Source organism: Mycolicibacterium sp. lyk4-40-TYG-92, assembly GCF_030209435.1.
Classification (GTDB): domain Bacteria; phylum Actinomycetota; class Actinomycetes; order Mycobacteriales; family Mycobacteriaceae; genus Mycobacterium.
Genome location: NZ_JARVRX010000007.1, coordinates 282,872 through 339,557, shown reverse-complemented (window position 1 = coordinate 339,557; position 56,686 = coordinate 282,872). Strand labels below are relative to the sequence as shown.

Here is a 56,686-nt window from a genome sequence, read left to right as displayed (position 1 = left end):
GAAGGCGAGTGCGACGTTGTGGCCGCCGAACCCGAATGAGTTGTTGATTGCGTATTTGAAGTCGCCCTGCCGCGGAGCCTTGGAGACCACATCCAGATCGATCTCCGGATCCAGGTTCTCCAGGTTCAGTGTGGGGGGAATGATGCCGTCGCGCAGCGCGAGCACGGTGAGGATGGACTCCACCGCACCGACGGCACCCACCGAGTGACCCAGGGCTGACTTGGGGGCGTACACCGCGGGGCGGTGGCCCTTCATGGCGTTGTTGATGGCCACACCCTCGGCGACGTCACCGACGTTGGTGCCGGTGGCGTGCGCGTTGACGTGGTCGATGTCGGAGGGCACGAGCCCGGCCAGTTCGATGGCCCGGGTCATGGCGTAGCCGGCCTGTTCCCCGTTGGGGTCCGGGGCGACGATGTGGTAGCCGTCCGAGGTGACGCTGGCGCCCATGAGGCGGGCCAGGATGTTGGCGCCGCGGGCCTTGGCGTGCTCCTCGGTCTCGAGCACCAGCATGGCGCCACCCTCGCCGAACACGAAGCCGTTGCGGTCGCGGTCGAACGGGCGGCAGGCACCGGCCGGGTTGTCGTTGCTGTTGGACAGCACGATGCGCATCTGGGCGAACCCGGCGATCGGCACTGCCTCGATCTTGGTTTCGACGCCACCGGCGATGGCGACGTCGGCCTCGCCCAGGACCAGTTGGCGCCAGGCGTTGGCGATGGCTTCCGAGCCGGAGGCGCACGCCGAGATCAGGGTGGACACCCCGGCCTTGGCCTTGCGCTCCAGTCCGACAGCGGCCGCTGCCCCGTTGGGCATGTACATCTGCACGACCAGCGGCGAAACCGCTCGCAGGCCGCGCTCGCGCATACCGTCGTAGGCGAAGACCAGTTCCTCGGTCGAGCCGAGGCCGGTGCCGATCGACACCATCAGTCGTCGGGGGTCAACGTCCGGCGAGCCTGCGTTTTCCCAGACTCGCCGGCCGATGACCGTCGACATTTTCTGCAGATATGACAACCGACGCAGTTCGACCCGCGTCAGTTCACTTTCGAAATCCTCGTGCAGGTGCCCACCGATGCGGACGGGGAGGTCGTACTTCTCGATGAAGTCATCGTTGAGAAGACGAATCCCGCTCTGTCCGTCAAGGAGCTTCTGCCACGTGGTTTCGGCGTCGGTCGCCAGGGCAGTCGACATGGCTACGCCAGTGACGACCACATTGGGGAGACCATTCCCCGTTGACAACCTCTGTGCGGTTACCCCTGCCATTCCTGCTCAATGTCCCTTCGACTTAATAACGCCCAAAGGCCAGGGCGACATTGTGTCCACCGAACCCGAACGAGTTGTTGATGGCGTACTTGTATTCGCCATAACGAGGCTCGCCCGCAACAACATCGAGATCGATGGCGGGATCCGGTGTCTCGTAGTTGAGCGTCGGGGGGATGACCCCGTCGCGCAACGCGAGCACCGTCAATACGGATTCCAGCGCACCGACCGCACCGATGGAGTGGCCGAGCGCCGACTTCGGCGCGTAGACCGCGGCGTTCTGACATCCGGCAACGCGGATGGCATTGGCCTCGGCGGTGTCACCGATCGGGGTGGCCGTGCCGTGGGCATTGACGTGGTCGATGTCCTTGGCGTCCAGGCCGGCGGTCTCCAGTGCACGCTTCATCGCGGCACCGGCGCGAACACCGCCGTCTGCGGGGGCCACCATGTGGAACGCGTCCGAGGTGATGCCGGCGCCCATGATCCGGGCCAGCGGCTTGGCGCCACGGGCCAGGGCGTGCTCCTCGGTCTCGATGATCATCAACGCGCCGGCTTCACCGAACACGAAGCCGTCACGATCCTTGTCGAACGGCCGCGACGCACCCGCAGGGTTGTCGTTGCGGGTCGACATCGCCCGCATCATCGAGAACGCCGCGATGGGCAGCGCTTCGATGGCGCCTTCGACACCACCGACGACGGCGAAGTCCGCGTCACCCATGACGATCTGACGCCAGCCGTGGGCGATGGCCTCAGAGCCCGACGAGCACGCCGACACCGGGGTGATGACTCCGGCGCGGGCGCCGAGCTCCAAGCCGGCGACCGCGGCCGCACCGTTGGGCATGATCATCTGAACGGCGAGCGGGCTGACCTTGCGGATGCCGCCCTCGTTCATGGCGTCGTAGGTTTCGACGATCTTCTCGCCGCCACCGAGACCGGTGCCGATCACGACCGCGAAACGGTCGGGATCGACCTCGGGCGCACCCGCGTTCTGCCACAGTCGCCGCGCGAGCACGAGCGACATGCGCTGCACGTACGAGTTGCGGCGCAGCTCGACGCGGGTCAGCTGGCTCTCGAGGTCATCGACGAGGTGGCCACCGATACGCACCGGAAGGTCCCACTTCTCGACCCAGTCGTCCTCGAGAACGCGGATGCCACTTTCGCCTGCCAGGAGGCCCTTCCACGTGCTCTCGATGTCAGCAGCGAGCGCCGTGGTTGCCTCCACGGCGGTCACCACGACGTTCGGGAAGCCTCCGTTAGCCGTGGAAGGCCTGGTCACTTGCTGAACTTATCGCGCAGCGCGGCAGCAGCCTCGGGGTTCTCTTCCTCGAGCTTCTGGATGTAGGCGACGACGTCACCAACGGTGCGCAGGCCGGCCAGGTCCTCGTCCGGGATCTTCACGCCGTACTTGTCCTCGGTCTGAACGGCGATCTCGACCATCGACAGCGAGTCGATGTCCAGGTCGTCGACGAAGGACTTCTCAGGGGTGACCTCAGACGGCTCGATGCCGGTGACCTCTTCGATGATCTCGGCGAGGCCGGCGATGATTTCTTCTTGACTGGCAGCCACGATGGCTCCTTCTTTTTGTTGTGTCGGCACACCGGATTTGGTGTGCCGGGTTGGTTGTTTCGGCAAGCAGCCCTGTCAGAACTCGGTGAGTCCGTCCAAATCTGCGGGGGTCTTGATGGCGAAGGTGGGCACGCCCTTGACTTCGCGCTTGGCGATACCGGTGAGGGTGCCCGCCGGGGGGAACTCGATGATGCCGGTCACTTCCTGACCGTCGAAGCGCTCGCGCAGGGTGGCCGAGCACAGGTCCCAGCGGACCGGGCGGGTCATCTGGGCGACCAGCTTGGTCATGGCGTCCGCGGCGTCGGCGACGGGCCGGCCGTCGGCGTTGGACAGCAGGGTGGTGGTCGGCTCGCTGGGGGTGACGGTCGCCGCGGCAGCCGCGTACGGCTCCTGCGCCGAGCCCATGAAGTGCGTGTGGAAGGCACCTGCGGTGGCCAGCACGCGGACGCGGGCCTTGGCCGGCGGATCCTCGGCGAGCTTCTCCAGCGCCGAGACGGCTCCGGCGGCGACGATCTGACCTGCCGCGTTGCGGTTGGCCGGGACCAGCTCCAGAGCTTCGAGGCGGGCCAGGACCTCGGCCTCGTCGCCACCGAGCACCGCGGCCATGCCGGTGGGCTCCAGCGCGCAGGCCTTGGCCATCTCGGCGCCGCGGGTGGCGGCGAGCTTGATGGCCGCGTCGGCGGAGATGACGCCGGCGATGGCGTAGGCGGCGATCTCGCCGACCGAGTGGCCGGCCACGATGGTGGTGGCGCCGGCCAGGAGGCCGCGCTTGGTCAGCTCTTCATGTGCGAGCAGCGTGGCCGCGACGACCAGGGGCTGGGTCACCGCGGTGTCGGTGATCTCCTCGGCGGTCGCGGTGGTGCCGAGCTGGGCCAGATCGAGGCCGCTGATCTCCGACCAGGTGGCCAGACGGTCAGCAGCACCGGCCAGCTCCAACCAGGGGGTGAGCATGCCGGGCGTCTGAGATCCCTGCCCGGGGGCAAGCAGCGCAAGCACAGGTGTTTGGGGCACGGATTAAGAAAACACTGTGAAGCGGGTTTTATGCCGTGTAAGAGATTATGAACCTCGTCTTAAAGTTTTGTGGAATGTCTACAAAAACGCACGTTATGCAACGTTGGCGAGACCTCGCTGCGATGTGGATCACAACGGGATGACGCCAGCTACTGGCGGGTAGGGTTGCTGTAACTATGCTGATCAGGCCATTTACTGGTTGGCTTGAACGGGCATGCGGCTCAATCGGCCCACTGTCGCGGCCACGCGGAGCACATACGCATCCCTGGGCACCATCGGATCGCGGCCGGTGAAGTCGGCGATGCGGCGGAGTCGGTAGCGCACGGTGTTTGGATGAACGAACAATTTGCGGGCGCACGCTTCTATGGCGCCGCCGGCATCGAGGTAGGCATCGAGCGTCTCAGAAAGCGCCGGACCCGCGTCTGCCAGCGGCCGGACCACCTCCAACTCCAGGGCTGCGACGGCCGAACGGTCCCCGAGTAGAGCGCGTTCTGGCAGCAATTCGCGGGCCGCAACCGGGCGGGGTGCGCCCGTCCACCCGGTCACCGCGTTCATACCCGCGATGGCTTCGGTGGCGCTGTAGTGCGCGGCCGCGAGCGTTGCGGCCGTCGGCCCGATGACCACTGGGCCGTCGGCGAACACGGCCATCAACTCGCCGAGGAACCGGTCGGTCGGGGCGATGGGGCCGGACACGATGGCTACCAGCCAGGTGCCGTGGACGTCGGACAGGGCGACGCGCCCGTTGCGGCTGGCGACGTCGTGCACGTCCTCGCCGGCCAGATCGGCGCGGTCCGGCCGGGGGTATCCCACCACCACGGTTGCGGGGGCAGTGGCGTCCCAGTTCAGGGCGGCGGCCTGCGACTGCAGGCTGGTGCCGACGTCGCCGCGCACCACGGCGTCGACGACGTTGGCCTCCATTCGGGTGTCCCAGGCGCCGCGGGCCTCGGCCTGGTCGGCGTACGCGCTGGCGGCCGCGAAGGCCAGGTCGCGGCTGTACCGCAGAATGCCGGCGGTCAGCGCCGTCAGTTGTTCCTCGGTGCGGGCCAGCAGCGGAACCACTTCCTCGAAGAACTCCATGGTGGTCCGCACCATCTCCACTGACTGCCGCAGGGCGATGCGGCGCCGCAGATCCTGGGGCACGACCTCGAAGGCCTCCGCGGTGTAGCTGACGTCGCTGTTCGGGTCGCGCATCCACTCGACGAAGTTGACGACCGCGGTCTGCACCACCAGGTGGACGCTGGCGCGCTGCGAGGCCTCCAACTCGGCGAAGAACGGCAGCCGCTCTTCCAGCGCGTGCACCGCCTGCGTCGCCAACGTGCCGGAGTACTGCTTGAGGCGGCGCAGCACCGTGTCCGGGACGTTCTCGAGCACTTCGAGCGTCGACTTGGGAGGAACGAACCGTTTACCGCCGGCCGTGTTGTCGGGCATAGCTAAAAGCTACGCCCGATTTCTGGAGATTTCTGCCAAGTCGACGCGCCGATATGACGCTTTCAGCAGAAAGCGTCATATCGGCCGCCCGGTTGCTAGGCGCTGCCGGTGTCGGCGTATGACACCTCGGCAGCCGAGACGTCGTCGATCCGGTACTGCTTGGCCGCCGCGACGGCCACCGACGGGTCGATCTCGCCGTCGCGGGCCAGGGCCTCCAGCACCGCCACCACCACCGACTCGGCGTCGGTGTTGAAGTAGCGACGGGCCGCCGGGCGGGTGTCGGAGAAGCCGAACCCGTCGGTGCCGAGGGTGACGTAGGTGTTCGGCACCCACGGACGGATCTGCTCGGGTACCGCGCGCATCCAGTCGGACACCGCGACCACCGGGCCCGCGGTCTTGGCCAGCTGGGAGGTCACGTACGGCACACCGGCCTGCTGGTCCGGGTGCCGCAGCGCGTGCCGATCGATGGCCACACCGTCGCGGTTCAGCTCGCCCCAGCTGGTCACCGACCACACGTCGGCCGCCACATCCCAGTCGGCCGACAGCATGTCCGCCGCCCGCAGTGCCTCGGGCATCGAGACGCCCGACGCCAGGATCTGTGCCGTGCTGGAGCGCTTCTCCGGCGCGACGCGGTAGCGGTACATGCCGCGCAGGACGCCTTCGGGATCGAAGTTCTCGGGCTCGGCCGGCTGGACGTACGGCTCGTTGTAGATGGTGATGTAGAAGTAGACGTTCTCGGAGTGCTCGCCGTACATGCGCTCGAGGCCGTTCTCGATGATGTACGCGATCTCGTAGGCGAACGCCGGGTCATACGCCACCACCGCGGGGTTGGTCGAGGCCAGCAGCAGCGAGTGCCCGTCGGCGTGCTGCAGGCCCTCGCCGGTGAGCGTCGTGCGCCCGGCCGTGGCGCCGAGTACGAAGCCGCGGCCCATCTGGTCGGCCGCCGCCCAGAACCCGTCACCGGTGCGCTGGAACCCGAACATCGAGTAGAAGATGTAGATCGGGATCATCGGCAGGTCGTGCGTGGCGTACGACGTCGCCACCGCGGTGAACGACGCCGTCGACCCGGCCTCGTTGATGCCCTCGTGCAGGATCTGGCCGACTTCGGATTCCTTGTACGCCAACATCAGATCGGCGTCCACGGCGGTGTAGAGCTGGCCGTTGCGGTTGTAGATCTTCAGGCTCGGGAACCACGAGTCCATGCCGAACGTGCGGGCCTCGTCGGGGATGATCGGGACGATGCGCGGCCCGATGTTCTTGTCCCGCAACAGTTCTTTGAAGGTCCGGACCGTGGCCATGGTGGTGGCGACGGCCTGGTTGCCCGAGCCCTTCTTGAGCGACTTGTAGACGTCGCGGCCCGGCAGCGGCAGCGGCTTGGACTTGGTGCGCCGCTCCGGCAGGAAACCGCCGAGCGCCCGGCGCCGGTCGAGCATGTACCGGATCTCCGGTGACTCCGAGCCCGGGTGGTAGTACGGCGGCAGGTACGGGTTCTCCTCGAGCTGGGCGTCGGTGATCGGCACCCGGGTCGCGTCGCGGAACTTCTTGAGGTCGTCGAGCGCCAGCTTCTTCATCTGGTGCGTCGCGTTGCGGCCCTCGAAGTGGCTGCCGAGCGTGTAGCCCTTGATGGTCTTGGCCAGGATGATCGTCGGCTGGCCCTTGTGCTCCAACGCCGCGCGGTAGGCGGCGTACAGCTTGCGGTAGTCGTGGCCGCCGCGCTTGAGGTTCCAGATCTCCTGGTCGGTCATCGGGTCGACCAGCGCCTTGGTGCGCGGGTCCCGGCCGAAGAAGTGGTCGCGGACGTACGCGCCGTCGTTGGCCTTGTAGGTCTGGTAGTCACCATCGGGGGTGACGTTCATCAGGTTGACGAGGGCGCCGTCCTTGTCGGCGTGCAGCAGGGCGTCCCATTCGCGGCCCCACACCACCTTGATGACATTCCAGCCGGCGCCACGGAAGAACGACTCCAGTTCCTGGATGATCTTGCCGTTGCCGCGGACCGGGCCGTCCAGGCGCTGCAGGTTGCAGTTGACGACGAACGTCAGGTTGTCCAGCGCCTCGTTGGCGGCGACCTGGATCAGGCCGCGGCTCTCGGGCTCGTCCATCTCGCCGTCGCCGAGGAAGGCCCACACATGCTGATCGCTGGTGTCCTTCAGCCCGCGGTCGTGCAGGTAGTGGTTGAAGCGGGCCTGGTAGATGGCGTTCATCGGGCCCAAACCCATTGACACCGTGGGGAATTCCCAGAAGTCGGGCATCAGGCGGGGGTGTGGGTACGACGGCAGGCCGCCGCCGGCGTGGCTGTGCTCCTGCCGGAAACCGTCCAGCTGGTCGGTCGACAGGCGGCCCTCGAGGAAGGCGCGGGCGTAGATGCCGGGGGAGGCGTGACCCTGGATGAAGATCTGGTCGCCGCCGCCCGGGTGATTCTTGCCGCGGAAGAAGTGGTTGAAGCCGACCTCGTACAGCGACGCCGACGACGCGTACGTCGAAATGTGGCCGCCCACACCGACTCCCGGCCGCTGCGCGCGGTGCACCATGATCGCGGCGTTCCAGCGGATCCAACGGCGGAAGCGGCGCTCGACCTCTTCGTCACCGGGGAACCACGGCTCCAGGTCGGTGGGGATGGTGTTGACGTAGTCGGTGGACGTCAGCGCGGGGATGGACACGCGCATCTCCCGCGAGCGCTCCAACAGCCGAAGCATCAGGTAGCGGGCACGCGCGGGCCCCGACCGACCCAACAGGTCGTCGAACGATTCCAGCCATTCGGCGGTCTCGTCTGGGTCGATGTCGGGTAGGTACGACGCGACGCCATCACGGATCACCCGGACCCGGTCGGGTTCGGCTGAGGTACTGGAGTTTTGAGCCAGGTCTTGGCGCACGAACTCAGTGGTCAACTGCCACTCCTTGGTATTCGATTTTGGGGATGCTTTTGGCACTACCCATCGTCCCCCCATCGTTGCGCAGATTAGGCGTTGGGGTGGGCTACCGGCGAGTACGCGTTCGGATGCCCGCGATTGCCACATCGACCCTGTACGGTCAGCTGATGATGACCAGCGCGGCTACTGTGTCGCGGCTTCGCGCAGCCGCTTTGGTATTCGGGGGCGTGGCGGTACCCGCCATGGTGATCGTCGGGTGCAGCAAGTCCGTCGACGGCAGCTCCACGGTCGACCAGCCCGGCGCCGCGGCGTACCGCACGTCGGTATCGCTGTCCGCGGCGGCGTCGGCCAGTTCCAGTTCGTCGAGCGCCTCCGTTGCGGCGACCGAGGCCGCATGCCAGGTGTTCGTCGACACCGGCAAACCGGCGATGCAGGCCGTCAACGCCTACGTCGACGCCGAGAACGCCGGTGGCACCGACGCCGCCAAGCTGCAGGCCGCGGTCGACGCACTGCACCACGCCGCGGACGCGGTGACCAAGAGCGCCACGACGGTGCAGTCCGACACCCTCAAGGCGGCGCTCGCCGGCTGGTCGGCGGCGGCCCAGTCGCTGGCGACGGCGATCAGCACCAACGCGTCGACCTCTGATTTCAATGCCGCGGTCGACGCGTTCAACAACGCCAAGTCGGCCACCGAGACAGCGTGTGGGTAGCGCTCGCGCTGATCTTGTCGACCAAAGATGTGTCTTGCATCGAATGAATCGTCGCCGCGTGCGACTATTGGGTTTCACACACACAGGCTGCAAACAAGCAGGTTAGAGGAGGACACCGGTGGCCGCGGCGGACGCGCCGAACTACGCCCAGAGACTGGGCATTCACAAAGATCAGATCGTCCAGGAGCTGGGTTGGGACGAAGACACCGACGACGACATCCGCGCTGACATCGAAGATGCCTGCGGCGGAGAGCTTCTCGACGAGGATTCGGACGAAGTCGTGGACGTCGTGCTGCTGTGGTGGCGCGATGACGACGGCGACCTGGTGGACCGTTTGATGGATGCCATCACCCCGCTGGCCGATGACGGCGTCATCTGGGTGGTCACTCCGAAGACCGGCAAAGGTGGCCACGTGCAGCCTGCCGAGATCGCCGAGTCGGCGCCCACCGCAGGGCTGGTCGTCACCTCGTCGGCCAACCTCGGAGACTGGATCGCCAGCCGCCTGGTGCAGCCAAAGTCGAAGGCTGCGGGCCGGCACTAGTGCGGTTGGCTTTTGTGCCGCGGCTGGACGGCACGGCCGCTGCTGTGGGGCACCTCCGTCGTTCGTGGGCCATCGTGGCCGCGAGTGCAACCACACGGCGGAAAAGCGGCCTCGTTTCCGCCACCACGTTGCGGTCGCGGGTCGCGTCATGATCCCGGTCGGATCCGTCGCACCGGACTTCACTCTCAAAGACCAGCACGGTCGCGCCGTGACGCTGTCGGCGTTGCGCGGCCGGAACGTGCTGCTGGTGTTCTTCCCGCTGGCATTCACCCCGGTGTGTGCGGGGGAGCTGGGTGAGATTCAGGAGAACCTGACCCGGTATCGCAATGACTCGGTGGAAACGCTGACCATCTCAGTCGGGCCGCCGGCCACCCACAAGGTGTGGGCGCGCGAGTCGGGTTTCGAGTTTCCGATCCTGTCCGACTTCTGGCCGCATGGCGCGGTGTCCCAGCTGTACGGCGTTTTCAACTCCGATGCCGGCTATCCGGACCGCGGGACGTTCCTCGTGGATCGGGACGGCGTGGTGCGGTTCGCAGAGTGCACATCGCCGGGCGAGGCCCGGGACCAGTCGGTCTGGGTTTCGGCGCTGAACGCGCTGGAGTGATTTTCCCTTGGCATGCCAACCCGTGTAGCGTGCCCGGGGCGGGGCGCGTAGCTCAGTGGTAGAGCTCTGGTTTTACACACCAGCGGTCGGCGGTTCGATACCGTCCGCGCCCACCAATATTCCTGCACATCGGCGGCTTCCGCTCGTAGACCCTTGATGAGTGGCGCAGTCGTCTGATCGAAATTCTGGTACAGCGCCTCGAAGGGTTCTGCCCGCAAGCGAGCCCCGCGGTGCAACGATCATCACCGTGATCGGTATTGACCTGGCAGGCACACAGGATGCGTTACGGGCCGCCGCGTGTCGCATTTCGGCGCTTGTCAGCACGGTGACCGACCCCGCCACCGCGGTACCGAACCTCACCTGGACCGTGGCCGAGACCGCAGCTCATCTTGTCATCGGCCTGCGGCAGTACACCGGACTCGTTACCGGTGAGGTCGACGTCCATGATTACCTCGGGCTCGCGCCCGAGCACGCAACCCCCGGCGAGCGCGGGGGGATCGCGAATGCTCAACTGCTGCAGGAGTTCACCGAGCGGGACCTGGGACGTCTCGCGGACATGTTGGTCAGTGCGGTAGATGGATTCATTTCGGTCGGTGGACAGCGGCCTCCCGACGAACCGATCATGACGTTCAACGGTTTACCGATGACCGTTCCCATCATGACCAGCGCAATGCTGGGCGAACAGCTCATCCACGGCCTGGACGTCGCCCGCGCGGTCGGAACCGCCTGGCCGATCTCGCGGGCCGACGCGTTGCGGGTCATCGCCGGCGTCATGGCGATGGTTCCCGACTACGTCGACCGGCAACAGGCCGCCGGCCTGCACGCCTCCTACGAGCTCCGCTTTCGCGGCGGTCCCCGCTATCGGATGATGATCGACGACGGAACCGCCGTCGTCGGTCCGGCTACGGGGCAGGCCGACTGCTGGATCTCCGCCGACCCCGTGGCGTACTTGTTGGTGGGCTACGGCCGTTGTGGCCAGTGGCGTTCTATTCTGCGTGGGAAGATCGTGGCCGGAGGGCGCAGGCCCTGGCTCGGTCTCAAGTTCGGTCACCTTCTGACCAGCGCGTGAAACGCCCCTCCCGAACGTAATGCGGCAGTTCTGGGACGACCGCGGTCAGTCGACCGAGCTCATGTCGTCGGCGCTCCAGCGCACCGCGGTGACAGCAGGTGCCTTGATGACATCGGCCAGCGCCGCTTCGATGCGGTGATCGTCGCGTTCGTCGGCGATGACGGTCGCGGTGATGCGTACTCCTTCGTCGTCGGGCAGGTCGACCGCGGAGATGGATCGCACCGTCAGGTTGGGGTGCGAGATGGCATCGAAGATGAGACTGCGGATGTGGAGCTCGGCGGTCGTGGCGCACCGCACCTCGAACCGGTATTCGGCAGAGGACTCTTCGGCGCCGGGGCGGCGGTGCCGGTCCAGCGTGCGTCCGATCGGCCGCAGGAAGATGTTGGCGGCGATGACCGCGCAGCTTCCGATCACGGCGGGCACCAGCAGTCCACCTCCGGCCAGGGCGCCGATGGCGGCGGAGGCCCAGAGCGTCGCCGCGGTGTTGAGCCCGGAGATCGTCGCACCCTGTTGCATGATGACGCCGGCGCCGAGGAAGCCGATACCGGATGCGACCTGGGCGGCGACCCGGGTCGGGTCGGCGTGTTCCCCTGCGAAGGTATAGCCACCCATGATGACGAACAGCGTCGAGCCGAGGCTGACCAGTGCGGCCGTCCGCAATCCGGCGTTACGGGACCGCCACTGGCGCTCCAGCCCGATCGCCGCGCCGAGGCCCAGGCCGGCGGCGATCCGCAGCGCGATATCCAGTGTGGCGATCACCTTGTGCTCCTGTTGCTTTCGAGTTCCGTGGCGCGCTCGGCACGTCCGCGGCTGCGGCGGCAGTAGGGGCGGATGATAGGGACACTGTGCGAACTCAAGGTGAACGGCGGCCGACCCGCATTGCACCTTGAGGTGCGGATATCGTTGAGCCAGTGCGTATTTCGCGTTGCTGGCGTCTTCTGTGAGTTACCTCCGGATGTGCTGGGCCTCAGGCGGCAGCCTGCGACATCGACGCGGCCTTCTTGCCCTGGGTATTCTTGCCGGACTTCGTCTTCGGCTTCTTCGGCGTGGTCTGCTTCTCGGTCTTGCTGCCGGTATCCGACGTTCCGGCGTTCGAGTTGGTTGCCGCCCCGGTGGTGTCGGGCTTGGTGCCGGAGTCGGTGTCGTGGTTCGCCGTCGAGTTGGTGTCGGGCGCCGTTGAATCCTTGGTATCTGTCGGATCCTTGGTGCCCGCGGGTGTCGCCGTGGGCTTGGCTGCTGTCGGCGCAAGCTTGACCGTGGGCTTGACCTTGGTGGTGGTGATCTTCGGGATGGCGGTGGCCGCGACCCCGGCTGCCGGGGTAGGCGTGACGGCCGCGATCGGTGCCGGCTGGGTGGCGAGTGCCTTGGCGATGGTGTTCTGCGCGAAGGCGATTCCGTCGATCACGTTGCCGGCGCCGGTGTTGAGGCCCTGGACGACGAGTTTGATGCCGTCGACGACAGCCGTGACGAGATTGCCGATGTTGATGGGCAGCAGGGCCGCCACGACGTTCTGGGTGGCGATGATCGCCGACGTCGCGACAGCGTTGAATCCGCCGAGCAGCCCGGTGCCGAGACCGATCAGCGCTACCGGGACTGCCTGCACCAACGCCTGGTCCACCGCCAGCGCGCGCTGGTCGCGCGCGATGATGGACACCAGGATCGGTCCGCCGATGACGGTCACCGCTCCGATCACTCCGGCTTCGACGGTGCCGAGAGCACCTACGAAGTCTCGCGCCAGAACCTGCTGCGTGGCGGTGACCACGAGTCCCGGGATGGCACTGATGGTCTGCCCGACGCCCTGGCCTGCTTTGGCCAGGCCGGCCCCGATGGTCACCAAGTCGGTGATCTGGTTGGCGACCCACTGCTTGAACGCGGGGAACTGCAGGATGTCGGCGATCGTCGCGGTGAGCTGGATGTCCGGCATCTGGACGCTGTGGATCACCGGCGCCGGGAGGGCTGCGAGCACCGGTGGCGGTGGAGCGGTGACCATGACGCTCGCGGCCATGAGCGCGGCGGCAGTGGGGAGGCTCAAACGGACTGTGAGTGTATGCATGTGAAGCTCCTGACCGAGGGGGAACTCAAGCGATATTGACGCTATCGACAAATTTTCCTCGGTGCTGAGCAATTGCCAAAGTTCACGCCGGCTCTGCGCGTGCGACTAATGCTGCGGACGGTGCTCGTCGGGGTGGAAGCTGCCGGGTGCCATTTTCGGGGCCTCGGGTTCGGCCGCCAGAGTCCGGCGCAGGCGTTGGCCCAACTCATGGTTCTGCACCGGCTTGCCGACGTGCGGGGCGAGCGCGCGCGCAATGGCCTGCAGGACAGGCTCTCGGGGTGGGATCGGAATGAAGTGGTCTCCGATGACCAACCAGCCGCCACCGCCGGCGGCTGCGCCACCGAACAGCTTGCCGACCAGGTCGGGCAGGTCGAGGCCTCCGGCCGGAACGTGCAGCTGGGCGAGCACCGACACCGTGTTGTGGTACTGATTGGTCGCGTAGATCCGCGATCCGTCGGGCGAAACCGTAACGGTCCCTGCGTAATTCCCGATGTTGACGGTGTCCGACACGGTCATGGTGGCACTGTCGATCCGGCTCACATCGCCGGTCAGTTGAGTGACGTACACCGCCGAACCATCGGGCGCGACGGCGATGTCGGTGAGCTCCTGGCCAAGCGGGAAGGCGATGCCGGTGGTGACCGTACCGGTGTCGACGTCAACCACGGTCACATTGCTGGTGGTCACGCCGAACTTGACCTCGCCCAGCACATAGAGACGACTGTTGTCGGGGCTGACGACGAACCCGCCGATCGGCTTGTTGAACGCAAACGTTTTGACCACGCCGTGGGTGGCGGTGTCGACAGCCCAGATAAGTCCGTCGTTGTAGCCCGTGACATACAGCCGGGCGCCATCGGGGCTGACGGCCAGATAGTAGGCCCCATCAACTTTGATGGTTCCGGTCACGGCATTCGTTGCGGTGTCGACCAGCATGATCTGCGGGTCGGCATTGCCACTGCTGTCGCCGCCCGACGCGAGGTAGACGGTGGAACCGTCGGGATGGATTGCCAGCTGCCCGCCCCAGGCGAACGGAACAACGGCCACAACGGATTTGGTGTTGATGTCGATCACCGACATCCCGCCGAAGCCGTTGCAGTACAGCCGCGTACCGTCCGGATGCACGACCAATTGCTGGAGGCCCTGCAATGCGCCGCCGGGTCCGATGGCGTCGATCACCGTGTTGCTGACGGTAGCGATCACCGAGACCGTCGGGTTGGCGATATTCCCGACGTACAGGCGGTCGCCGTTCGGGCTCGGCACCGCCGCCCTGGGACCTCCGCTGTCCGGAATCGTTGCGATGACTGCGAGCATGGCGACGGGCCCCTTCGGGTTAGAGAGATTCGATCACCCGGGTTGCGGTGGGCAGGTCGACGCCGGCCTCGTCGCGGTAGGCCTTGATGGCGGCGATCTTGTTGCCGGCGGCCAGCAGATCGCGCACGCGCACCGACACCTGCGATTGCGCCATCGACCGCACATCGGGTAGCGGAATCCCGGTCTGCGCATAGAGGTGCCGGACCAACTGTTCCAGCACGCCAAGCCGTTCGTAGACATCGTTAGTCGTCACGTTCGCCAGTGTGGCACCGATGCGCGGCGTGCGGACCGAAAGCGCTATCAAGTATCTGCCGGGCTCCGGGCTGATTCACTGCCGGTGATCAGCCGGCTTCGTCGCTCCATTCCTGCGTGACTCGCCGTTTCTGCTCGGCCACAACGTGACTCAGATGTGCGGCTTTGGGCCAGCCGCAGTGCGCGGCGAAATGCAGCATCACTTCGTCCATCTCGTCGAACGACACGTCGCGGCTCTTCAGCGCCGCGTAGACGTGGCTGACGATCGGAAAAGGCGCGTCCTGGAATGCCACACAGGCCACAGTGATGAGGCGCCGTTCCTTCCTGGCCAGCCCGGGCCGCGGCCACATTTCGCCGAACACGAAATTCAAGATGCCGGCGCCTTGGAATGGGTTGTCCTGGCCGGGCGCGAACGGCAGGCAGTTGATGTCCTTGAAGCACTGCGCGCCGACGGCCAGCCGCTCGTCGGGGTCGCTGGGAGTGGAGAGCGGTAACAGTGGTTCGGGCTCGGGTACCGGCAGGCCCCGTTCCGCATGGATCCGGTTCCACTCCTGGTCGACGACCATGTTGAAACGGGATGCCTTTGGCCAGCCCCCGTACACGGCGAAGTGCAGAACAGTTTCCCGCATCTCGACGATCGTGATGTCACCACTGTTCAGGGCCGCGTAAACATGTGCGCGCAACGGGCCTTCGGCGTCGGCGTCCGCGACACAGGGGAGGGTGATGAAGCGCCGCTCGCGCCTGGTCAACCCCGGACGCTGCCATACGTCGCCGAAGACCGCATCCATCAAGTGGTCGTCCACGGCTGTGGAGTGCGCTGGTGCGGCAACCGTCATGACGTCGGCGTACGCCAGCCTGCCGCGCGCGGTGTCCGGTCTGGTCATGCTTGTCCTTTCTGGGTCACCGAATCGTGACGCCGGCATCGACTTTGAGTTCGAGGCCCGTGACGTATCGGGATTCGTCGGACATCAGGTACAACACCGCGTTGCTGATATCGATGGCCTCGGCCATCACGACCGGCAGCGCATTGGCGAAAAGCGGTGCCAGATCAGGCCGTGTCTCCCGGATCAGGCCGTGCAGGGACGGCGGCTGCATACCGGTCGGCACACCGGTGGGATGCACCGTGTTCACTCGAACACCCTGCGCGGCAAGCTCATTGGCCAGGCTCTTGCTGAGCCCCACGATTCCGTGTTTGGAGGCGGTGTAGGGCAGGTGAAGCGGCGTCCCTTTGGTGCCGGCGGCAGAGCTGATGTTGACGAGGCTGCCACCGCGGTCGATCAGGTGCGGCAGCGCCGCCGCGCACGTGTTCCACGTGCCGATGAGGTTCACATCGATGACGGCGCGCCACTGCTCGGCGGTGGTGGTGTCCCACGTGCCCGCCGTGAGGACACCGGCATTGGCGACGGCGCCGTCGAGACCGCCCAACTGCAGGACGCCGTCGTCGACCGCGGCGCGCAGCGCGTCGGCATCGCGAACGTCGACGACGTATGTCGCGGCGCGGCGGCCGTATTCCCGCACCAGCCTGGCGGTTTCGTCGAGATCCTCGGGAGTGGCCAGTGGGTACTCGAGGACGGCGAGGGACTCGCAGATGTCGACGAGAATGAGATCGGCCCCCTCCTCGGCGAGGCGCACGGCGTGGCTGCGGCCCATCCCGCGGGCCGCGCCTGTGATCAGTATCTTCTTGCCGGCGACCCGCCCGCTGTCAGCGTTCACAGCTTGTTGCAGAAGCCGGCGTCGACCGGAAGCGTGACCCCGGTGATGTATTGCGCCGCATCGGAAGCCAGGAAGGCAACGGCATGGCTGATGTCTTCCGGTTCGAGCAACCCGACGGGCATGGGGTTCTGCAGGTGCGGGCCGCCGCCGGGGTAGTTCTCCAGGAACGCCGTCATGGCCGGATTGACCGCCATCATGGTGTTGACTGCGGTCGGGTGCACGGTGTTCACCCGGATGCTCTGTGGAGCAAGCGCATTGGCCAGCGTCCGCATCAGCCCGACGATGCCGTGCTTGGACGCCGCATAGCCCAGGCCGCCGGCCTGCGAACCGCCGAAGCCCTTCAATCCCGCAGTGGAGCTGGTGAAGATGATGGACCCGCCGCGCCCGCCGGCGACGAGGTGGGGGATCGCCGCTTTGGCGGTGTGCAGGGCGCCGGTCAGATTGACGTCGATGACGTCGGTCCACATCTCGAGTTCTTCTTCGATGGTCAGTTCACGGAATGCCATCGTCGCGATACCGGCGTTCGCGCAGACGATGTCGAGGCGGCCGAACTGCTCGACGCCGGCGTCCAGCGCTGACCTGAGTGCGGCGAAATCCCGGACGTCGGCGACGGCGGCGACGATCTTGCCGCCCACCGATTCGACCAGTTCCGCGGTTTCGTCGAGTTCGTCACGGCTGGCCATGGGGTAGCCGTTCGAGGCGATATCGGCGCAGATGTCCACGGCGACGATGCCCGCACCTTCCCTCGCCAGGTGCACGGCGTGGCTCCGCCCCTGCCCGCGAGCCGCGCCGGTGATGAAGGCGACCTTCCCGTCCAACGATCCCATCTGAAACTCCTTGCCGTGTAATCAAAGTTGGGCGTACACCGTTTTGGTCTTCAGGAAGCTCTCGATCCCGTCGCGTCCCCATTCGTGGCCCCAACCGGACTGCTTATAGCCGCCGAACGGCATCGAATGGTCGAACACCATCTGGCAGTTCAGCGTGACGGTGCCGGCGTCGAGACGTTTGGCGAGCCGGTGTGCGCGGCCGATGTCCTTGGTCCACGCGGTCGCGGCCAGCCCGTACTCGGAATTGTTGGCCAGGGCCACGACTTCGTCGTCGTCATCGAACGGCAGGATCGCGACCACCGGCCCGAAGATCTCCTGCTGGTACAGCCGTGTGGCGGGGGCGACATCGGTGAGAACCGTTGGGTGTACGAAGAACCCGCTGCGGTCCAGCCGGTTTCCGCCGGTGACTATCTCGACGCCGTCTCGGCGGCCCCCGTCGATGAACCCCAGCACCTGGTCGAGTTGTTTGGCGCTGATGATCGGGCCGATGAGGACCCCGTCTTCGGTTGGCGCGCCGAGCTGCACCGAGTTCGCGATGCTGGCGACGCCCTCGACGACCTTGGCGTACACATTGCGCTGCGCGAAGATTCGCGATCCGCTGATGCAGCCCTGGCCGGAATGGATGAAGATGCCCATTGCCGCCATCGTGATGGCGGTATCCAGATCGGCGTCGTCGTAGATCAGAACCGGTGACTTGCCGCCCAATTCGAGCGCGACCCGCTTGAGGTTGCCGCCGCCGGCGGCCTGCACGATCTGCTTGCCCACTTCGGTGGAGCCGGTGAAGGCCACCTTGTCGACGCCGGGATGCGCGGTGATCGCCGCGCCGACCGTGTGGCCGTATCCGGTGACGAGGTTGACCACGCCGTCGGGCACGCCGGCCTCGGTCAGGATCCGTTCCAACAGCAGGGCCGAGAGCGGGGTCTCCTCAGCGGGTTTGACGACGCAGCTGCACCCCGCGGCCAGCGCGGGCGCGAGCTTGGTGCACGCGTTGAACACCGGTCCGTTCCACGGGAAGATCAGCCCGACCACTCCGTAGGGCTCTTTGAGCGTATAGGCGTGCATGGTGGTGAAGGCGCCGGTGATGCCGCCGGTCTGCTGCACGTCATGGGCGATGCCGTTGACCTTGGTGCACCAGCCTGCGTAGTAGCGGAACGATTCGGCGCACGTCGACATGATCATGAACGCCTGGAAATACGGCATTCCGGTGTTGAGGGAATCGATCTGGGCGAGTTGGTCGGCGTACTGGTCGATCAGATCGGCCACTCGCCACAGCACCTTGGCCCGCTCGTTGCCGGGCAGTCCGCTCCACACCCCGGAGGTGAAACTTTCGCGCGCACGGGTCACGGCGGCGTCGACCGCTGGGGCGCCGCCGTCGCGGAACTCGGCGATCACCTCCTCGGTGGCGGGGTTGACGATCGGGATCATGTCGCCGGCCCCGGGTCGATTCGTGAGGTCTTCCAGGACCGACTGCACTGTCATCGCCGCACCTCGGTGAACTCGATGTGCAGCTCGGTGAGGCCGCGCAGCAGGAATGTCGGCTCGTAGCTGTAGTTGCGGTGGCCGGGTGTGCCGTGCTCGGCCTCGCTGATCCGGATGTCGCGTGTGCGGTCGAGCAGGCGGTTGACGGTGACGCGGCCCTCGACTCGGGCCAGGGGAGCGCCGGCACACGTGTGGATGCCACGGCCGAAGGCGATGTGTTCGCGGACGTTCTTGCGATCGAGGCGGAACTCGTTGGGATTCTCGAACTTTCGGGGATCCCGGTTGGCCGCCCCGAGGCACAGCATCATCACGGTGCCGGCCTTGATCGGCACGCCGCCCAGGGTGGTGGACTTGCGGCAGAGGCGGAAGTCCACCTTGGTGGGACTCTCGATGCGGAGCGCCTCCTCGATGAAAGGGGAGATCAGGTCGCGGTTCTCGCGTAGGTGATGCTGCAGCTCGGGGTTATCGCCGAGCACCTTGACCGCGGAGCTGAGCAGCTTCGTCACGGTTTCCTGCCCGGCGGCGAACAGGAACGTCGCCGGTCGGACCACCTCGAGCAGCGGCGGGACCGAACCGTCGGGATAGGTGGCGGTGGCCAGCCCGGTGAGCACATCGTCACGCGGGTTCTCGCGCCGGTCGGCGATGTATCCACTGAACAGATCGTCAAGGTACTGAAGGGGATTGGAGCCCACCGGCTCGTGGTCCAGGGCACCGACTGCCGATCCTGGCACGTTGCCGGCTCCGAGGTTGCGCCGGATCTCGGGGCGGTCACCCTCGGGCACGCCGAGCAGATCCGCGATCGCCAGCGTGGCGAACGGCTTGCCGTATTCGCCGAGGAATTCGCACCGCCCGTTCGCGATGAACTCGTCGAACTGGCGGTCCGCGAGGCCCCACATGTAGTCCGAGTTCTCCTGTAGACGGCGCGGCGTCAGCAGCCGGCTCAGCAGTGATCGCGCGTTCTCGTGCTGGGGTGGGTCCATCACCACCATGTGTTCGAAGATCGGGAACTCGTGCCGGTGCGCCTCGATGAGCTCACTGATGTCGTCCCCGTCCGGGGTGAACGGGAGCGGCGGGAACGGGCCGCCGATGGCGTTGACCGCCGAGAACGAGTCGACATCCTTGAAGGCCGCCTGGACTTCCTGATATCCCGTCACCGCGACCACGCCGTAGTGCGGTTCGCGCACGACGGGGCCCTGCTGACGCAGATGGTCCCAATACCGGTACGGGTCCTGGGCGATCTCGGGGTTCGTGAAGTAGTCGACGTCCGCGATGTCGGCCACGGTGGACTTGGGCTGCATGACAGCAACTCCTGATCGATCGATCAAATGTTAGACTGCCGTATGCCTATCACGCGCCGCGACGGCCGGTCAAGCATTTCGGGTCGGGCTCGTCGATGACCCAGGCGCGTAAATCGAAGGCCGACGACGGTGGTGCCCGGCAGCGCCTGATCGAGGCGACGGTGCAGATCATGCACGACGAGGGGTACGCCGCGGCCACCTCGCGGCGGGTCGCCGCCCAGGCCGGCGTCAAGCAGGCGCTGGTCTATTACTACTTTCCGACCATGGACGACCTGTTCGTCGAAGCACTACGCGCCGGTGGAGAAGTGGCACTGGAACGGCTGCGCGCGGTGCTGCTCGACGAGGACCCGTTGCGTGCGTTGTGGCGCATCAACAGCGACCCGCGGCAAACCGTGCTGAGTACGGAGTTCATGGCATTGGCCAACCACCGCAAGGCCGTTGGTGCCGAATTGAAAGCGTACTCGGAGCGCGTGCGCGACATCGAAACCGCGGCCGTGACCCTGGTTCTGCGGGCCGGCGGCGTGGATCTGACCGCGTACCCGCCGGTGGTGATCTCCATGATCGTCGCCCAGATCGCGCGCAGTGTCGGCAACGAGGCTGCGGTCGGCGTGACCCGTGGTCACGAGGAACTCCGCGCCTTCATCGACCGGCAGATCGCTCTGCTGACGAAGTCCCCGGAAGTCGTGCGCGACTGATCTGCGGTGGGTGGGCCGGCGTGCTCGCTTGGCCGGCGACTTCCGTCGCGTCACCACGGTCACCTCATCTCGTCATTGACAGCGCGGCGCGGCCGTGCCATGGTTCCTGATCGATCGACAAAATTCTGAGTCGATGAACCCGACCGCCATTTTCTGCGGCGGCGGCGACAAGCAACAGCGAGGTGGACTCATGGCGGGACGGGTAGCAGGCAAGGTCGCATTCATCACCGGAGCGGCCCGCGGCCAGGGGCGTAGTCACGCCGTGCGGCTCGCGGAAGAAGGCGCCGACATCATCGCCATCGACGTCTGCGGCCCGGTCAGCAGCAACCCGCAGATCCCCCCGGCGACCCCGGACGACCTCGCGGAGACGGCGGACCTGGTCAAGCAGCTGAACCGGCGCATCGTCACCGCCGAGGTCGACGTGCGCGACTACGCCGCGGTGAAGGCCGCCGTGGACAACGGCGTCGAACAGCTCGGCCGGCTGGACATCATCTGCGCCAACGCCGGTATCGGCAACGGCGGCCAGACGCTGGACCACACCAGCGAAGAAGACTGGACCGACATGATCGACGTCAACCTGTCCGGCGTCTGGAAGTCGGTCAAAGCTGCAGTGCCGCATCTTATCTCGCAGGGGCAGGGCGGATCGATCATCCTGACCAGTTCGGTGGGCGGCCTCAAGGCCTACCCGCACACTGGCCACTACATCGCGGCCAAGCACGGCGTGGTCGGGCTGATGCGGACCTTCGCCGTGGAGCTGGGGCACCACTCGATCCGGGTGAACTCGGTGCACCCGACGAACGTGAACACCCCGCTGTTCATGAACGAGGGCACCATGAAGCTGTTCCGCCCCGACCTGGAGAACCCGGGCCCGGACGACATGAAGGTCGTCGCGCAGATGATGCACGTGCTGCCGGTGGGCTGGGTCGAACCGGTGGACATCAGCAACGCCGTGCTGTTCCTGGCGTCGGACGAATCCCGTTATGTGACAGGTCTTCCCATGACCGTCGACGCCGGAAGCATGCTCAAGTAAGTCTTCCCCGCAACTCCTCGATATCCAACTGAATAGGCATCAACCCAACGGCAACGGAGCCAAAGCCCATGGCCAGTAACAGTTCTCGTGTCAACCCCCTGTTCGCCGCAGCAGCCCCCGACGTGCCTGCGTCCCACTCCTGTCAGCGAGCCGCCAAGCTCGGCGGTTATGGCGGCCTGGCGGTCGCGGCCTGGCTGGTGACCGCGGTGGCGACCGGTCATGGCGTGGCCGTCGCGGATACCGTTGGCGGATCGGCGAGTTCGCCGAGTTCATCTAGCGGGTCGACGGCCTCGGGTGCCGCGGGCGGTGCGACGTCCGGGTCGGCGGCGAGCGCCGGTGCCTCGGGGACGGCGGGGATCACGGGAACGACCGGTACGACGGGTGGCTCCGGTGCCACCGGCTCGTCTTCGGTATCCGGCATATCCGGGACATCGCCGACTTCGGGACCCACCTCTTCGAGCGCCGAGGTGGGCTCGGGGGTTGTTGTCAGCAGCAGTGGCGGAGCCCATACCGGCGGTTCATCGACGACTCCGAAGGGCGACACGCACGAAAGCGGCAGTGTGGCATCGGGACCGGCCAAACCGAGCACAGGTGCCAAGTCGTCGTCCAAGTCGAGTGCGAGCACCAAGTCCGTGGCCAAGCCGACGCGTGCCGAGACCGCCGACACGGCCTCGATGACCCCGGCGCAGACGACGTCGAGCGCGGCAGCCGCCAGCACGAACGTCACGACCAAGACTGCCGCGGTGACCGCGTCGTCGCTGGCCGCTCCCACGGCGCAGACGATGCAGGTTGCCGCGACGACGACGGCCGCGACGACCACCGCCGCGATACCGGCCGCAGTGACGACTCAGGTTGTCTCTCCGGCAACGGGTTTGGTGGGTTTGCTCAACAGCGCGGTGACCAATCTGCTCAACCCGTTCGTGAAGCCGGCACCCAACACCGCGGACCCGTTGACCCCGGCGGTGTGGGCGGTGCTGGCCTGGGTGCGACGCAACGTGTTCAACCAGGCCCCGACCATCGCTTACAACCCGACCACCACAGTCCAGACCGGGCAGACGGTGACCGGCAATCTCGGCGCCACCGACCCAGAGGGTGACGCCCTGACCTACAAGGTCACCCAGGGGCCGAAGTACGGCACGCTGACCATCGATCAGGCCACCGGCAACTTCACCTACACGCCGAACGACATCAATTACACGGCGGTGCAGACCGATTCGTTCTCGGTCTCGGTGACCGACGGAAAGTTCAACCTGCTGGGGCTGTTCAGCCCGCACAGCACCAACGCGGGCATCGGCGTGTCGGTAGTGAACCCCGAAGTCCAGCGGGTGATCCTGAACCTGCCCAATACCATTGCCAGCCCGGCCAATCCGCGCTACTCGGCTGACGGCAAATCCATCTTCTTCGCCGGCCAGCCGACCGCAGGGGGCCGCTCGGAGATTTACCAGATCAAGACCGACGGAACCGCGCTGCAGTGTGTCACCTGCGGCGTCAGCGTCAGCGAAACCGGTAACCTGGCCAAACCCGTTCCCGTCGATGATGGTTCGGGCCGGGTGCTGGTGCTGGTGAACGTCGCCGGGCAGACACCGCGGTACTCCATGCTGGAAACCGGAGTCAATGGCACGCAGCTGGTGTCGATCACCACGCCGGCCGGCGGTGGATATGCCATCGACCCGCAACGCGAGATGCGGGTGTCGCCGGACGGGACCCACGTGCTGTACACCCGAATCGTGATCGGGCCGAACAACCTGCTGCAGGCCCTGCCGATCGTCGGCACGCTCACCCGCACCGACACCGGATACACGGTCACCGATGCCCGGGTGGTGTACCCGACCGGCGAAGGCAAGCAGTGGACCCCGGACGGCAAAGGCGTAGTGATTCTCGGCGGCCAGTTCGATGCCGGCAATGTCGACGACATCAAGGTCGATCTCGCCACGGGCAAGGTGACCAGGGTGACGGCCAACCTCGACTACGACGAGGACATGGACTATTCGCCCAACATGCAGTGGATCGCCATCGGCAGTACCCGCGGGCTGGACGCGCTGACTCCGATGACGCGGATCATCCGGCAGAACTTCCTGCCGGTGTACGTCGGCGCGCCCGTGTACCTGGAGTGGGCGAGCCCGGTCAACATCTCGAACCAGGAATGGATTGTCCAGGTCGGCGATGAGCTCAACCGGGAGAACGGCATTCCACTGTTCGACACCGCAGACGGATACGCGGCCCGCAGCATGCCGAGCTGGAACCCCGACGGCACCGCGGTCACGTTCTGGGAGTCCAGCACCACCGACCCGACGGTGTCCCGACTGGTCATCGCGAACCTGAAGTACACCACCAGCGTCGGCCCGGTGGCTGTGGACCGGTCAACCCCGAGCTCGGATTCGTGGGCCCCCGCCCTCGGCAGCTATGTCGCCGCCACGACACCGTTGCCGGCCACCGGAACCCACTCGGGAGTCGGTGGTGGCACCGCGGTGGTGACCGAGGCGCCCGACCCGAACGATGTCACGCGCACCATCCGCACCGTCACGTACACCAACTATGTGAACGAACTCGGTGAGATCCTCAACGGCACCGAATCAGCCGACTACAACGCCAGCCAGACAACGGTCCACTACCTGGCCGACATCACCGTCACCGGAACACACACCGGCTACCTGAAGGCGGATGCGAACATCAACGCGTTCCAGCAGTCGTTGACCGGCACCATCACCTCCAGCGTCGACGGCGACGTGCAGTCGCTGCCGGACCCGGATGCGGCGCATCAGGCTCAGCAGGACGCGTAGCGGCCGCGGCCTGGTCGGCGAAAGGACTGCAAACATCGAAACCGGCAACGAATTACCTAGTGGTGCACTGCTTATCGGTGCGGATCGCGTCACGGGATCGACCGGCGGGACGCACCACCACGTCTATCCCGGCACCGGTCGGGTGAACGCCATCGTTGAGATGGCCGGCGCCGTTGAAGTCGACAGGGCAGTCGAGGTGGCGGCGCGGGCGCAGCGGACGTGGCTGTCCTACCCGCCCGACCGACGCCGCGACATCTTGTTCGACCTGGCCGATCTCATCGGTGAGCACCACGCCGCGTTCGCCCGGATCAACACCCACGACTACGGGGTACCGACGGCGCTGGCCGCGACGTCGGTGCTGACAGAGCGGTTCTTCCGGTTCTATGCCGGTTACGTCGACAAAGCCGATGGCGCAAGCACTCCCGTGATGGGCGGCTTCGACCTCAACCTGGTGGAGCACGAACCGTACGGCGTCGTGGGCGTCATCGCGCCATGGAACGGCGCGCTCGTGGTGATCGGGCTGGCGGTCGCGCCGGCTCTGGCCGCAGGCAATGCCGTCATCGTGAAGCCCTCGGAACTTGCGCCGCTGGCGGCACTCCGGTTCGGCGAACTCTGCCTGGAGGCCGGCTTGCCGGTCGGCCTCGTCAATGTGCTGCCCGCGGGCGCGGACGGCGGCGAAGCGCTCGTGCGGCACCCCGGTGTGGGCAAGATTCATTTCACCGGGGGCACCGCCACTGCCCGGCGGGTGCTGACCGCCGCGGCGGAGAACATCACTCCGGTGGTCGCCGAACTCGGGGGCACCGCTGCCGCCATCGTCTTCGACGATGCCGATCTGGACGCCGCCGCGAACCTGTCGGCGCACCAAGGGCCGATCATGCAGGCCGGTCAGAGTTGTGCCTGCAGCAGCCGAATCCTGGTTCACGACAACGTCTATGACGCATTCCTGGACAAGTTCCTCGCTGCTGTCACGCGCGCGCCGATCGGCGACCCGCTGCGCGCCGACGTCCTCTTCGGCCCGGTGATCAATCAGGCCGCCGTCGACCGCATCCTGGGCACCATCGAGCGGGCGACGGCTGAAGGATTCGGCGATCTCGTGCTGGGTGGCAATCGGATCGGTGGCGAGCTGGCCGCAGGGTTCTACGTCGAGCCGACGGTGTTCACAGACGTCGACAACCGCTCACCACTTGCGCAGCAGGAGACGTTCGGGCCGGTGGTATCGGTGCTGCGATTCGGCGACGACACCCAGGCGGTGGAGCTGGCGAACGACACCCGGTATGGACTCAACGCCTTCGTCCACACCACGAATCTGCAACGCGCCCATACGGTGTCACGACAGCTTCAGGCCGGGTCCGTTTGGGTGAACTCCCGAAGCGACATCCAGCCGCAAAGTCCGTACGGCGGATACAAACGCAGTGGCATCGGCAGGTCGGGCGGAATCGAAGGGCTCCGCGAGTTCCGGCAGACCAAGAACATCCGGATCAAAGTGTCCTGACCACGGTGTCAGGCTTCCAGCCTGGCGCGCACGCTGGCGAGTCGTTCCTGCAACTCGTCTTCGCTGATGACGCCGCGGGCGACGAGCGAGTGGGCCAGCGAGACCAGCTGGCTCTCGGGGTACGGCAGGCTCGCGTACACGGTTGCCGAGAGGGCATCCTCCTCGTCGCGGCGGTCCTTGAAGCTCAGCACCTCGGTGTCGCAAGCCGAATGGTCCAGAGCGTCGCACAGGCCGTCGAGGCTGGTTTTCCATGGGGGAACCGGGTTTTCGACGCCCCACTTGGCGGCCATGCGCGACCACACCTGGTCGCGGGCCACGATGTCCCGCAGTGGCGCGATCTCGGTCATCCGGCCGTCCCCGGGTGCATGGCGGGGCGCGTCGTCACGATCGCGTTGGTGGTGACGCCCGGCTTGGGGAGTGCCACACCGATCAGACAGTCGCGCGTGATGATCTCGGCGAGTTGATCTTCGGTCCACCCGTCGGTGCCCTCGGGGCGCATCGGCATCACCATGAACCGGTGCTTCTGGTTGGAGTCCTCGACCCGGACCTCGATGTCGTCGGGCAGGTAGAGCCCGAACTCGGCCAGCACCTGACGGGGCCAACGGACCAGGCGCCGGCGGTAATTGGGGGTGCGGTACCACTCGGGGGAGTTCCCCAGGATCGGCCGCGGGTAGCACGAGCACAGCGCGCAGACGATGACGTGATGGACCGTCGGCGTATCGGCGAGAATCTGGAACGCGACGAAATCGCTCGGTGTGCCGAAGCCGGTGGGCTCCAGCCAGTCGACGCCGACGGCCTTGCTGGCAGCCAGTGAGTCGTTGACCGCGAGTTCGGCGAAATCGGGATCGAGCCAGGCGCGCGCGACGAGCCGGGCCGCCGGGGTGGGGCCGATCTGCTCGGCGAACTCGGTGAACCGGCGGTGCTCCTCGGCGGTGAAAATGCCCTTCTCGATGCACAATTCGCGCAGGGCGATCTCGAGGACCTCGAAGTCGGTGATCTCGTCGACCATGGGTTTGACGGTGCGGGCGTGATCGTGGTCGTGATCATGGCGGTGACCAGACATGCAAATCCTTTCTGGCATCAGTGAATTGAGTGCACACGTGATTCGAGCTAGGTGGCTGCTTCCAGCCAGCGTTCGGGGATTTCGGTGCGCAAGGTGTCCCGCGTCGTGCCGGTGTAGTCGTGCCACAGCTCGGACTGGTTGAACTCGACGACGTAGAACCACTCGGGCGGCGCTTCGGGGATGTCCCACGTCTCGTCCTCCGGCGCCGGGCTCTCGTAGGCCAGCACGGCGATCTTGCCGGTCGCGCCGCGCACGTACTCCGGGGTGCGGGTGTAGAAGATCACCGGCAGCTCCCGCACCCGGACCGCGTCACCGACCTTGAACTTCGGTGTCCCGGCCTTGCCGGCGTAGATCTGCGGATCCCCGATGCCGACGGCTTCGATGTGGTGCTTGTTGCGCTTGACGTTCGCCCCGTCACCTTCGGACCGGGGCTTCGCTTCGAGGGTCTTGCCGTCGAGCCCGCCCTCGTAGCGCGCCTTGACCTCCGCCATGCGCTCCATGAGTTCGCCGAGGCTGATGTGGTGCTTCTCGATGAGGACCCGGGCGACTGACAGCAACCAGCGGCCGTAATAGGGCAGACCCAGATACTCCGCGCGGCCGACGTCGACGTTGCCGATGCGGCGCCGCTCCTCCGACAGCCAGATGCCGCGCCAGGCCAGCACCTCGCAGATGACGTACGTCATGTGTTCCCACAGCTCGTATTGCTTGTTGACGTACTCCATGGGCGCATCGGGCTCACCGCCCACGTCGTGCACCGGTTTCAGGTAGGCCTGGATTCGCGCCGCATCCAGCATGTCGGGGTAGGGGGCGTCGGGAAGTTCCGGGTAGGACGATTTCAGTCGGGACACCAAGCCCAATTGGGCTGCGCGCTCGGCCGCTGTGCTCATGACAGCTCCTCGGGTTGTGCAGACGCAACAAACTGACGCGAGGGCCGATCCGGCATCCACCACGTACTGAGGAACGAACGCACCCCCGCGTCCTCGCTCACATGACTACGAAACGACGATAACTCCGCCATCGCGGTCGTGTGCCGATTTGGTGGTATTGGCCAGACATGTTGGTACGCAATGGTGTTCGAAGACGGCTGGAAAGTGGTTGGCGGACGCAGGCCCCGCACCTGAGGTCCGGTAACCCAGGCGATGGAGGTCACTGTGGCAATCGCCGGCAAATCCCGTCTTTCCCGCAGTGCCCACACATGTGATGCTGGGCTCGGTATCGGCGTCGGAAGGGCCTGGCGATGGACGTGAGCACGATCAGCGACGACATGCGTCAACTGATGGAACGGGCGCTGGGCCCGCTGCCCGATCCGTGCGACCTACCCCTGCCGCCCATGGGCCTGCCAGTCGAGGAGGAGCGCGAGCAACGCAAGCGCGATCTCGCGGTCGCGTTCCGGGTGTTCGGCAAGTTCGGGTTCTCCGAGGGTGTCGCCGGGCACATGACTGCCCGTGATCCGGAGCACCCGGAACTCTTCTGGGTCAATCCATTTGGCATGAGCTTCAACCAGATCCGCGTCAGCGACCTCATCTGTGTCGACCACCGGGGCCGCGTCGTGCACGGCACGCGACCGGTCAACGCCGCGGCGTTCACCATCCACGCCCAGGTGCACAACGCGCGGCCCGATGCCGTCGCCGCCGCCCATACACACTCGCTGTACGGCAAGGCGTTTTCGGCGCTGGGCATCCCGCTGGAGCCGCTCACCCAGGACGCCTGCCCCTTCTACGAAGACCAAGGTCTGTATCTCGACTACCGCGGCGTGGTTCTCGCGGAGGAAGAGGGAAAGAACATCGCCGCCGCGATCGGCGACAACAAGGCGGCGATCCTGCGCAACCATGGTCTGATCACCGTCGGCACGTCGGTTTCGGCGGCCGCCTGGTGGTTCGTCACGATGGAACGGTCGTGTCAGGCGCAGCTGCTGGCGATGGCCGCTGGTACGCCGACCGTCATCGACCACGACACCGCCAAACTGGTGCACAGCCAGATCGGCAGCGACATGGTCGCCTGGTTCCAGTTCCGGCCGCTATGGGAGCAGGTCGTCGCGAGCCAGCCGGACGTCTTCGACTGATGGCCCTGTTTCCGGGATTCACCGACGAGCGGCTGGCCGTCAACGGCGTCGAGATTCAGGCCGTCATCGGCGGCTCGGGGCCCCCACTGCTACTGCTCCACGGGGCACCGCAGTCCCACGTCATGTGGCACCACCTCGCGCCCCGATTGGCCGAGCGATTCACGGTGGTAGCGACGGACCTGCGCGGGTACGGAGACAGCTCGAAACCGCCCGGCGGCGGCGACCACGCCGACTACAGCTTCCGGACGATGGCGGCCGACCAGGTCGGGGTCATGAACCAGTTGGGCCACAACGTCTTCAGCGTCGTCGCCCATGATCGTGGTGCACGGGTGACGCACCGGATGCTGCTCGATCACCCCGAGAGTGTCACCCGGGCCGCGCTGCTCGACATCGTGCCCACCAAGTACGTCTATGACCACGCCGACCGCGCACTGGCCACCGCCTACTTCCACTGGTTCTTCTTCATCCAGCCCGCGCCGCTGCCCGAACTCATGATGGAGTCGTCCGCCGCGGTGCTTCTCAAGGCCTTTCTCGGGGCGTTCGGCGGCGGTGACTTCTACGCCCCCGAGGCCATGGCCGAGTACGAGCGCTGCTTCGCCGCACCCGAGGCGATCCATGCCATGTGCGAGGACTACCGCGCCGCGGCGAGCATCGATCTGGTGCACGACGCCGCCGACGAGGGCCGAATGGTCGAGTGCCCGTTGCTGATCCTGTGGGGGACGCGCGGCGTCGTCGGGCAGCTCTACCGCCCGCTCGAGGTGTGGCGGCAGTACGCCGGCGACGTTCGCGGCGACGGCATCGACGCCGGCCATTTCCTGGCAGAAGAGCGCCCCGACGACACGTTCGCGGCGCTGGACGCGTTCCTCAGGTGACCGGGGCGCCCAGCGTCTTCATATCAAGATCTGAGCTGATTCATTGCTGGGCCGTTCACTGTGGGCTCATGTCAACTACATCCCGTTCCCGGCGCTACGGCGTCGTCACCCTCGCCGGCTTCGCGGCGCTGTCCCTCGCGGCCTGCGGATCATCGAGCACACCGTCGGCCGGCTCCTCGGCCGCCGGCAGTTCGTCACCGTCATCCGCGAGCCCGGCACCTGCAGCTCCTGGCGGCCCCGGCGGCAAGGACCGCGTGTCCGGGCTCGTCAATTCGGTGTCGGGCGGCACCGTGTCGGTCACCGGAAAGGACGGGCCCGCGACGGTCGACATCACCTCCGCGACCCGGATCACGCAGCTCGGCCCCGGCCAGCTGACCGACGTCACGGCCGGTGAGTGCGTCGCGGTCCGCCCGGTCAAGGGTAATGACACCGGTGCCGCGGTGACGGCCGCCAACGTCCTCGTCGGCCAGCCGGGCAACGCGCAGTGCGGCCAGAAGGGCGGAAAGCGCGAGCACGGCATCAACGGCACGGTTGCCTCGGTGAACGGCAGCACGATCGTGGTCACCGACGCCGACAACGCCCAGATCACCGTGACGGTGACGCCCGATACCCGCTACACCAAGAGCGCGAGCGCGGACGCGAAGGTGATCGCCGCCGGGATGTGTCTGGGCGCGCGCGGTACCAAGGACGGCACGGGTGCGCTGCAGGCCACGTTCGCGATGGTGCGGCCGGCCGTGAACGGCGCGTGCGGCGGCGGGCACCGCTGACATTCACTCCGGCGGCGCGAAGAACTCCAGGGCGATACCGTCGGGGTCGCGGAAGCTCAGGCCGGAGCCGTAAGGAGCGTCGACCACGCCGCCGTGGGTGATGCCCAGCTCCTCGAGCTTGGCGGCCCAGTCGACGAGCTCGGCCCGGGAGGCACAGCCGAAGCCGACGTGGTCGAGCCCGGCGCGAAACTCGCTGAACTGGCCCGGCTCGATGGCGCGGTCGTGCTCGTGGATACCGAACAACGTGCCGCCGGGCAGTGCCCACACCAGATGCCGGTAGCCGGCGTCGGTGTGTTCGTCGAGCACCGGATCTTCGCCGATCAGGTTGCGGTACCAGGGACCGCTGACGGCCATGTCACTGACGGTGACCGCGACATGGTTCAGGGCTGCGAACGTCATGAGATGCCTCCTGATCGTGAATGTTGTTTCATACCACCGGTTTTCCGCGCCGGGCGCGGGACCGCATGTCCCACAGGTACAGCTGGTAGCCCAGCAGCCACACGTCGCGGGGGATCACCCGGTCGGCGAGCCGCAATGCCGTCAGCAGCCGGTCGAACCAGAGCTGCCGGCTCGGTGTCCACGTCAGTTTCATGTGGGTGCGGAACTCGGCGGGCAGGAAGCCCGTCGTCGCGAACAGGTTGAACGGACCGGCCAGTTGCCGCAGCGGGGTGGGCAGGAACGCCAGTGCCGCCACGCCGTGCAGGTGCTGGCGGACGGGTTCGTCGATCTGCAGCTCGTCGAGCGTGCGTTTCCAGTACTCGTCGAAGGCGAGGCGGTCGGCGGGCCACATGCTCTCGCGCACCTGCAGCGTGGTGCCGAGGGTGCGGGCGTCCTGGTAGACGGCGTCTGCGGCCGCGGGGCTGAGCGGGCCGTAGAGGAACTCGTGCTGATCGATGTAGTAGCGGTAGAGGCACGACGCCACCCACAACTGCAGCTTCGGATCGAACGCGCGGTACTTCACCGGACTGGACGCCGTCGACCGCACCAGGGCGTGCACCCGGTCCACCTCGCGGCGCATCAGCGCCCGGTCGTCGTCGGTGCCGTACACCGCGGCCGCCAGATAGGTGCCGGTGGTGCGGGCGCGCTTGAACGGGTGCTTGTAGACGTTGCCGCTGTCGACGGGACTCTCCAGCACGCCGTAACCCACTCCGGGCAGGGCCAGTTGCATGATCACGTTGGCCGCCGGCGCCAGCGCCGCCGCGGGGTTGATGAGGTCGACAACCCGTTTCGGATGCCGAGGTGGACCGAGCCGCATGATGGGAGAGTTAACACCCTGTGAGACGCTGCCCGGCGTGTTTGACAGAAGCGCCCCGCGGGCGGCCGGTCTGGCGCTCGGCTACCTGGCCGACTTGTGCTGGGCCGATCCCCGCCGTGGCCATCCCGTAGCGCTGTTCGGAACGGCCGCCGCCAGACTCGAACGGCGCACGTACAGCGACAACCGGGCCGCGGGGGCCGGTCACACGGCGGTATTGCTGGTCGGGCTGGGGGCACTGGGTTTCGGCCTGGAACGCGTCGCGCGGGGCCCGGTGGCGAAGACGCTCGTGACGGCCGCGGCGACCTATACGGTCCTCGGCGGGACGTCGCTGGCCCGGACCGGCGCCGAGATGGCGGCGCGGCTCGAGCGCGGTGACATGCCGGCGGCCCGCGAGCTGCTCCCGTCCCTGTGCGGGCGCGATCCGTCGGCGCTCGACGCGGATGGGCTGGCCCGGGCCGCGCTGGAATCGGTCGCGGAGAACACCTCCGACGCGCAGGTCGCACCGATCCTGTGGGGCGCGGTCGCCGGAATTCCGGGTCTGCTGGTGTACCGCGGCGCCAATACCCTCGATGCCATGATCGGCCACCTCAACCCGCGCTACACCCGGTTCGGTTGGGCGGCAGCACGATTCGACGACATCCTGAACTACCTGCCGGCGCGCGTGACCGGGCTGTGCGTCGTGGCGGCGTCGCGCCGGCCGGCCGCGGCATGGCGGGCGTGGCGCTCCGACGCGCACAAGCACCCGAGCCCCAATGCCGGTGTGGCGGAGGCATCATTCGCCGGGGCTCTGGGCGTGCGACTCGGGGGTCCGACGCAGTACGCGCACCGACTGGAGATGCGGCCGACGTTGGGCGTCGGGCCGGCGCCGGTGCCCGGCGATCTGCGTCGTGCGGTCGTGTTGACGCGCCGGGTGCAGGCGCTGGCGACGCTGGTGGCCGTCGGGCTCAGCGGCGCCGGCCGTAACGGTCGGCGAGCTTCTTCTCGGTTTTCTGCTCGGTGGTGAGTGGGACCGGCGGTTCCGCGGGGTCGGGGCCGCCGGAAGTCTCGGCGCCCGAGCCGGATTGGGCTTTTTCCAACCGGCGCTGCCGGATTTCGGCCATCACGAAGTAGCCCAGCCCGATGGGCGCGACGATGCCGAACGCGATCCACTGGATGCCGTACGACAGGAACGGGCCGGCATCCAGGTGGGGGAGCGCGATGACCCCGAGGCCGCCCGGCTGCCCGTCGACGAGCTGCAGGTACTGCGCCGCCAGCGGCACCCGGGTCAGCTGCGAAATCTGGGTCGGGCTGATCGAGTACACCTGCTGGATGCCGTCCTGCTTGAACGGCTCCTTGCCCGACATGATCGGCTCGGCGTCGCGTAGCCGGCCGGTGATCGTGACCGTCCCCGACGGCGGCGCGGCGAAGGGCGGCACGCCCGGACCGTCGCCCTGCTTCACGTAGCCGCGGTTGACCAGCACCGTCGGGCCACCGTCGACCGCGAACGGGGTGAGTACCTGATACGACGGGTCGCCGTCGTCGGTTCGCAGCCGCACCAGCACCTGCGCCTCGGGACGGTAGTGGCCCGTCGCCGTCAGCCGCCGCCACTGCGCGTCCGGGGCCGACGAATCCTGGTGCGGCAGGACCGAGATCAGGGACGCGGGCTCGGTGTTCAGCGACGACGCGATCTGGTTGTTCTCTCGCGAGGTCCGGGTGTTCTTGCCCAGCTGCCACGGCGCGAGCACCGTGAAGCAGAGGTAGGCGAACGCGATCACCACGACGAACAGGGCCAGCCACTGCGGCCGCAGGAGGAACCCGAGCCGGCGCATCAGTCGCCCCGCTCGGCCAGTTGCTTGTCGACCCAGTTGTGGAGCCCCGGCAGCGAGGCCTCGATCACCGCGAAGGTCTCCTCGAAATCGTCGATGCCGCCGTAGTAGGGGTCTTCGACATCGAGCGCGTGGGCGCCCGAACGGGGGTCGAACGAGCGCATCATCCGGACCCGCTCCGGGTCGGCGCCCAGGTCGCTCAGGATGCGGGTGTGGTTGCGGCCCATGGCGACGACCATGTCGGCGGCGAGGTGGTCGGCGTCGACGGCCGCGGCGGCGTGCGCGGTGGGGTAGCCGTGCGCGCGCAGCACCCGCTCGGCACGGCTGTCGGCGGGGTCACCCGCGTGCCACCCGCCGGTGCCGGCGCTGGTCACCCGGACCACGCCGGCCAGCCCGCGCTCGTTGATCTGGTGGGCGAACATCTTCTCGGCCATCGGCGACCGGCAGATGTTGCCCGAACAGATGAACGTCACGTGCACCTGGTCAGACACCCAGTACCTCCCGTAGCTCGTCGACGGTGGAGACCCGCCGGACCGGCGAGTCGTCTGTGAAATCGCTTGCGCCGTAACCCCAGTCGACGACGACGGTGTCGATGCCGTGGTGCGCGGCGCCGTGTACGTCGTGCGACCGGTCGCCGACCATCAGCACCTGCTCGGGTACCGGGGCCAGCTGGGCGAGCGCATGAGCGACGACGTCGGCCTTCGCCGACCGGGTGCCGTCGACACTGGCACCGGCGATCACCTCGAAATGCTCCTGGATGCCGAAGTGCTCGACGATGCGCCGCGCCGTCGGCTCGGCCTTCGACGTCGCGACAGCCAGCCGTACCCCGGCGGCCCGGAGGTCGGCCAGCAGGTCCTCGATGCCGTCGAACATGCGGTTCATGGACCAGCCGCGGGAGGTGTAGTCGGCGCGGTATGCGGCGATGGCGTCCGCGGCTTTCTCGCCCAGTCCCAGCGAGGCCAGCGTCACATGCATCGGCGGGCCGACGATCCGTTCGACGAGGTCACCGTCGGGTATGTCAGCGCCGACAGCGCCGAGTGCGTGACGGAAGCTGGCGACGATGCCCTCGGCGGAGTCGGTCAGCGTCCCGTCGAGGTCGAATAGCACCAACTGCGGGGTCACGGTGTCATTGTCCCTGATGTAACTGGTCGCCTGCGCCGCGCACCAGACGAGTTCCTGCTCGAGAAGGACCAAATGGCTGCGTTGGGGGCCCTACGAGCGACCATTTGGTCCTTCTCGGCTTCCGGCGCCTCTGATCTAGGGTCTAGCTGTGGAACTCGGGGCGCGCTATCACGGCGATCAGGCTGTGGCGCCCGGCATGCTCGACTTCGCGGTGAACGTCCGCGGCGCCGGCCCGCCGCAGTGGCTGGCCGACCGGCTCGCGGCCCGGCTGGCCGATCTGGGCAGTTACCCGACCGCCGCCGACGTGGCGGCGGCCACCGCGGCCGTGGCGGCCCGGCACGGGCGTGACCTCGATGAAGTGGCGCTGCTGGTAGGTGGCGCTGAGGGGTTCGCCCTGCTCCCGCTGCTCCGACCGCGCCTGGCGGCGCTCATCGCACCGTCGTTCACCGAGCCGCAGGCCGTGTTCGACGCCGCCGGCGTGCCCGTCGCGCACGTGGTTCTGGATGCGCCGTTCCGGCTGGCCGGCGCCTCGGTGCCGGCCGAAGCCGACCTGGTGGTTGTGGGCAATCCCACCAATCCGACCGGCGTGCTGCACCGCCGCGACGAGATTCTGGCGCTGCGCGCGCCCGGGCGCATCGTGGTCGTCGACGAGGCCTTTGCCGACGCGGTCCCCGGTGAACCGGAGTCGCTGGCCGGCCGGTCGCTGCCCGACGTCGTGGTGCTGCGCAGCCTGACCAAGACGTGGTCGCTGGCCGGGCTGCGGGTCGGCTACGCGCTCGGCGCGCCCGACGTGCTGGCGCGGCTGACGGCGCAGCGGCCGCACTGGCCGCTGGGCACGCTGCAGTTGGAGGCGCTGACGGCGTGCTGTTCTGCCGACGCCGTTGCGGAGGCCGAGTCGGGGGCGCGCCGGCTGGCGGCGCTGCGCACCGAGATGGTGGCAGGTCTGGCGAAGGCTGGTTTCCCGGCGGCCGACGGCGTCGCACCCTTCGTCCTGTTCTCGGTGCCGGACGCCGAACTGGCCCGGAAGCATTTGGCAGAGAAGGGGATTGCGGTACGCCGCTGCGACACATTCGTCGGGCTGCCCGACGGTTACCTGCGTGCGGCGGTCCGGCCGGAATGGCCGGTCCTGGTCGAGGCCATACAGGAGGTGCTCTGGTGAGTGTGCCGTTGCGTGACGTCGTCGCCGCGCTCGACCGCGCGTACCCGCCGGCGCTCGCGCACAGCTGGGACTCGGTGGGCCTGGTGTGCGGTGACCCGGCCGAGGACGTGGAGTCGGTGACTGTCGCGGTCGATGCCACCGCGGCCGTCGCGGCGTCGGTGCCCGACGGCGGCCTGCTGCTGGCGCACCATCCGCTGCTGCTGCGCGGTGTCGACACGGTGGCCGCCGATACCGGCAAGGGCGCACTGATCCACTCGCTGATCCGCCGCGGCGCGGCGCTGTTCAGCGCGCACACCAATGCCGATGCCGCCGCGCCCGGGGTGTCGGACGCCCTGGCCGAGGCGCTGGGCCTGCAGGTCGAGGGCGTGCTCGACCCCGCCGAGACGCGCGCTGACCTGGACAAATGGGTCGTCTTCGTGCCCCATGCGAACGCCGACGCGGTGCGGGACGCGATGTTCGCCGCCGGCGGCGGCCAGATCGGTGACTACTCGCACTGCAGCTGGGCGACCATGGGTGTGGGCCAGTTCCTGCCGCATGAGGGCGCGACGCCGACCATCGGCATGGTCGGCGCCATCGAGCAGGTCGCCGAGGACCGCGTCGAGGTGATCGCGCCGTCCCGGCTGCGGCGCGCGGTGCTGACCGCGATGCGCGCGGCACATCCCTACGAGGAACCGGCATTCGACGTCCTCACCCTGGCGCCGCTGCCGTCGGACGTGGGGATCGGGCGCATCTGCTCGTTGCCGGCGCCGGAGCCGTTGTCGGCCTTCGCTTCCCGCGTCGCGCGCGGTTTGCCCACCACATTGTGGGGGGTACGGGCATCGGGTGATCCGGACGCGCTGGTGTCGCGCGTCGCGGTGTGCGGGGGCGCGGGCGACTCGCTGCTGGACGCGGTGACGCGCTCGGGCGTCGACGTCTACGTCACCTCCGATCTGCGCCATCATCCGGCCGACGAGCACCGCCGCGCATCGGACGTGGCGCTGGTCGATGTGGCGCATTGGGCGAGTGAATTTCCGTGGTGCGAGCAGGCCGCCGGGGTCTTGCGTGCACAATTCGGTGATGCGTTGCCGGTGCGGGTCAGCCAGATCCGTACCGACCCCTGGAACGTCGAGATAACCTGCTGAGAGACGTGAAGATGAAAGCTGAAGTGTCGCAACAACGTTTGTTGCTCGAGGTGGCCGAAGTGGACGCCGCGCTGACCCGCCTGACGCACCGGTCGACGCACCTGGTCGAGCAGCAGCGCTTCGAAGCCGTGCAGGCCGAGCACCGCGAGGCCAACGATCGGCTGGCGGCGCTGAGCATCGCGGTCGAGGATCTGGATGCGCAGATTGCCAAGTTCGAGTCCGAGATCGACGCGGTGCGCCAGCGCGAGACCCGCGACCAGCAGCTGATGGACAGTGGTTCCGTCGGTGCCAAGCAGGTGGCCGAACTGCAGCACGAACTGGAGACGCTGCAGCGCCGGCAGGCCGCGCTGGAGGAGCAGCAACTGGAGATCATGGAGCGCCGCGAGGAGTTGCAGGGCCAGCAGAATGAGGAGCTGGCTCTGATCGACGCGCTGCAGGGTGATCTGACTACGGCGCAGGTCGAGCGCGACAACGCACTCGTGTCCATCGATGAGGCACGGAAAGTGGCAGGTGACCGTCGCGTGGCACTGCTGGGCTCGGTGGCGCCGGAACTGGCAGAGATGTACGAAAAGCAGCGCAAGCAGGGCGGCCCTGGCGCCGGGCTGCTGCAGGGGGCCCGCTGCGGTGCGTGCCGCATCGACCTGGATCGCGGCGAGCTGTCCCGGATTTCGGCGGCCGCTCCCGACGACGTGCTGCGTTGCCCCGAGTGCGGGGTGATCCTGGTGCGGGTCAAGGACTTCCGCGCCGGAGAAACCGGTCTGTGAGAGTTCTGGTCGAGGCCGACGGCGGGTCGCGCGGCAACCCGGGACCCGCGGGCTATGGCGCCGTGGTGTTTTCGGCCGACCGGGCCGAGGTGTTGGCGGAGAGCAGCGCCTCCATCGGGGTGGCGACCAACAATGTCGCCGAATACCGGGGTCTGATCGCGGGGCTCGAGGCCGCGGCCGCTCTGGATGCCGATGATGTTGCGGTGTCGATGGATTCGAAGCTGGTGGTCGAGCAGATGTCGGGCCGCTGGCAGGTCAAGCACCCGGATCTGATCCCGTTGAATCGCGAGGCGGCGGCGCTGGCCCGGCGGTTCGGACGGGTGACCTACACGTGGATTCCGCGCGCGCAGAACGCGCATGCCGACCGGTTGGCCAACGAGGCCATGGATGCGGCGTCGGTTGCGGTCCCGGTGCCGGTTGCTCAGCCGGAGCCGAAAGCTGCTGCGGCACAACCATCCGCGCCCGGCTGGACCGGCGCGGTCGGCGCGCCGACCCGGTTCCTGCTGCTGCGCCACGGGCAGACCGAGCTGTCGGTCAACCGTCGTTACTCGGGCCGGGGTAACCCGCCGCTCACTGAATTGGGGCGGGCGCAGGCCGCTGCGGCCGCGGCGTATGTCGCTGGTATCGACGGTATCTCGGCCGTGATCAGCTCGCCGTTGCAGCGGGCGCTGGACACCGCGAAGGCGGCAGCGGATGCGCTCGGGCTGGCTGTCACCGTCGACGACGACCTCATCGAGACCGACTTCGGCGCATGGGAGGGCTTGACCTTCCGCGAAGCGGCCGAACGAGATCCGGAGCTGCACGGCCGCTGGCTGGGGGACACGAGCGTCGCGCCGCCGAATGGCGAGAGCTTCGATACGGTGACCCACCGGATCCGCCGGGCCCGCAACCGGATCATCGCCGAACACGGCGCGACAACGGTACTCGTGGTCTCGCATGTCACGCCGATCAAGACCATCCTGCGGCAGGCGCTCGATGCTGGCCCGGGCATCCTCTACCGACTGCACCTGGACCTGGCGTCACTGAGCATCGCCGAGTTCTTCGGTGACGGCGGATCCGCAGTGCGGTTGGTCAATCAGACCGCGTATCTGTAGACCCTCCCTCTACACGGCGCTGGGGTTTGCTGGCTCACAGGTTTGTTGCGTCAGGACAGAGCGGGACGGGTAGTTCTCGTTTTTTCGTCGGTTGCGGACATAGTTCGAAAGCTGTCGCCCGCGCAGAATCGCCGTAGCAACATTTCAAACGGTTGTTGAACGCGAATTGACCGCAGCTGGACAGAGCTGCCGGCGCTGTCGACCCGTTTGGCCATGGACGTCGTGGAACTTGTTGACATCAGACATGATTCGACCTCAAGGCAGGGGAGTGAATGGTCACGGTCATCGCCGGGCGCGCTGAGGTGGCGACAGACGCTGACCATCTGCACACGCCAGTGTGCAACCACCGTGGATCCGGCCCGCACCGCCAGCTGGATCGTCAACTGGATTGCCTTCGGCACCGCCTCGAGCGGCAGCGCGCTGCCGGTGGCGCGACCGAGGACCTGTTGGCCGGGGTCCAGCGGCTCCGACGGGAGCTCAATGGTCGTGAGGCGGCTCGTGGAGTCGGGCGCCTGAACGCCATTCGCCACGCTGTCGATGCACTACGCGGATCGTCGTCGCGGGAGACCATCAAGACCGCGATGGCGTTGTTGTGCCGGGACTTCGGATTCACCCGGGTGATGGTCTCCACAGTTCGCGAGAACGACTGGCTGCCGCGGCATCTGCACGGTCGTGCCGCCACTTCTGGCTCCTTCCAAGGGTTCTCGGTGGGCGCGCCCGTCCCGTTCGAGGATTCCGAGCCGGAGGCCGCCCTGATCCGTCGGCGACACGGGGTCGTCGTGTCCCGCGCAACCGCATCCGTCCGCCAGGACTACCTCGCGGCGCCGATCACCGTGGGCGGCACGGTGATCGGAATACTGCATGCCGACTTCCCTGAAGGCCTCGACACCACGGTCATGGATCAATTCGATCTGCTCGAAGCATTCGCCGAGTGCCTGGCAGTGGTGTACGAGCGGGCTGCACTCGAGGAAAAGGTGTCGCAGCAGCGCATCGAGGTCGACAAGCTGTGCGCCACAATGGATCAACTCATGACGCGGTCGGTGCCTGCGGGCGCCTCGGTGCCGGCTGCGGGTGACCCCGACACGGCGGCCCGGCCGGCCGGTGATCAGCCCGCGTCGCCCGAGCTGACCCCGCGCGAGCGGGAGGTCATGTCCTACGTCGCGACGGGCGCCACCAATCGGGACATCGCGCGGTGTCTGCTGATTTCCGAAGGCACCGTGAAGTCGCACCTCAAACGCATCGCCGAGAAGTTCAACACCACCAACCGGGCGGCCGCCCTCGCGATGTACCTGGCGATGGACGCCGGCGTGGGGAGCGGACGTTCACGATGACGCGCCGAGCGATGGTGACCAGGCTCAATCAGATTGACGGACACCTGCGCAGCGTGCTCAACCTGCCGCGGTCGACCAAGGCGACCACCCTCGAGCAAGCCATCGCGAACTCGGCGTCCACGACCGAGGAGGTGCTCTTCGGTGATGACGGCGAAGGCATCGCTCTCATGCCGGCCGTGGCTCAGCGGCTCCTGATGGCGTCCCTGCAAGCGCAGGTCGAGGCGCGGCTGATCAGCGGTGACGACTCCGGTGCGACGGCGCGGTCGGTGATCGACAGCATCCGGCGGTTGAAAGCCGCCCCGTCGGTGCAGGCGCTCGAACGTCAGGTGTGCACAGAGTTGTGTCACACCATCGGATTCAGCAGCGCGGTGTTGTCGTCGATAGCGCCCGACAAATTGATCCCCGTGACAACGCACGGCACGCGCGGCACGGGAAAACCGGTGCCGCGCACGGCCTGTATCGCCGAGCAGGACTGCGTCAGGTTCCGGCGGATCGTGCACGCCGACGGCGACGAGGTGCCGGCCACCGAAGCCTTCTGCGACGTTCTGGGTGCCCCGAACTATCTGGTCGCGCCGATCGTCGTCGAAGCGAAGGTGGTGGCACTGGTCCACATGTCGCGCGCCCGGGGCGCCATCGCTGACGGCGATGTCGACACGCTGAGCTTGCTGCTGTCGGTGTACTCCTTCGTCTACGAGCGGTTATTGAATTCGCAACGGGTGGAACAGCTTCGGGTATCGATCATCGGTGCTGCCGCGCGGCTGGCCGAGGAAGCTGATCGCATTGCCGGAACAGCCGTCAGTCTGGACGCGGACGGCGACGATGGCACGTTCGAGTCGGACGCCGCGGTAGATGTGTTCGCGGCGGCGTTGTCCAACCGCGAACGTGACGTGTTCGTCAGGATGGTGCGCGGCGACGCCAACGCGGAGATCGCCGAAGAGCTCGTCGTCTCGGTCGAAACGGTCAAGACGCACGTGAAACGTATCCTGCGCAAGATCGGCGCCGCCAATCGGCTGGAAGCCATCACTCTTTACATGGATGCACAGTCCGGATTCGGTGAACGGGCGCAATAGTCGCGCCCTTTTTTCTGAATTTATTGCCGCTACGGTGAATTAGGTCGCGTTCGTGTGGTTATTCGGACACCGATTCGGTAGCCCTATTCGATGGATTATTCATGCCGTCAGGACGGAATTCCGATTCCGCGGAGCGGGTGTGGGCCAGTTCACACATGTCCCCCTGATGGGGGGTGCATCACACCGCTAGATCCCTCCATCTGGAGGTATCGGTCGATGACCTGCATTGATAGCGTCTCCACTCATGTTGGCCGCAGCGATCGCTTATCGACCATATGTAGTGGACTACGCGCAATGGCTGGAAAGCGCGGGCGATAAATGGTAGCCATTGCTCGCACTGCGGCTAAGCCGGTCACCTCATTGGGCGGCTTCTTCGCCATGACTTTCGACACCTTTGTGCAAATGTTCCAGCCGCCATTCGCGTGGCATGAGTATGTGATGCAGACATGGTTCGTCGCGCGGGTATCGGTGCTGCCCGCGTTGCTGTTGACAATGCCGTTCGCGGTGCTGCTGACATTTACCTTCAACATTCTGCTGACGGAATTCGGCGCGGCCGACTTCTCGGGCACCGGCGCCGCGATCGGCACGGTGAACCAGATCGGCCCGATCGTCACGGTGCTCGTCGTGTCGGGGGCGGGCGCCACGGCGATGTGTGCCGACCTCGGGGCCCGGACCATCCGCGAAGAACTCGACGCGCTGCGCGTGATGGGTATCAACCCCATCCGGTCCTTGGTGGTGCCCCGCGTGCTGGCCGCCACGACGGTGGCATTGGCCTTGTCCGCCACGGTGATTCTCGTGGGGCTGATCGGCGCCTTCCTGTTCTGCGTGGCGGTTCAGCACGTCTCGGCGGGCGCGTTCGTCGGCGGACTGGACCTGCTCACCGGCCCCGGGGACATCATCGTCGCGTTGATCAAGGCGACCTTGTTCGGCATGGCTGCCGGCCTGATCGCTTGCTACAAGGGCACTTCCGTCAAAGGCGGTCCCGCGGGTGTGGGCAACGCGGTGAACGAGACCGTGGTGTTCACCTTCATGGTGCTGTTCGCCATCAACGTCATCGTGACCGCGGTCGCGATCCAATACACGGTGTCGTGAGGTGAAGCGATGACAGTCGATGTCCCCAGCCGCATGTACCCGCGGCTCGACAAGCTGAACAAGACCGTGGTCAATCGGTGGAACAGGTTGGGCGAGGAAGCCGCGTTCTACGTGAAGACCATCACCGCGATTCCGGATGCGGTGATGAATTACCGTGCGGAGCTGTTGCGGCTCATCGCGGCAACGGGATTGGGCACCGGCGCGCTGGTCGTCGTCGGTGGCACCGTCGCGATCGTCGGCTTCTTGACGATGACCACCGGTGCCCTCGTGGCGATCCAGGGCTACAACCAGTTCTCATCCGTCGGCTTCGAGGCCCTCACCGGCTTCGCATCGGCGTTCCTCAACGTCCGGATGATCGTGCCTGCGACCACCGCGGTGGCGCTGTCGGCCACGATCGGGGCCGGTGCCACCGCGCAGATCGGCGCCATGCGCATCAACGAGGAGATCGACGCGCTCGAGGTCATCGGTATCCGCAGCATCACCTACCTGGCCTCGACGCGGGTGCTGGCCGCCGTGGTCGTGGTGATCCCGCTGTACTGCGTGGCGGTGATGATGGCGTTCTTCGCCGCGCGGATGGGCACCACCACCATCTACGGGCAGGGCGCCGGCGTGTACGACCACTACTTCAACACGTTTCTGAACCCGACCGACCTGATGTGGTCGTTCGCGCAATGCGTCGCGATGACGGTCGTCATCATGCTGGTGCACACCTACTTCGGGTTCAACGCCTCCGGTGGTCCGGCCGGGGTCGGTGAGGCGGTCGGCGGTGCGGTGCGCTTGTCCATGGTGATCGCGGCCATCGAGATCGTCTTCATATCCCTGGCCATCTACGGGCAGACCGGCAACTTCAACATGGCGGGTTAGCGGGTGGAAACGCGCAAGGGAGATCGACGGATCCCGAACTCATGGTGGGCACTGGCGCTGGTGGTGTTCACGGCAATGTTCATGGTGGTGACCGTGGTCATCTTCACCGGTGCGGCGAAGTCCTACGTGCCGGTGACGGTGATGGCTGACCGCGCCGGACTGGTGCTGGAGAACAACGCGAAGGTGAAGATGCGCGGCGTGCTGGTGGGGCGCGTCAGCCAGATCGATGTCAACAAGTCGGGGGCGACCCTGCAACTCAAGCTCGATCCGGATCAGGTGAAGTACATTCCCGCCAACGTCGGTGCCCAGGTGAGTGTGACGACGGCGTTCGGCGCCAAGTTCGTGGACCTGGTGTATCCGCAGACGCCCAGTAGCGCTCGCATTGCCGACGGCACTGTGCTGCACGCGGTCCACACGACCACAGAGGTCGACACGGTCTTCGAGAACATCGTGAATCTGTTGGACATGGTCGATCCGGCCAAGCTGAACTCGGTGTTGAGCGCCGTCGCCGACGGCGTCCGCGGCCAGGGCGAGCGGATGGGACAGGCGACAACGGATCTGAACGAGGTGCTGACCGCACTCAACGCCCGCTCGGACAAGATCAAAGACGATTGGCGGTCGTTCAAACAGTTCAACGACACCTATGGCCAGGCCGCGGACAACATCGTGAAGATCTTGAATGCCGCCAGCACCACAAGCGTCACGGTCACGAACAAGTCCAAGTCGCTCGACAGCCTGCTGATGAACGTCATCGGATTCTCCGAGGCCGGCACCGACCTGCTGGGGCCGAACAAGGACAATTTCGTCGACGCGATCAACACGCTGGAACCCACGACGAACCTCTTGCTGAAGTACAGCCCGGGATATACCTGCTGGCTGGAAGGCACCAAGAAGTTCCTCGACTCGGGTGCCTGGGGCGTGTTCGGTGGCGACGACGGGCGGTCTCTGATCCTGGACGCGACGCTGCTGCCGGGCAAGAATCCGTACGTCTTCCCCGACAACCTGCCGATCAACGGGGCGAAGGGCGGACCGGGCGGAAAGCCTGGCTGCGGTTCGTTGCCCGACATCGCCAAGAACTTCCCGGTGCGACAAATGATCACGAACACGGGCTGGGGTACCGGCCTGGACATCCGGCCGAACCCGGGCATCGGAAGTCCGTGCTACGGACAGTGGTTCCAGACCACCCGCGCGGTGCCGCAGACCCCGAGCATCAGGCAGTGCCTGCCCGGTCCGGCTCCCGGTCCGATCCCGTACCCCGGGGCGCCGCCCTATGGCGCGGCGCTGTACGGACCCGGCGGGGTGCCGCTGTGGCCGGGCGTGCCGCCTGCGGCGCCCAATCCCGCTGACGCACAACCGCAATCGGCCCCTGGGCCCGCTGGGGAGGCCCCGCCACCGGTGGACGCGCCTGCGTTGCCGGCCGAGGTGGGCGGGAACTGACCATGACGATCAACCAACGACCGAGACAGGAGGAGTGCCGTGGAGAGTCTTAAAGGCACGATGGTGCGTCTGGCCATCTTCCTGACGGTGTGTGCGTTCGGCACGGTGGCTCTCTGGGCGGTCTTCGCCGACCTGCGATTCGAGAAGGGGCACAACTACTTCGCCACGTTCGCCAACGTCTCGAACATGAAGAAGGACAGCCACGTTCGCATCGCGGGTGTGGAAGTCGGTCAGGTCCAGAGCGTGAAGATCAACCGCGACTCGACGGTGACGGTGGAATTCAGCGCGGACAGTTCCGTCGTGCTGACCGAGGGCACCCGTGCGGTGATCCGGTATGACAACGTGGTCGGCGATAGGTTCCTGGCGCTGGAGGAAGGCGCCGGCGGTACCAGGAAGCTCAATGCAGGCGACACGATTCCCGTCAGCCGCACCCAGCCCGCACTCGATCTCGACGCCGTCATCGGCGGCTTCCGTCCGCTGTTCCAGGCCCTCAGCCCGGACAAGATCAACGATCTGAGCGGACAGTTGATCCAGGCGCTGCAGGGGCAGGGACCGTCGATCGGGTCGTTCTTGGCGCAGGCCGCGGTGGTCACCAACACTTTGGCCGACCGTGATCAATTGATCGGAGAGGTCGTCGTCAATTTGAACTCGGTTCTCACCGCTTTCGGTGGCAAGAGCGACAAGCTCGACAAGGCCGTGGTCTCACTGTCGGAGCTGGTTGACCGGCTGGCACAACGCAAGACGGACATCTCGAACGCCGTCGCCTACACCGACGCGGCCGCCAACTCGATCGCCGGCTTGCTGACCGAGGCCAGGCCTCCGCTGGCCAAGACCGTCCATGAAGTGGACCGGGTCGCGGGCCTGGTGGTGGCCGACCACGAGTACTTCGACAACTTCCTCAACACCCTGCCCGACAAGTACCGCGCGCTGTCCCGTCAGGGCATCTACGGCGACTTCTTCAGCTTCTACCTGTGCGACGCGGTGCTCAAGCTCAACGGCAAGGGCGGACAACCGATGTACGTCAAGGTCGCCAGCCAGACCACGGGACGGTGCACGCCCAGATGAAGCCTTTTGCCGAGCGAAGCCACTTCGCCCTTGGCGCGATCGGGATCACGTCCGTCGTGGTGATCGCCGCCGTCGCACTGCTGTTCCAGAAGATTCCGTTTGTCAGTGGAATGACCACGTACTCGGGCTATTTCGAAGACGCCAGCGGACTGCACACCGGTGCGCCGGTAGACATTTCGGGATTCCCGGCGGGTCGGGTCGCCAGCATCGACCTCGACGGTCCCAGGGTGCTGGTGAAGTTCAGCATCGATGACAACGTGCACCTCGGGGAGCGCACCGAGGCCGCGATCAAGACCAAGGGTGTCCTGGGCAGCAAGATGCTCGAGGTCCTGCCCAAGGGCAGTGGGGATCTCACCGGCACCATCCCGCTGGAACGGACAACGTCGGCTTATCAGCTCCCCGATGCCCTGGGCGATGTGACCACCGCCATCAGCGGACTGGATACGCATCAGTTGTCAGACTCCCTGGCCACCGTCTCGGAGGCTTTCGCGAACACCGCACCGGACTTGAAGGAAGCGGTGAACGGCATCGCGCGGTTCTCCAAGACCCTCAACGACCGCGACGCGCAACTGCGCACCCTGCTCGAAAACGCCTCGAAGGCAACGACCGTGCTGGCCAAGCGCAGCGATCAGGTGGTGGGCCTGGTGCGGAACACCAACGCGCTACTGGTGCAACTGCGTTCGCAGAGCGCCGCGGTCAGCCAGCTGTGGAACAGCCTGTCGTCGGTCTCGCAGCAACTCAAGGGATTGATCGCCGAGAACCGGGCCCAATTGCGGCCGGCGCTGGACAAACTCAACGGAGTGCTGGCGATTGTCGACAACCGCAAGGAACGTCTGACGCAGGCGATGAAGGGACTCAGCCAATACGCCATGGCGTTGGGTGACGCAGTCGGTTCGGGTCCGTTCTTCAAGGCCTACATCGTCAACCTGCTGCCCGGACAGTTCGTGCAGCCGTTCGTCGATGCCGCATTCTCGGACCTCGGGGTGGACCCGAACACGAAACTGCCGTCGCAGCTTCAGGATCCGCAGACCGGTCAGCCGGGCACCCCGCCGTTGCCGGTGCCGTTCCCCCGGACCGGTCAAGGCGGCGAGCCGCACCTGACCATCCCCGACGCCATCACCGGCAAGCCCGGCGATGCCAATTGCGGCCCCCAATTGCCCGGTCCCGGCTGCTACCCGTACCGCGAACCGCCGCCGGCACCGCCGCCGGGCGGACCGCCACCCGGACCGCCGGCGCTGGCGCCCGGTCAGACAGCCATGCCGGAACCGCCGAAGACACCGCCGGTGAATGTGTCGGACCCGGTTGAGATCCCGAGGGCAGGAGGACACCAATGAGCAAGCTGCCCACACGCGCGCTCATCGTGGCAGCCGTGGTGGCCCTGGTTCTCGGCGGCGGCTACTTCGCGCTGCAGGCTTTCGACCGCATGTCACACACCGAAGTCGTCGGCTACTTCGACAACAGCAATCAGCTGTTCGCCGGCGACGACGTGATGATCCAAGGCGTGCCCGTCGGCAAGGTCGAGAAGATCGAGCCGCAGCCGCAGCGGGTGAAGATCACCTTCTGGTTCGCCGACAAGTACAAGGTGCCGGCCGAAGCGAAGGCCGTCATCCTGTCGCCACAGTTGGTGACCGGCAGGGCGATTCAGCTGATCCCGCCCTACCGTGGCGGGCCGACAATGACCGGCGGCGCCGTCATCCCGCAGAACCGGACGGCCGTTCCGGTGGAATGGGATCAGGTCCGGTCACAGTTGCAACGGCTCGCCGATCTACTCAAGCCAGACCAGCCCGGTGGGGTGAGCACCCTCGGCGGGTTCATCAACACCGCTGCCGACAACCTGCGCGGGCAGGGCGCCAGCATCAGGGAGTCGGTGATCAAGCTGTCGCAGGCGGTCTCGGTCCTCGGCGATCACAGCAACGACTTGTTCACGACGTTCAAGAATCTGTCGACCTTGGTGTCCGCGCTGCAGGACAGCACCGGACTGCTGGAGCGGCTGAACGGCAACCTGGCCGAGGTGTCCGGACTGCTCGCCGACGATCCGACGAAGATCGGTCGGGCGTTGAACGACATGGGTTCGGTCGCCGACGACCTGCGGACCTTCGTCGCGGACAACAAGGAAGCCGCGGGGACGGCGTCGGACAAGCTGGCCTCGATCAGCAACGCGGTGGTGGGCAGCCTCGATGACATCAAGCAGGTGCTCCACGTGGCGCCTACCGCGCTGGCCGATCTCAACAACATCTACGAGCCCGCGGTCGGCTCGCTGACCGGCATCCTGGCGGTCAACAACTTCGCCAACCCGGTCAGCTTCATCTGCGGTGCGATCCAGGCCGCGTCCCGCCTCGGCGCAGACCAGTCCGCGAAGCTGTGCGCGCAGTACCTGGCACCGATCGTCAAGAACCGCCAGTACAACTTCCCGCCGTTGGGCGAGAACCTGTTTGTCGGCACCCAGGCCAGGCCCAACGAAGTCACCTACAGCGAGGACTGGATGCGGCCCGATTACGTGCCACCGTCGCGGCCGGCTGCAGCCCCCGTGGCACAACAGGCGGCTCCAGCGCCCGAGCCGCCGCCGGCACCGACAGTCACCACCGACGCCAACGCCGGGTTGGCCGGGATGATGACGCCAGCAGCGGGCGGTGGGTCATGAGCCGCCGTTTGCGCTCTGCGGCCGGATGCGCCCTCGCCGCTCTGACGTTGCTGGCTTCGGCCGGCTGCTCGGGGTGGCGCGGCGCGAACAGCCTGCCGCTGCCGGGCACCGAAGGCGGGGGACCCGGGGCGTTCGAAGTCCAGGCCCAGATGGCGGATGTCACCAACCTGCAAGAGAATTCGCGGGTCCGGGTCGCTGACGTCACCGTCGGCACGGTCACCAAGATCGAGCGGCAGGATTGGCATGCCCTGGTCACCATGAAGCTCAACGGTGATGTGGACGTGCCGGCGAACTCGATCGTCAAGCTCGGATTGACCAGTCTGCTGGGCACGCTGCACCTCGAACTGCTGCCGCCCAAAGATGTTCGGCCGCAAGGCAAACTGCACCAGGGATCGGTGATTCCGCTCGCGAACAGCGGGAGTTTCCCCTCGGTCGAGCAGACGCTGTCGGCGGTGTCGATGGTGCTCAATGGCGGTGGCATCGGCAACGTGCAGGACATCACCGAAGCGCTCAGCACCGCATTTCATGGGCGGGCCGAAGACCTGCGAAGCCTCATCAAGCAGCTCGACCAGTTCACCGGGTACCTCAAGGACCAGACCCCCGACATCATTGCCGCGTCGGAAAGCCTGAACCAGGTGGTGGGCAAGCTCGCCGCGAACCAGCCGGTCCTCGACCGCGCGATCGACACCATCCCGCAAGCACTGGCGGTGGTCAACGGTGAGCGCGAGAACCTGGTCACCGCGGCTGACAAGCTCAGTAAGTTCGCCGCGCTGGCAACAGACACCGTGACCAAGTCGAGGGAAAATCTGGTCAAGGAACTGCGGGAGTTGGGGCCGACGCTGGAGCAGCTCGCCAACGCCGGGCCTGCCATGACCCGGGCGCTGAGCTTCATTCCCACGGTGCCCTTCCCGAGCGACACCATCGAGAAGTGGCAGCGCGGTGACTTCGCGAATCTCACCGCGGTCGTGGACCTCACCCTCAGCCGCATCGATCAGGCGTTCTTCACCGGCACCCGGTGGGAGTGCGACCTGACGGAGATGGAACTGCAGTGGGGCCGCACCATCGGCCAGTTCCCGAGCCCGTGTACCGCGGGCGGTCCGTTCAACCCGGGCAATCCGCTGACCATTCCGTACCGCTGGGACCAGGGGCCGTAAATGCACCTAGACAAACGCGTGAGAATTCAGCTCGCGATCTTCGCCGTCATCGCATTGATCGCGGTGACCATGATGAGCCTCATCTACATGCAGTTGCCCGCCAAGCTGTTCGGCATCGGTCGCTATGTGGTGAAGATGGAGCTGCCCGAGACTGGCGGTCTGTACGCGACCGGCAACGTCACCTACCGCGGCACCGTGGTGGGCCGGGTGCAGTCCGTGGGTCTGACGCCCACCGGCGTGCAAGCGGAGCTGTCGCTCAATTCGGGCACCGACATTCCGTCGGACGTGCAGGCCGACGTGCACAGCCAGATGGCGATCGGTGAGCAGTTCGTGCAACTGACACCGCGCAGCGCGAACTCGCGACCGCTCAAGGACGGCGACGTGATCCCGCTGGCGCACACGTCGGTGCCGGTGGACATCAACACCGTGATCGACTCATTGACCAAGGGTCTCAAAGCGGTACCCAAGGACAATCTCAAGACGGTCATCGATGAATCGGCCACGGCCGTAGGCGGTTTGGGACCGGAGCTCTCCCGCATCGTCAAGGGCGGTAGCCAGCTGGCCATCGACGCGCGCGCCAACCTCGACCCGATGCTCAAGCTGATCGATCAGGTCAAGCCCGTGCTCGATTCGCAGTCCAACTCCTCGGGCGCGATCCAGGCGTGGGCATCCAATGTCGCCACCGTGACCACTGAACTGCAACAGCAGGACAAGGCGCTGGGCACGGTGCTCGACAAGGGCGGCCCGGCGTTCGGTGAAATGGGGCAGTTGTTCAACCGGTTGCGACCGACATTGCCGGTGGTGCTGGCGAATCTGGTGTCCATCAACAAAGTGGCGATCACCTACCAACCCAACCTCGAACAGCTCCTGGTCCTGCTGCCCCGTACGACGGAAGCAGCCCAGGGTGTGACTATCGCGAATCGCGATACCAAGCAGGCCTACAAGGGCGCGTACCTGAGCTTCAACTTGAATTTGAACCTGCCGCCGGTATGTTCCACCGGCTATCTGCCGGCCCAGCAGATGCGCAATCCGGCGTTGGAGGACTACCCGGAGCTTCCGGCCGGCAACCTCTACTGCCGGACCCCGCAGGACAGCATGTTCAACGTCCGTGGCGCGAAGAACCTGCCGTGCGAGACCGTGCCCGGCAAGCGCGCCGCCACTGTCAAGCAGTGCGAGAGCGACGAACAGTATGTGCCGCTGAACGACGGCTACAACTGGAAGGGCGATCCGAACGCCACCTGGACCGGGCAGGACGTACCGCAGCTGCCGCCGGGTTCGCCGCCGCCGGCTGGTGCGCCGCCACCGCCGCCGGTTGCGGTGGCCGAGTACGACCCGGCGTCCGGGACCTACACCGGTCCTGACGGAAAGACCTACACCCAAGCCGATTTGGCGAACACGGCTCCGAAGGAGAAGACATGGCAAAGCATGATGACGCCGCAGCCGGGGAGCTGACCGAGGGCGGCGGGGTCGCCGTACTCGATCCCGATATCGACGACATCGATGAGATCGATGACGACGATGAGATCGATGACGACGGTGCCGACGAGCTTGTCGGCGAGCTTGTCGGCACGCCTACGAAGCCGAAGTCGGTGCGCAGGCTGGCGGCGGTGATCGGGCTGATCCTGGTGATCGCACTGAGCGCCCTCGTCGGGTGGTTGGCAGTGCGGACGCACCGCGCGACTCAGCTCGACGAGCGGCAGAGCCAGATCGTCCAGGCCGCGAGACAGGGCGCGCTGAACCTGACGACCATCGACTGGCAGCGCGCCGATGCCGACGTGCAGCGCATCCTCGACAGCGCGACGGGGGAGTTCTACGACGACTTCGCCAAACGGTCAGCACCTTTCATCAAGGTGGTCAAGGAGGCCAAGTCAACATCCAGCGGCTCGATCGTCGAGGCCGGGCTGGAGTCGGAGTCCGGTGACGCCGCGCAGGTGCTCGTCGCTGTGGCGGTCAAGACCGCGAATGTCGGTGCACCGGCACAGGATCCACGGGAGTGGCGGATGCGGATATCGGTGCAGAAAGTCGGTGATGCGATGAAGGTGTCGAACGTGGAGTTTGTGCCGTGAAACTGATCAAGTCCCGCGGCAACAACGCCGCAGCTGAAAAGTCCGACGAGGCAATGGCTTCCGTGGATGAACTCGACAACGCGGTCGAGGTCGACGACTCGGTACCCGGATCGCTCGCAGAGACCACCGACGCGGCGCCTGCCGCTGGGCGGCGCCGCGTCGCGTGGGGGAGCGTGGCTGTCTACGGACTGCTGCCCGCGCTCGTCCTGGCGCTCGGCGCCACGGCCGGCTACCTGCAGTGGAAGGACGTGTCGATGAGCCAGACCGACACGGCCGCAAAGGAATCCACCAAGGCGGCCACCGACGGCACTGTCGCCTTGCTGTCCTACAAGCCCGAGACCGTCGAGAAGGATCTGGAAGCCGCCAAGAAGTACATGACCGGCAACTTCCTCAACTCCTACACCTCGCTGACCAAGGACGTGGTGATTCCCGGGGCCAAACAGAAGAAGATCTCGGCGGTGGCCACGGTGCCCGCGGCGGCCTGGACCAAGGCGACGCCGTCGCATGCCGTGGTGATGCTGTTCGTGGATCAGACGATGATCATCGGCGACAGCGCCCCGACCAGCACTGCGTCGAGCGTTCGCGTGACCCTCGACAAGGTCGAGGGGCGTTGGCTCATATCGCAATTCGATCCGATCTGAGTCGCATGACAGCCATGCGATGGACCTGTGGATTGCTCACCGCGGCGGCGCTCGGGGCGCCGGCGGTGTTCGCGCCGGCGGCGGCCCACGCCGATGCGACGGCGTACCTGATCGGCGTGCACGTGCGGCCGGGCTACAACTTTCCCAATGCCGATGCGGCCCTGGGCTACGGCTACGGCATCTGCGACAAGGTGGCTGCGGGGCAACCGTTCGCCCAGGTGATGGGCGACGTACGAGGCGATTTCAACACCGACGACGACTACCAGGCGTCCTACCTGATCTCGCAGGCCGTCAACGAATTGTGCCCCGCGCAGATCTGGCAGCTGCGCAAGTCAGCGGCGCACTACCAGTCACCGCCAGGTGTCCATCCCTGAACATCACTCTCACGCGAAGGATTCCACCATGAGATTCCGGCCGCTGGTGCTCTCTGCGTTGGCTGTCGTGCCGTTGGGCACGGTGCTCTGCATGCCGCTCGCGCACGCTGACAACGGAAACACCCTGATTCCGAACAACAAGCGGCTCAACGATTCCGTCGTGTCGAACATCTACACCGTGCAGCACCAGGCCGGGTGCACCAACGACGTCGCCGTGAACCCGCAGCTGCAGCAAGCCGCCGAGCGGCAGGCCAAAGACATGATGATCAACCGGAACCTGGACGGGGACATCGGTTCTGACGGATCCACGCCGCAGATGCGGGCCGAGCAGGCGGGCTACCGCGGTGGTCCGGTGGCGCAGACGGTGGCCACCAACCCGGCGCTCGCGATCAGCGGCGTCGAGCTCATCAACCAGTGGTATTACGACCCCGCCATCAAGGCGATCATGGCCAATTGCGCGAACAACCAGATGGGCGTGTGGTCCGAGAACAGCCTGGACCGCACCGTCGTCGTCGCCGTCTACGGTCAGCTGCCCGAACCGCCGCACCGCGACCCGAAAGAGGGCGGCGGCGTCAACGGCTTCGACCCGAGCCCCGACTACGACGGCAGCGACGAGTTGGAGCACGGCATCAATTGGTTCCCCTGGATCCTGCGCGGCGTCTTTCCGGCGCCGGCGTATCCCGCCAACTAGGGCGCGAGTTGCGTAGAGAGACAGCTCGCTCGTCGCGCTAGAACTCAGTTGCGCACGTGCAGCTTCTCGCCATGCGGCCCGAAGATGGCGATCGCCTCCACCGGGCCGTCGACGGTGCCGAACCAGTGTGGTGTCCAGGTCGAGAACTCCACGGCCTCACCGGGTTTGATGGTGAAGTCGCGGTCGCCCAACAGTAGCCGGAGGTTTCCCGACAGCACGTAGAGCCACTCCTGACCGTCGTGCACCGGCAGCTCGGCGGGTGGCGTGCGCCGCCGGGTGCTCACGCGGATCTTGAACGTGTGCAGTCCGCCGGCCGGCCCGCCGCGGGTGAGCGGCCAGTAGGTGATGCCGTCACGGCTGTGTGACGCCCCACGGACCCGCGGATCCTCGGCCTCGGGTGCCCGCATCAGTTCGTCGGTGCTGATCGACAACGCCGCGGCGAGCCGGGGCAGGTGGTCGAGTGCGAACCGGCGCTTGCCCGATTCCAGGCGGCTCAACGTCGAGATGTCGATATCGGCTGCACGTGCAACGTCTTCCAGTGTCATGCCGCGTTGCGTGCGCAGTTCCCGCAGCCGCCGCCGGACCCGCGCTTCGATGTCGTCGTCCTCCGGGTTTGCCTGCATGGCAAATTAGCTTGGCATTTTCGGCAGCGCCCGGCAAGGTCGGTGTCATGAACAACGAATGGGAATGCGCCATCGTCGGTGGCGGTGCGGCGGGGCTGAGCGCCGCACTGGTGCTCGGACGCGCGCGACGACGCACCCTGGTGATCGACGCCGGTGACCAGAGCAACCGCACCGCACACGGCATCGGGGGACTGCTGGGCCACGACGGGCGTCCGCCCGCCGACCTGTACGGCGACGGGCGCCGCGAGCTCGCCCAGTATCCGTCGGTCCGGCTCATCGACGGACAGGTGACGGGTGCAAAGGCCCACGACGGCACCACGTTTCGGCTCGAACTCGCCGACGGCTCGGTGCACCACGCCCAGCGGATACTGCTGGCCGGTGGCATGCAGTACGAATCTCCCGACATTCCGGGACTCGACGAACACTGGGGCCGGTCGGTGTTCCACTGTCCGTTCTGCCACGGCTGGGAAGCGCGCGACCAGGCGCTGGCCGTCCTTGCCGATGGCGACCGCGCCGTGCACATGGCGCTGATGCTGCGCGGCTGGACCGACGACATCGTCGTCGTGACCAACGGACCCTCTGGTCTGGACGATGACCAGAACCGCGCGCTGGCCGACGCCGGGGTGCGGGTCGACGAGCGCAAGATCGTCGAATTCGCCTCGCATGATGGCACTTTGGCAGCGGTGGTGTTCGCCGACGGCGACGAGCTCAAGCGCGAGGGCGTGCTGGTGGCCACCGCCTTGCGGCAGCGCACGGACCTGGCGACACAACTCGGCGTGCGGATCGCCCCGCCCGGTCCGGTCGTCGTCGACGCCGTGCTGGTCGACGCGGTGCAGCGCACCTCGGTCCCCGGCGTCTTCGCCGCGGGCGACGTCTGCGCTCAGATGCCCCAGGTGGCCGCGGCGATCGCCGCCGGGTCCGCCGCAGCCGCCGCGATGGTGCAGAGTCTGCTGCACGACCAGTTCGGCTTACCCGTCATGCCCTGGCCCCACTTCGATCAGCAGGAGGATTGATGTCCACGACGGAAACGCCCCAAGAGCACTGGGAAAGCCGCTACGCCGAGAAGCCGCAGATGTGGAGCGGCCGGGTCAACGCCCACCTCGCGACGATCGCCGGTGAGTTGACCCCGGGCCGCGCGCTGGATCTGGGATGCGGCGAGGGCGCCGACGCGATCTGGCTCGCCGCCGAGGGCTGGCAGGTGGTGGCGGTCGACATTGCCACCAACGCCCTGGAACGAGCCCGCAGCGCGGCCGAGGCCAGGGGAGTGGCTGAGCGCATCGACTTCCAGCACCACGACCTGTCGCACAGTTTCCCGGCGGGCAGCTTCGATCTGGTGTCGGCGCAGTTCCTGCATTCCACGGTCCACCTGGACCGCCGGCAAATACTGCAGCGCGCGGCAACGGCCGTCGCGCCGGGCGGCACGCTGCTGATCGTCGACCATGGTGAGGCGCCGCCGTGGGCTTCCCAACACATCCATGACCACCACTTTCAGTCCGCGGATGAGGTCGTCGTCGAGCTCGGCCTATCCGACGAAGGCTGGCAGGCACAGCACGTCGGTACTCTGGAACGCGAGGCGATCGGCCCTACCGGCGAATCCGCCGTTTTGCGGGACAACCTGATCGTCCTGCGCCGCACGCACTGATCGGAGGTCACCAGGTGGTCAAACACCGGCTCGACATCCGACTGGCCGCGGAGTCGATGCTGTTGGTGACCGCCTGCCTGTGCCTGCTGTTCGGCGGCGTCCAGGCGGTTCAGGTCCTGACCGACGCCATGGGGAATTCCCTCGCCACCTCCGGCGACTGGTCGCTGGGACCGGCCGCCGCGCTGCTGGTGTACGGACCACGGAAGGTGTGGTCGGCGTGGGCGATCACGGTGCCGGTGATCGTGGTGTTCGGCATCGGCCTGGCGCTCGCCCGAACGCGTCGGGACGGACCGCGCTGGCTGAAACAGGTGCTCCTGGCGTACGGCGCGGTCGTCGTGCTGGACTCGCTGGTCGCGGCGCTCTGACCAGCTGATATGGTGGTCGGCGCGGACGAGTTGGCCGGGCGGCCGCGGGACCGTGAGGTTTCGAGGAAAGTCCGGACTTCACAGAGCAGGGTGATTGCTAACGGCAATCCGAGGTGACTCGCGGGACAGTGCCACAGAAAACAGACCGCCGTCGCAAGACGGTAAGGGTGAAACGGTGCGGTAAGAGCGCACCAGCATTCCGGGTGACCGGAGTGGCTAGGTAAACCCCACCCGAAGCAAGGCCAAGAAGGCCGCAACCTGGTTGCGGTTGCGCAGGTGTTCGAGGGCTGCTCGCCCGAGCCTGCGGGTAGGCCGCTTGAGGCACCCGGCGACGGTGTGCCCAGATGGATGGTCGCCGCCCCGCCACCAGCGATGGTGGCGGGGAACAGAATCCGGCTTACAGGCCAGCTCGTCCGCCCCGCTACTTCTTCACCTTGCGCATCGCGCGGGCCAGCGCCTTGAGCGAAGCGTCCAACTGCTGTCGGGCGTACTCGGCGACCTCGGCCTCCTGCTGGTACAGGATGCCGTAGGTGAAGGTGTCCTCACCCGCGGCGTGCGCGGCCTCGGCC

The 56,686-nt window shown here is 66.7% G+C and carries 59 protein-coding genes, 1 tRNA gene and 1 other RNA gene (2 of these 61 cut by a window edge); 35 read left to right on the top strand and 26 right to left on the bottom strand.

Going from position 1 to position 56,686, the window contains the following annotated elements:
• The 6 genes from kasB to aceE all read right to left on the bottom strand — a co-directional run.
• On the bottom strand, positions 1–1,257 hold the 5' portion of the coding sequence (gene kasB / locus QRN63_RS13940) for a 3-oxoacyl-ACP synthase KasB (protein ID WP_267319119.1). The gene continues 12 nt to the left of window position 1, outside the view; 1,257 of the gene's 1,269 nt are visible here — the first part of the coding sequence; it begins with the start codon at positions 1,255–1,257; the stop codon falls past the left edge of the window.
• 22 nt (positions 1,258–1,279) lie between these two features.
• A complete protein-coding gene (kasA, locus tag QRN63_RS13935) occupies positions 1,280–2,530 on the bottom strand; it encodes a 3-oxoacyl-ACP synthase KasA (protein WP_267319118.1) in 1,251 nt (416 codons plus the stop codon).
• Positions 2,527–2,820, bottom strand: coding sequence for a meromycolate extension acyl carrier protein AcpM (gene acpM, locus QRN63_RS13930; RefSeq protein WP_061006272.1), 294 nt, complete (start codon positions 2,818–2,820; stop codon positions 2,527–2,529). Before acpM ends, kasA begins: the two co-directional genes overlap by 4 nt.
• Positions 2,821–2,895: 75 nt before the next feature.
• Positions 2,896–3,816 carry an ACP S-malonyltransferase gene (locus QRN63_RS13925; RefSeq protein ID WP_267319463.1) on the bottom strand — a complete coding sequence of 307 codons (921 nt, stop codon included), beginning with the start codon at positions 3,814–3,816 and terminating at the stop codon, positions 2,896–2,898.
• Positions 3,817–4,023: 207 nt separating this feature from the next.
• Positions 4,024–5,259: a PucR family transcriptional regulator gene (locus tag QRN63_RS13920; RefSeq protein WP_267319117.1), complete on the bottom strand. Its 1,236-nt coding sequence runs from the start codon at positions 5,257–5,259 to the stop codon at positions 4,024–4,026.
• A gap of 95 nt (positions 5,260–5,354) precedes the next feature.
• A complete protein-coding gene (gene aceE / locus QRN63_RS13915; RefSeq protein ID WP_285031345.1) occupies positions 5,355–8,144 on the bottom strand; it encodes a pyruvate dehydrogenase (acetyl-transferring), homodimeric type in 2,790 nt (929 codons plus the stop codon).
• Between the two features lie 149 nt (positions 8,145–8,293).
• Here aceE and QRN63_RS13910 point away from each other — a divergent pair, with 149 nt between their 5' ends.
• From QRN63_RS13910 to QRN63_RS13890, 5 genes are all read left to right on the top strand, one after another.
• Positions 8,294–8,836, top strand: coding sequence for an Rv2240c family protein (locus QRN63_RS13910; RefSeq protein WP_267319115.1), 543 nt, complete (start codon positions 8,294–8,296; stop codon positions 8,834–8,836).
• A 118-nt stretch (positions 8,837–8,954) separates the two neighbouring features.
• Positions 8,955–9,377, top strand: a complete 423-nt coding sequence (locus tag QRN63_RS13905; protein ID WP_020104234.1) for a DUF3052 domain-containing protein — start codon at positions 8,955–8,957, stop codon at positions 9,375–9,377.
• A gap of 148 nt (positions 9,378–9,525) precedes the next feature.
• The gene (locus QRN63_RS13900; protein WP_267319114.1) at positions 9,526–9,981 is read left to right on the top strand and encodes a peroxiredoxin; all 456 of its coding nucleotides are present in this window, start codon (positions 9,526–9,528) and stop codon (positions 9,979–9,981) included.
• A gap of 41 nt (positions 9,982–10,022) precedes the next feature.
• A tRNA-Val gene (locus QRN63_RS13895) sits at positions 10,023–10,097 on the top strand.
• Between the two features lie 131 nt (positions 10,098–10,228).
• Positions 10,229–11,050, top strand: a complete 822-nt coding sequence (locus tag QRN63_RS13890) for a maleylpyruvate isomerase family mycothiol-dependent enzyme (protein WP_285031343.1) — start codon at positions 10,229–10,231, stop codon at positions 11,048–11,050.
• Between the two features lie 45 nt (positions 11,051–11,095).
• Here the strand turns inward: QRN63_RS13890 and QRN63_RS13885 are convergent, their stop codons facing one another.
• The 9 genes from QRN63_RS13885 to QRN63_RS13845 form a co-directional block, all read right to left on the bottom strand.
• Complete coding sequence (locus QRN63_RS13885) at positions 11,096–11,806, bottom strand: MgtC/SapB family protein (protein ID WP_285031377.1); 711 nt, start codon at positions 11,804–11,806, stop codon at positions 11,096–11,098.
• A 211-nt stretch (positions 11,807–12,017) separates the two neighbouring features.
• The gene (locus tag QRN63_RS13880; protein WP_285031341.1) at positions 12,018–13,103 is read right to left on the bottom strand and encodes a hypothetical protein; all 1,086 of its coding nucleotides are present in this window, start codon (positions 13,101–13,103) and stop codon (positions 12,018–12,020) included.
• 105 nt (positions 13,104–13,208) lie between these two features.
• The gene (locus tag QRN63_RS13875; protein WP_285031339.1) at positions 13,209–14,411 is read right to left on the bottom strand and encodes a YncE family protein; all 1,203 of its coding nucleotides are present in this window, start codon (positions 14,409–14,411) and stop codon (positions 13,209–13,211) included.
• Positions 14,412–14,430: 19 nt separating this feature from the next.
• Complete coding sequence (locus QRN63_RS13870; RefSeq protein ID WP_267319111.1) at positions 14,431–14,664, bottom strand: hypothetical protein; 234 nt, start codon at positions 14,662–14,664, stop codon at positions 14,431–14,433.
• A gap of 88 nt (positions 14,665–14,752) precedes the next feature.
• Positions 14,753–15,547 (bottom strand): carboxymuconolactone decarboxylase family protein, encoded by a 795-nt coding sequence (locus tag QRN63_RS13865; RefSeq protein ID WP_267319110.1) that lies wholly within the window; start codon positions 15,545–15,547, stop codon positions 14,753–14,755.
• A gap of 16 nt (positions 15,548–15,563) precedes the next feature.
• A complete protein-coding gene (locus tag QRN63_RS13860) occupies positions 15,564–16,376 on the bottom strand; it encodes a mycofactocin-coupled SDR family oxidoreductase (RefSeq protein WP_285031337.1) in 813 nt (270 codons plus the stop codon).
• A complete protein-coding gene (locus QRN63_RS13855; protein ID WP_267319108.1) occupies positions 16,373–17,203 on the bottom strand; it encodes a mycofactocin-coupled SDR family oxidoreductase in 831 nt (276 codons plus the stop codon). Before QRN63_RS13855 ends, QRN63_RS13860 begins: the two co-directional genes overlap by 4 nt.
• 21 nt (positions 17,204–17,224) lie before the next feature.
• Positions 17,225–18,682 (bottom strand): aldehyde dehydrogenase family protein, encoded by a 1,458-nt coding sequence (locus QRN63_RS13850; protein ID WP_267319107.1) that lies wholly within the window; start codon positions 18,680–18,682, stop codon positions 17,225–17,227.
• Positions 18,679–19,962 (bottom strand): cytochrome P450, encoded by a 1,284-nt coding sequence (locus QRN63_RS13845; protein WP_285031376.1) that lies wholly within the window; start codon positions 19,960–19,962, stop codon positions 18,679–18,681. Before QRN63_RS13845 ends, QRN63_RS13850 begins: the two co-directional genes overlap by 4 nt.
• Positions 19,963–20,075: 113 nt before the next feature.
• Between QRN63_RS13845 and QRN63_RS13840 the strand changes: the two genes are divergently transcribed.
• Both QRN63_RS13840 and QRN63_RS13835 read left to right on the top strand, forming a co-directional pair.
• A complete protein-coding gene (locus tag QRN63_RS13840; RefSeq protein ID WP_267319106.1) occupies positions 20,076–20,675 on the top strand; it encodes a TetR/AcrR family transcriptional regulator in 600 nt (199 codons plus the stop codon).
• Positions 20,676–20,865: 190 nt separating this feature from the next.
• Entirely contained in the window at positions 20,866–21,705 is an 840-nt protein-coding gene (locus QRN63_RS13835) for a mycofactocin-coupled SDR family oxidoreductase (protein WP_285031334.1), read from the top strand.
• 217 nt (positions 21,706–21,922) lie between these two features.
• Here the strand turns inward: QRN63_RS13835 and QRN63_RS13830 are convergent, their stop codons facing one another.
• The gene (locus QRN63_RS13830) at positions 21,923–22,477 is read right to left on the bottom strand and encodes a hypothetical protein (RefSeq protein ID WP_285031332.1); all 555 of its coding nucleotides are present in this window, start codon (positions 22,475–22,477) and stop codon (positions 21,923–21,925) included.
• Between QRN63_RS13830 and QRN63_RS13825 the strand changes: the two genes are divergently transcribed.
• Positions 22,449–24,485 (top strand): cadherin-like domain-containing protein, encoded by a 2,037-nt coding sequence (locus QRN63_RS13825; RefSeq protein WP_285031330.1) that lies wholly within the window; start codon positions 22,449–22,451, stop codon positions 24,483–24,485. The genes QRN63_RS13830 and QRN63_RS13825 overlap by 29 nt on opposite strands.
• Positions 24,454–25,977, top strand: a complete 1,524-nt coding sequence (locus QRN63_RS13820) for an aldehyde dehydrogenase family protein (RefSeq protein ID WP_285031328.1) — start codon at positions 24,454–24,456, stop codon at positions 25,975–25,977. The genes QRN63_RS13825 and QRN63_RS13820 overlap by 32 nt, the downstream gene beginning before the upstream one ends.
• Positions 25,978–25,985: 8 nt before the next feature.
• Here QRN63_RS13820 and QRN63_RS13815 read toward each other — a convergent pair whose 3' ends face one another.
• Genes QRN63_RS13815 through QRN63_RS13805 form a run of 3 tightly spaced genes read right to left on the bottom strand, consistent with a single transcriptional unit; the run spans position 25,986 to position 27,927 of the window.
• A complete protein-coding gene (locus QRN63_RS13815) occupies positions 25,986–26,324 on the bottom strand; it encodes a thiocyanate hydrolase (RefSeq protein WP_285031326.1) in 339 nt (112 codons plus the stop codon).
• Positions 26,321–27,040 (bottom strand): thiocyanate hydrolase subunit gamma, encoded by a 720-nt coding sequence (gene scnC / locus QRN63_RS13810; RefSeq protein ID WP_285031324.1) that lies wholly within the window; start codon positions 27,038–27,040, stop codon positions 26,321–26,323. The genes QRN63_RS13815 and scnC overlap by 4 nt, the downstream gene beginning before the upstream one ends.
• A 47-nt stretch (positions 27,041–27,087) precedes the next feature.
• Positions 27,088–27,927 (bottom strand): SH3-like domain-containing protein, encoded by an 840-nt coding sequence (locus QRN63_RS13805; RefSeq protein WP_285031322.1) that lies wholly within the window; start codon positions 27,925–27,927, stop codon positions 27,088–27,090.
• Positions 27,928–28,277: 350 nt separating this feature from the next.
• Here QRN63_RS13805 and QRN63_RS13800 point away from each other — a divergent pair, with 350 nt between their 5' ends.
• The 3 genes from QRN63_RS13800 to QRN63_RS13790 all read left to right on the top strand — a co-directional run bounded on the left by QRN63_RS13800 (position 28,278) and on the right by QRN63_RS13790 (position 30,741).
• A complete protein-coding gene (locus tag QRN63_RS13800; RefSeq protein WP_285031320.1) occupies positions 28,278–29,102 on the top strand; it encodes a class II aldolase/adducin family protein in 825 nt (274 codons plus the stop codon).
• Entirely contained in the window at positions 29,102–29,974 is an 873-nt protein-coding gene (locus QRN63_RS13795) for an alpha/beta fold hydrolase (protein WP_285031318.1), read from the top strand. The genes QRN63_RS13800 and QRN63_RS13795 overlap by 1 nt, the downstream gene beginning before the upstream one ends.
• Before the next feature lie 68 nt (positions 29,975–30,042).
• Positions 30,043–30,741 (top strand): DUF5666 domain-containing protein, encoded by a 699-nt coding sequence (locus QRN63_RS13790; protein WP_267319096.1) that lies wholly within the window; start codon positions 30,043–30,045, stop codon positions 30,739–30,741.
• Between the two features lie 3 nt (positions 30,742–30,744).
• On the opposite strand, the gene QRN63_RS13785 is transcribed toward QRN63_RS13790, so the two are convergent.
• Both QRN63_RS13785 and QRN63_RS13780 read right to left on the bottom strand, forming a co-directional pair.
• Complete coding sequence (locus QRN63_RS13785; RefSeq protein WP_267319095.1) at positions 30,745–31,140, bottom strand: VOC family protein; 396 nt, start codon at positions 31,138–31,140, stop codon at positions 30,745–30,747.
• Between the two features lie 28 nt (positions 31,141–31,168).
• A complete protein-coding gene (locus QRN63_RS13780; RefSeq protein ID WP_285031316.1) occupies positions 31,169–31,996 on the bottom strand; it encodes an oxygenase MpaB family protein in 828 nt (275 codons plus the stop codon).
• Between the two features lies 1 nt (position 31,997).
• Here QRN63_RS13780 and QRN63_RS13775 point away from each other — a divergent pair, with 1 nt between their 5' ends.
• Positions 31,998–32,999, top strand: coding sequence for a cobalamin biosynthesis protein (locus QRN63_RS13775; protein ID WP_502888129.1), 1,002 nt, complete (start codon positions 31,998–32,000; stop codon positions 32,997–32,999).
• Here QRN63_RS13775 and QRN63_RS13770 read toward each other — a convergent pair.
• From QRN63_RS13770 to QRN63_RS13760, 3 genes are read right to left on the bottom strand one after another with little or no spacing between them, the layout of a single operon-like run.
• Entirely contained in the window at positions 32,941–33,804 is an 864-nt protein-coding gene (locus tag QRN63_RS13770; RefSeq protein WP_267319092.1) for an SURF1 family cytochrome oxidase biogenesis protein, read from the bottom strand. The two genes, QRN63_RS13775 and QRN63_RS13770, sit on opposite strands and share 59 nt — an antisense overlap.
• Positions 33,804–34,292 (bottom strand): low molecular weight protein-tyrosine-phosphatase, encoded by a 489-nt coding sequence (locus QRN63_RS13765; RefSeq protein ID WP_285031313.1) that lies wholly within the window; start codon positions 34,290–34,292, stop codon positions 33,804–33,806. Before QRN63_RS13765 ends, QRN63_RS13770 begins: the two co-directional genes overlap by 1 nt.
• Entirely contained in the window at positions 34,285–34,923 is a 639-nt protein-coding gene (locus QRN63_RS13760) for an HAD-IA family hydrolase (RefSeq protein WP_285031311.1), read from the bottom strand. Before QRN63_RS13760 ends, QRN63_RS13765 begins: the two co-directional genes overlap by 8 nt.
• A gap of 148 nt (positions 34,924–35,071) precedes the next feature.
• Here QRN63_RS13760 and cobC point away from each other — a divergent pair, with 148 nt between their 5' ends.
• From cobC to QRN63_RS13670, 18 genes are all read left to right on the top strand, one after another.
• The gene (gene cobC, locus QRN63_RS13755) at positions 35,072–36,082 is read left to right on the top strand and encodes an Rv2231c family histidinol phosphate aminotransferase CobC (RefSeq protein WP_285031309.1); all 1,011 of its coding nucleotides are present in this window, start codon (positions 35,072–35,074) and stop codon (positions 36,080–36,082) included.
• The gene (locus tag QRN63_RS13750) at positions 36,079–37,203 is read left to right on the top strand and encodes a Nif3-like dinuclear metal center hexameric protein (RefSeq protein WP_285031307.1); all 1,125 of its coding nucleotides are present in this window, start codon (positions 36,079–36,081) and stop codon (positions 37,201–37,203) included. Before cobC ends, QRN63_RS13750 begins: the two co-directional genes overlap by 4 nt.
• An 11-nt stretch (positions 37,204–37,214) precedes the next feature.
• Positions 37,215–37,967: a zinc ribbon domain-containing protein gene (locus QRN63_RS13745; protein ID WP_285031375.1), complete on the top strand. Its 753-nt coding sequence runs from the start codon at positions 37,215–37,217 to the stop codon at positions 37,965–37,967.
• The gene (locus tag QRN63_RS13740) at positions 37,964–39,061 is read left to right on the top strand and encodes a bifunctional RNase H/acid phosphatase (protein ID WP_267319087.1); all 1,098 of its coding nucleotides are present in this window, start codon (positions 37,964–37,966) and stop codon (positions 39,059–39,061) included. The genes QRN63_RS13745 and QRN63_RS13740 overlap by 4 nt, the downstream gene beginning before the upstream one ends.
• Positions 39,062–39,333: 272 nt before the next feature.
• Positions 39,334–40,392 (top strand): LuxR C-terminal-related transcriptional regulator, encoded by a 1,059-nt coding sequence (locus QRN63_RS13735; RefSeq protein WP_285031304.1) that lies wholly within the window; start codon positions 39,334–39,336, stop codon positions 40,390–40,392.
• Positions 40,389–41,462 (top strand): helix-turn-helix transcriptional regulator, encoded by a 1,074-nt coding sequence (locus QRN63_RS13730; protein ID WP_285031303.1) that lies wholly within the window; start codon positions 40,389–40,391, stop codon positions 41,460–41,462. The genes QRN63_RS13735 and QRN63_RS13730 overlap by 4 nt, the downstream gene beginning before the upstream one ends.
• Positions 41,463–41,780: 318 nt before the next feature.
• Positions 41,781–42,554 carry an MlaE family ABC transporter permease gene (locus QRN63_RS13725; RefSeq protein ID WP_043399751.1) on the top strand — a complete coding sequence of 258 codons (774 nt, stop codon included), beginning with the start codon at positions 41,781–41,783 and terminating at the stop codon, positions 42,552–42,554.
• Between the two features lie 9 nt (positions 42,555–42,563).
• A complete protein-coding gene (locus QRN63_RS13720) occupies positions 42,564–43,418 on the top strand; it encodes an ABC transporter permease (protein ID WP_267319084.1) in 855 nt (284 codons plus the stop codon).
• 3 nt (positions 43,419–43,421) lie between these two features.
• Positions 43,422–44,855: an MCE family protein gene (locus QRN63_RS13715; protein WP_285031298.1), complete on the top strand. Its 1,434-nt coding sequence runs from the start codon at positions 43,422–43,424 to the stop codon at positions 44,853–44,855.
• Positions 44,856–44,915: 60 nt separating this feature from the next.
• Positions 44,916–45,920, top strand: coding sequence for an MCE family protein (locus tag QRN63_RS13710; RefSeq protein WP_267319459.1), 1,005 nt, complete (start codon positions 44,916–44,918; stop codon positions 45,918–45,920).
• Positions 45,917–47,254 carry an MCE family protein gene (locus QRN63_RS13705; RefSeq protein WP_285031296.1) on the top strand — a complete coding sequence of 446 codons (1,338 nt, stop codon included), beginning with the start codon at positions 45,917–45,919 and terminating at the stop codon, positions 47,252–47,254. Before QRN63_RS13710 ends, QRN63_RS13705 begins: the two co-directional genes overlap by 4 nt.
• Positions 47,251–48,561 carry an MCE family protein gene (locus QRN63_RS13700; protein ID WP_267319081.1) on the top strand — a complete coding sequence of 437 codons (1,311 nt, stop codon included), beginning with the start codon at positions 47,251–47,253 and terminating at the stop codon, positions 48,559–48,561. Before QRN63_RS13705 ends, QRN63_RS13700 begins: the two co-directional genes overlap by 4 nt.
• On the top strand, positions 48,558–49,715 hold the full coding sequence (locus QRN63_RS13695) for an MCE family protein (protein WP_267319080.1): 1,158 nt from the start codon (positions 48,558–48,560) through the stop codon (positions 49,713–49,715). The genes QRN63_RS13700 and QRN63_RS13695 overlap by 4 nt, the downstream gene beginning before the upstream one ends.
• On the top strand, positions 49,716–51,167 hold the full coding sequence (locus QRN63_RS13690) for an MCE family protein (RefSeq protein ID WP_285031293.1): 1,452 nt from the start codon (positions 49,716–49,718) through the stop codon (positions 51,165–51,167).
• The gene (locus tag QRN63_RS13685) at positions 51,131–51,781 is read left to right on the top strand and encodes an Rv1363c family protein (protein ID WP_285031291.1); all 651 of its coding nucleotides are present in this window, start codon (positions 51,131–51,133) and stop codon (positions 51,779–51,781) included. Before QRN63_RS13690 ends, QRN63_RS13685 begins: the two co-directional genes overlap by 37 nt.
• Positions 51,778–52,422, top strand: a complete 645-nt coding sequence (locus QRN63_RS13680; RefSeq protein WP_285031289.1) for an Rv1363c family protein — start codon at positions 51,778–51,780, stop codon at positions 52,420–52,422. Before QRN63_RS13685 ends, QRN63_RS13680 begins: the two co-directional genes overlap by 4 nt.
• A 14-nt stretch (positions 52,423–52,436) precedes the next feature.
• Positions 52,437–52,796, top strand: coding sequence for a DUF732 domain-containing protein (locus tag QRN63_RS13675; protein ID WP_502888131.1), 360 nt, complete (start codon positions 52,437–52,439; stop codon positions 52,794–52,796).
• A 28-nt stretch (positions 52,797–52,824) separates the two neighbouring features.
• Positions 52,825–53,487, top strand: a complete 663-nt coding sequence (locus tag QRN63_RS13670; RefSeq protein WP_502888128.1) for a CAP domain-containing protein — start codon at positions 52,825–52,827, stop codon at positions 53,485–53,487.
• Between the two features lie 44 nt (positions 53,488–53,531).
• Here QRN63_RS13670 and QRN63_RS13665 read toward each other — a convergent pair whose 3' ends face one another.
• Positions 53,532–54,110, bottom strand: coding sequence for a helix-turn-helix domain-containing protein (locus QRN63_RS13665; RefSeq protein WP_267319075.1), 579 nt, complete (start codon positions 54,108–54,110; stop codon positions 53,532–53,534).
• Between the two features lie 47 nt (positions 54,111–54,157).
• Here QRN63_RS13665 and QRN63_RS13660 point away from each other — a divergent pair, with 47 nt between their 5' ends.
• From QRN63_RS13660 to rnpB, 4 genes are all read left to right on the top strand, one after another.
• On the top strand, positions 54,158–55,123 hold the full coding sequence (locus tag QRN63_RS13660; protein WP_285031284.1) for an NAD(P)/FAD-dependent oxidoreductase: 966 nt from the start codon (positions 54,158–54,160) through the stop codon (positions 55,121–55,123).
• Entirely contained in the window at positions 55,123–55,752 is a 630-nt protein-coding gene (locus QRN63_RS13655; RefSeq protein ID WP_285031283.1) for a class I SAM-dependent methyltransferase, read from the top strand. The genes QRN63_RS13660 and QRN63_RS13655 overlap by 1 nt, the downstream gene beginning before the upstream one ends.
• Positions 55,753–55,766: 14 nt before the next feature.
• Positions 55,767–56,117 carry a hypothetical protein gene (locus QRN63_RS13650; protein ID WP_267319072.1) on the top strand — a complete coding sequence of 117 codons (351 nt, stop codon included), beginning with the start codon at positions 55,767–55,769 and terminating at the stop codon, positions 56,115–56,117.
• Between the two features lie 26 nt (positions 56,118–56,143).
• An RNA gene (gene rnpB / locus QRN63_RS13645) (RNase P RNA component class A) lies at positions 56,144–56,533 on the top strand.
• 5 nt (positions 56,534–56,538) lie between these two features.
• On the opposite strand, the gene QRN63_RS13640 is transcribed toward rnpB, so the two are convergent.
• Positions 56,539–56,686, bottom strand: the end of a protein-coding gene (locus QRN63_RS13640) for a CYTH and CHAD domain-containing protein (protein WP_285031280.1). Its footprint extends 1,358 nt past the window's final position; 148 of the gene's 1,506 nt are visible here — the last part of the coding sequence; its start codon lies off the right edge, out of view — the gene reads right to left on this strand; it ends in the stop codon at positions 56,539–56,541.

Coding starts and splice junctions, on each gene's coding strand:
- QRN63_RS13660 (WP_285031284.1), top strand. CDS start 54,158: ATGAACAACGAATGGGAATGCGCCATCGTCGGTGGCGGTGCGGCGGGG.
- QRN63_RS13800 (WP_285031320.1), top strand. CDS start 28,278: ATGGACGTGAGCACGATCAGCGACGACATGCGTCAACTGATGGAACGG.
- QRN63_RS13880 (WP_285031341.1), bottom strand. CDS start 13,103: ATGCATACACTCACAGTCCGTTTGAGCCTCCCCACTGCCGCCGCGCTC.
- QRN63_RS13655 (WP_285031283.1), top strand. CDS start 55,123: ATGTCCACGACGGAAACGCCCCAAGAGCACTGGGAAAGCCGCTACGCC.
- QRN63_RS13690 (WP_285031293.1), top strand. CDS start 49,716: ATGCACCTAGACAAACGCGTGAGAATTCAGCTCGCGATCTTCGCCGTC.
- QRN63_RS13700 (WP_267319081.1), top strand. CDS start 47,251: ATGAGCAAGCTGCCCACACGCGCGCTCATCGTGGCAGCCGTGGTGGCC.
- QRN63_RS13865 (WP_267319110.1), bottom strand. CDS start 15,547: ATGACCAGACCGGACACCGCGCGCGGCAGGCTGGCGTACGCCGACGTC.
- QRN63_RS13745 (WP_285031375.1), top strand. CDS start 37,215: ATGAAAGCTGAAGTGTCGCAACAACGTTTGTTGCTCGAGGTGGCCGAA.
- QRN63_RS13685 (WP_285031291.1), top strand. CDS start 51,131: ATGGCAAAGCATGATGACGCCGCAGCCGGGGAGCTGACCGAGGGCGGC.
- QRN63_RS13705 (WP_285031296.1), top strand. CDS start 45,917: ATGAAGCCTTTTGCCGAGCGAAGCCACTTCGCCCTTGGCGCGATCGGG.
- QRN63_RS13900 (WP_267319114.1), top strand. CDS start 9,526: ATGATCCCGGTCGGATCCGTCGCACCGGACTTCACTCTCAAAGACCAG.
- QRN63_RS13780 (WP_285031316.1), bottom strand. CDS start 31,996: ATGCGGCTCGGTCCACCTCGGCATCCGAAACGGGTTGTCGACCTCATC.
- QRN63_RS13695 (WP_267319080.1), top strand. CDS start 48,558: ATGAGCCGCCGTTTGCGCTCTGCGGCCGGATGCGCCCTCGCCGCTCTG.
- QRN63_RS13735 (WP_285031304.1), top strand. CDS start 39,334: ATGGTCACGGTCATCGCCGGGCGCGCTGAGGTGGCGACAGACGCTGAC.
- QRN63_RS13725 (WP_043399751.1), top strand. CDS start 41,781: ATGGTAGCCATTGCTCGCACTGCGGCTAAGCCGGTCACCTCATTGGGC.
- QRN63_RS13910 (WP_267319115.1), top strand. CDS start 8,294: ATGATGACCAGCGCGGCTACTGTGTCGCGGCTTCGCGCAGCCGCTTTG.
- QRN63_RS13835 (WP_285031334.1), top strand. CDS start 20,866: ATGGCGGGACGGGTAGCAGGCAAGGTCGCATTCATCACCGGAGCGGCC.
- QRN63_RS13730 (WP_285031303.1), top strand. CDS start 40,389: ATGACGCGCCGAGCGATGGTGACCAGGCTCAATCAGATTGACGGACAC.
- QRN63_RS13855 (WP_267319108.1), bottom strand. CDS start 17,203: ATGGGATCGTTGGACGGGAAGGTCGCCTTCATCACCGGCGCGGCTCGC.
- QRN63_RS13790 (WP_267319096.1), top strand. CDS start 30,043: ATGTCAACTACATCCCGTTCCCGGCGCTACGGCGTCGTCACCCTCGCC.
- QRN63_RS13805 (WP_285031322.1), bottom strand. CDS start 27,927: ATGAGCACAGCGGCCGAGCGCGCAGCCCAATTGGGCTTGGTGTCCCGA.
- QRN63_RS13770 (WP_267319092.1), bottom strand. CDS start 33,804: ATGCGCCGGCTCGGGTTCCTCCTGCGGCCGCAGTGGCTGGCCCTGTTC.
- QRN63_RS13875 (WP_285031339.1), bottom strand. CDS start 14,411: ATGCTCGCAGTCATCGCAACGATTCCGGACAGCGGAGGTCCCAGGGCG.
- QRN63_RS13815 (WP_285031326.1), bottom strand. CDS start 26,324: ATGACCGAGATCGCGCCACTGCGGGACATCGTGGCCCGCGACCAGGTG.
- QRN63_RS13675 (WP_502888131.1), top strand. CDS start 52,437: ATGCGATGGACCTGTGGATTGCTCACCGCGGCGGCGCTCGGGGCGCCG.
- QRN63_RS13710 (WP_267319459.1), top strand. CDS start 44,916: ATGGTGCGTCTGGCCATCTTCCTGACGGTGTGTGCGTTCGGCACGGTG.
- QRN63_RS13785 (WP_267319095.1), bottom strand. CDS start 31,140: ATGACGTTCGCAGCCCTGAACCATGTCGCGGTCACCGTCAGTGACATG.
- QRN63_RS13820 (WP_285031328.1), top strand. CDS start 24,454: ATGCGGCGCATCAGGCTCAGCAGGACGCGTAGCGGCCGCGGCCTGGTC.
- QRN63_RS13840 (WP_267319106.1), top strand. CDS start 20,076: ATGACCCAGGCGCGTAAATCGAAGGCCGACGACGGTGGTGCCCGGCAG.
- scnC (WP_285031324.1), bottom strand. CDS start 27,040: ATGTCTGGTCACCGCCATGATCACGACCACGATCACGCCCGCACCGTC.
- QRN63_RS13670 (WP_502888128.1), top strand. CDS start 52,825: ATGAGATTCCGGCCGCTGGTGCTCTCTGCGTTGGCTGTCGTGCCGTTG.
- QRN63_RS13920 (WP_267319117.1), bottom strand. CDS start 5,259: ATGCCCGACAACACGGCCGGCGGTAAACGGTTCGTTCCTCCCAAGTCG.
- QRN63_RS13775 (WP_502888129.1), top strand. CDS start 31,998: ATGGGAGAGTTAACACCCTGTGAGACGCTGCCCGGCGTGTTTGACAGA.
- QRN63_RS13720 (WP_267319084.1), top strand. CDS start 42,564: ATGACAGTCGATGTCCCCAGCCGCATGTACCCGCGGCTCGACAAGCTG.
- QRN63_RS13850 (WP_267319107.1), bottom strand. CDS start 18,682: ATGACAGTGCAGTCGGTCCTGGAAGACCTCACGAATCGACCCGGGGCC.
- QRN63_RS13665 (WP_267319075.1), bottom strand. CDS start 54,110: ATGCAGGCAAACCCGGAGGACGACGACATCGAAGCGCGGGTCCGGCGG.
- QRN63_RS13795 (WP_285031318.1), top strand. CDS start 29,102: ATGGCCCTGTTTCCGGGATTCACCGACGAGCGGCTGGCCGTCAACGGC.